This window comes from Streptomyces sp. NPDC048643, assembly GCF_040650615.1.
Taxonomy (GTDB): Bacteria; Actinomycetota; Actinomycetes; order Streptomycetales; family Streptomycetaceae; genus Streptomyces.
The window spans coordinates 1-55,275 of sequence record NZ_JBEZHO010000049.1; the positions used below are offsets into that span (position 1 = coordinate 1).

At 69.1% G+C, this 55,275-nt stretch carries 55 protein-coding genes, 2 pseudogenes and 1 riboswitch (1 of these 58 only partly in view); of the genes and pseudogenes, 29 read left to right on the forward strand and 28 right to left on the reverse strand.

The annotated features are described in order from the left end of the window. The 3 genes from AB0C62_RS33515 to AB0C62_RS33525 form a co-directional block, all read left to right on the forward strand. Nucleotides 1-240 (forward strand): sigma-70 family RNA polymerase sigma factor (locus tag AB0C62_RS33515; RefSeq protein ID WP_362979685.1); only part of this gene is annotated, 240 nt, incomplete at its 5' end. 471 nt (nt 241-711) lie between these two features. Next, on the forward strand, nt 712-2,166 hold the full coding sequence (locus AB0C62_RS33520) for an FG-GAP and VCBS repeat-containing protein (RefSeq protein ID WP_362979687.1): 1,455 nt from the start codon (nt 712-714) through the stop codon (nt 2,164-2,166). Between the two features lie 221 nt (nt 2,167-2,387). Continuing rightward, entirely contained in the window at nt 2,388-3,266 is an 879-nt protein-coding gene (locus AB0C62_RS33525) for a metallophosphoesterase (protein WP_362979689.1), read from the forward strand. Between the two features lie 128 nt (nt 3,267-3,394). Here AB0C62_RS33525 and dacB read toward each other — a convergent pair whose 3' ends face one another. The 3 genes from dacB to AB0C62_RS33540 all read right to left on the reverse strand — a co-directional run bounded on the left by dacB (nt 3,395) and on the right by AB0C62_RS33540 (nt 6,627). Beyond that, a complete protein-coding gene (dacB, locus tag AB0C62_RS33530; protein ID WP_362979691.1) occupies nt 3,395-4,960 on the reverse strand; it encodes a D-alanyl-D-alanine carboxypeptidase/D-alanyl-D-alanine-endopeptidase in 1,566 nt (521 codons plus the stop codon). Between the two features lie 239 nt (nt 4,961-5,199). Continuing rightward, nucleotides 5,200-6,066: a bifunctional 5,10-methylenetetrahydrofolate dehydrogenase/5,10-methenyltetrahydrofolate cyclohydrolase gene (locus AB0C62_RS33535; RefSeq protein ID WP_362979693.1), complete on the reverse strand. Its 867-nt coding sequence runs from the start codon at nt 6,064-6,066 to the stop codon at nt 5,200-5,202. Nucleotides 6,067-6,087: 21 nt separating this feature from the next. Continuing rightward, nucleotides 6,088-6,173, reverse strand: a riboswitch (ZMP/ZTP riboswitch). Between the two features lie 88 nt (nt 6,174-6,261). After that, complete coding sequence (locus AB0C62_RS33540) at nt 6,262-6,627, reverse strand: STAS domain-containing protein (protein WP_362979695.1); 366 nt, start codon at nt 6,625-6,627, stop codon at nt 6,262-6,264. A gap of 177 nt (nt 6,628-6,804) precedes the next feature. Between AB0C62_RS33540 and AB0C62_RS33545 the strand changes: the two genes are divergently transcribed. Then, nucleotides 6,805-7,281 carry an ATP-binding protein gene (locus AB0C62_RS33545; protein WP_362979697.1) on the forward strand — a complete coding sequence of 159 codons (477 nt, stop codon included), beginning with the start codon at nt 6,805-6,807 and terminating at the stop codon, nt 7,279-7,281. Nucleotides 7,282-7,514: 233 nt separating this feature from the next. Further along, nucleotides 7,515-7,793 carry an ANTAR domain-containing protein gene (locus AB0C62_RS33550; protein ID WP_362979699.1) on the forward strand — a complete coding sequence of 93 codons (279 nt, stop codon included), beginning with the start codon at nt 7,515-7,517 and terminating at the stop codon, nt 7,791-7,793. A 144-nt stretch (nt 7,794-7,937) separates the two neighbouring features. Here the strand turns inward: AB0C62_RS33550 and AB0C62_RS33555 are convergent, their stop codons facing one another. Together AB0C62_RS33555 and AB0C62_RS33560 are read right to left on the reverse strand one after the other, a co-directional pair. After that, entirely contained in the window at nt 7,938-8,276 is a 339-nt protein-coding gene (locus AB0C62_RS33555) for a YciI family protein (RefSeq protein ID WP_362979701.1), read from the reverse strand. A gap of 184 nt (nt 8,277-8,460) precedes the next feature. After that, the gene (locus AB0C62_RS33560) at nt 8,461-10,443 is read right to left on the reverse strand and encodes an amino acid transporter (RefSeq protein WP_362979703.1); all 1,983 of its coding nucleotides are present in this window, start codon (nt 10,441-10,443) and stop codon (nt 8,461-8,463) included. A gap of 520 nt (nt 10,444-10,963) precedes the next feature. Here AB0C62_RS33560 and AB0C62_RS33565 point away from each other — a divergent pair. Further along, nucleotides 10,964-11,704, forward strand: a complete 741-nt coding sequence (locus AB0C62_RS33565; protein ID WP_362979705.1) for an alpha/beta hydrolase — start codon at nt 10,964-10,966, stop codon at nt 11,702-11,704. Between the two features lie 191 nt (nt 11,705-11,895). On the opposite strand, the gene AB0C62_RS33570 is transcribed toward AB0C62_RS33565, so the two are convergent. Further along, nucleotides 11,896-12,720, reverse strand: a complete 825-nt coding sequence (locus tag AB0C62_RS33570; protein WP_362979707.1) for an enoyl-CoA hydratase/isomerase family protein — start codon at nt 12,718-12,720, stop codon at nt 11,896-11,898. Nucleotides 12,721-13,004: 284 nt separating this feature from the next. Continuing rightward, nucleotides 13,005-13,352: a DoxX family protein gene (locus AB0C62_RS33575; RefSeq protein WP_362979709.1), complete on the reverse strand. Its 348-nt coding sequence runs from the start codon at nt 13,350-13,352 to the stop codon at nt 13,005-13,007. 107 nt (nt 13,353-13,459) lie between these two features. Here AB0C62_RS33575 and AB0C62_RS33580 point away from each other — a divergent pair, with 107 nt between their 5' ends. Continuing rightward, nucleotides 13,460-13,933, forward strand: coding sequence for a MarR family winged helix-turn-helix transcriptional regulator (locus AB0C62_RS33580; protein WP_362979711.1), 474 nt, complete (start codon nt 13,460-13,462; stop codon nt 13,931-13,933). A gap of 209 nt (nt 13,934-14,142) precedes the next feature. Continuing rightward, on the forward strand, nt 14,143-14,577 hold the full coding sequence (gene paaI / locus AB0C62_RS33585) for a hydroxyphenylacetyl-CoA thioesterase PaaI (protein ID WP_362979713.1): 435 nt from the start codon (nt 14,143-14,145) through the stop codon (nt 14,575-14,577). Between the two features lie 270 nt (nt 14,578-14,847). Here the strand turns inward: paaI and AB0C62_RS33590 are convergent, their stop codons facing one another. Next, complete coding sequence (locus AB0C62_RS33590; RefSeq protein WP_362979715.1) at nt 14,848-15,396, reverse strand: hypothetical protein; 549 nt, start codon at nt 15,394-15,396, stop codon at nt 14,848-14,850. A 211-nt stretch (nt 15,397-15,607) separates the two neighbouring features. On the opposite strand from AB0C62_RS33590, the gene AB0C62_RS33595 reads away from it, so the two are divergent. Continuing rightward, nucleotides 15,608-16,207 (forward strand): TetR/AcrR family transcriptional regulator, encoded by a 600-nt coding sequence (locus AB0C62_RS33595; protein WP_362979717.1) that lies wholly within the window; start codon nt 15,608-15,610, stop codon nt 16,205-16,207. Nucleotides 16,208-16,421: 214 nt separating this feature from the next. Here AB0C62_RS33595 and AB0C62_RS33600 read toward each other — a convergent pair whose 3' ends face one another. Beyond that, a complete protein-coding gene (locus tag AB0C62_RS33600; protein WP_362979719.1) occupies nt 16,422-16,994 on the reverse strand; it encodes a helix-turn-helix domain-containing protein in 573 nt (190 codons plus the stop codon). Between the two features lie 83 nt (nt 16,995-17,077). On the opposite strand from AB0C62_RS33600, the gene AB0C62_RS33605 reads away from it, so the two are divergent. From AB0C62_RS33605 to AB0C62_RS33625, 5 genes are all read left to right on the forward strand, one after another. Further along, nucleotides 17,078-17,959: an SDR family oxidoreductase gene (locus AB0C62_RS33605; RefSeq protein WP_362979721.1), complete on the forward strand. Its 882-nt coding sequence runs from the start codon at nt 17,078-17,080 to the stop codon at nt 17,957-17,959. 335 nt (nt 17,960-18,294) lie between these two features. Then, nucleotides 18,295-19,344 (forward strand): sodium:calcium antiporter, encoded by a 1,050-nt coding sequence (locus AB0C62_RS33610; RefSeq protein ID WP_362979723.1) that lies wholly within the window; start codon nt 18,295-18,297, stop codon nt 19,342-19,344. A gap of 154 nt (nt 19,345-19,498) precedes the next feature. Beyond that, the gene (locus AB0C62_RS33615) at nt 19,499-20,035 is read left to right on the forward strand and encodes a pyridoxamine 5'-phosphate oxidase family protein (RefSeq protein ID WP_362979725.1); all 537 of its coding nucleotides are present in this window, start codon (nt 19,499-19,501) and stop codon (nt 20,033-20,035) included. 150 nt (nt 20,036-20,185) lie between these two features. Next, on the forward strand, nt 20,186-20,599 hold the full coding sequence (locus tag AB0C62_RS33620) for a DUF3224 domain-containing protein (RefSeq protein WP_362979727.1): 414 nt from the start codon (nt 20,186-20,188) through the stop codon (nt 20,597-20,599). 111 nt (nt 20,600-20,710) lie between these two features. Continuing rightward, nucleotides 20,711-21,058 (forward strand): deoxyxylulose-5-phosphate synthase, encoded by a 348-nt coding sequence (locus AB0C62_RS33625; protein ID WP_362979729.1) that lies wholly within the window; start codon nt 20,711-20,713, stop codon nt 21,056-21,058. An 85-nt stretch (nt 21,059-21,143) separates the two neighbouring features. Here AB0C62_RS33625 and AB0C62_RS33630 read toward each other — a convergent pair whose 3' ends face one another. The 4 genes from AB0C62_RS33630 to AB0C62_RS33645 form a co-directional block, all read right to left on the reverse strand. Beyond that, nucleotides 21,144-21,815: a pyridoxamine 5'-phosphate oxidase family protein gene (locus AB0C62_RS33630; protein WP_362979731.1), complete on the reverse strand. Its 672-nt coding sequence runs from the start codon at nt 21,813-21,815 to the stop codon at nt 21,144-21,146. Nucleotides 21,816-22,152: 337 nt separating this feature from the next. After that, nucleotides 22,153-22,605, reverse strand: a complete 453-nt coding sequence (locus AB0C62_RS33635) for a pyridoxamine 5'-phosphate oxidase family protein (RefSeq protein ID WP_362979733.1) — start codon at nt 22,603-22,605, stop codon at nt 22,153-22,155. 426 nt (nt 22,606-23,031) lie between these two features. Continuing rightward, nucleotides 23,032-23,823 carry a universal stress protein gene (locus AB0C62_RS33640; protein WP_362979735.1) on the reverse strand — a complete coding sequence of 264 codons (792 nt, stop codon included), beginning with the start codon at nt 23,821-23,823 and terminating at the stop codon, nt 23,032-23,034. 486 nt (nt 23,824-24,309) lie between these two features. Then, nucleotides 24,310-25,218, reverse strand: coding sequence for a universal stress protein (locus AB0C62_RS33645; RefSeq protein WP_362979737.1), 909 nt, complete (start codon nt 25,216-25,218; stop codon nt 24,310-24,312). A gap of 263 nt (nt 25,219-25,481) precedes the next feature. On the opposite strand from AB0C62_RS33645, the gene AB0C62_RS33650 reads away from it, so the two are divergent. Both AB0C62_RS33650 and AB0C62_RS33655 read left to right on the forward strand, forming a co-directional pair. After that, the gene (locus AB0C62_RS33650; RefSeq protein WP_362979801.1) at nt 25,482-25,943 is read left to right on the forward strand and encodes a cyclic nucleotide-binding domain-containing protein; all 462 of its coding nucleotides are present in this window, start codon (nt 25,482-25,484) and stop codon (nt 25,941-25,943) included. 330 nt (nt 25,944-26,273) lie between these two features. Next, nucleotides 26,274-26,978 (forward strand): response regulator transcription factor, encoded by a 705-nt coding sequence (locus AB0C62_RS33655; protein ID WP_362979739.1) that lies wholly within the window; start codon nt 26,274-26,276, stop codon nt 26,976-26,978. A gap of 48 nt (nt 26,979-27,026) precedes the next feature. Here the strand turns inward: AB0C62_RS33655 and AB0C62_RS33660 are convergent, their stop codons facing one another. Then, complete coding sequence (locus AB0C62_RS33660) at nt 27,027-28,766, reverse strand: GAF domain-containing protein (protein ID WP_362979741.1); 1,740 nt, start codon at nt 28,764-28,766, stop codon at nt 27,027-27,029. Nucleotides 28,767-29,223: 457 nt separating this feature from the next. Here AB0C62_RS33660 and AB0C62_RS33665 point away from each other — a divergent pair, with 457 nt between their 5' ends. Beyond that, complete coding sequence (locus AB0C62_RS33665) at nt 29,224-29,754, forward strand: universal stress protein (RefSeq protein ID WP_362979743.1); 531 nt, start codon at nt 29,224-29,226, stop codon at nt 29,752-29,754. A gap of 276 nt (nt 29,755-30,030) precedes the next feature. Continuing rightward, a complete protein-coding gene (gene ppk2, locus AB0C62_RS33670; RefSeq protein ID WP_362979745.1) occupies nt 30,031-30,834 on the forward strand; it encodes a polyphosphate kinase 2 in 804 nt (267 codons plus the stop codon). Here the strand turns inward: ppk2 and AB0C62_RS33675 are convergent. The 7 genes and pseudogenes from AB0C62_RS33675 to AB0C62_RS33705 all read right to left on the reverse strand — a co-directional run bounded on the left by AB0C62_RS33675 (nt 30,816) and on the right by AB0C62_RS33705 (nt 36,462). Continuing rightward, complete coding sequence (locus AB0C62_RS33675; RefSeq protein WP_362979747.1) at nt 30,816-31,727, reverse strand: universal stress protein; 912 nt, start codon at nt 31,725-31,727, stop codon at nt 30,816-30,818. The genes ppk2 and AB0C62_RS33675 overlap by 19 nt on opposite strands. Nucleotides 31,728-31,753: 26 nt before the next feature. Beyond that, nucleotides 31,754-31,879, reverse strand: a pseudogene (locus tag AB0C62_RS33680) (zinc-dependent alcohol dehydrogenase); the annotation flags it as partial. Between the two features lie 49 nt (nt 31,880-31,928). Next, nucleotides 31,929-32,834 (reverse strand): universal stress protein, encoded by a 906-nt coding sequence (locus AB0C62_RS33685; RefSeq protein ID WP_362979749.1) that lies wholly within the window; start codon nt 32,832-32,834, stop codon nt 31,929-31,931. A gap of 157 nt (nt 32,835-32,991) precedes the next feature. Beyond that, the gene (locus tag AB0C62_RS33690) at nt 32,992-33,615 is read right to left on the reverse strand and encodes a hypothetical protein (protein ID WP_362979751.1); all 624 of its coding nucleotides are present in this window, start codon (nt 33,613-33,615) and stop codon (nt 32,992-32,994) included. Nucleotides 33,616-34,155: 540 nt separating this feature from the next. Further along, a complete protein-coding gene (locus AB0C62_RS33695; protein ID WP_362979753.1) occupies nt 34,156-35,217 on the reverse strand; it encodes a DUF6215 domain-containing protein in 1,062 nt (353 codons plus the stop codon). Between the two features lie 142 nt (nt 35,218-35,359). Beyond that, on the reverse strand, nt 35,360-35,707 hold the full coding sequence (locus tag AB0C62_RS33700; protein WP_362979755.1) for a hypothetical protein: 348 nt from the start codon (nt 35,705-35,707) through the stop codon (nt 35,360-35,362). A 218-nt stretch (nt 35,708-35,925) separates the two neighbouring features. After that, nucleotides 35,926-36,462, reverse strand: a complete 537-nt coding sequence (locus AB0C62_RS33705; protein WP_362979757.1) for a GNAT family N-acetyltransferase — start codon at nt 36,460-36,462, stop codon at nt 35,926-35,928. Nucleotides 36,463-36,870: 408 nt separating this feature from the next. On the opposite strand from AB0C62_RS33705, the gene AB0C62_RS33710 reads away from it, so the two are divergent. From AB0C62_RS33710 to AB0C62_RS33720, 3 genes are all read left to right on the forward strand, one after another. Continuing rightward, nucleotides 36,871-37,158, forward strand: coding sequence for a hypothetical protein (locus tag AB0C62_RS33710; protein WP_362979759.1), 288 nt, complete (start codon nt 36,871-36,873; stop codon nt 37,156-37,158). Between the two features lie 385 nt (nt 37,159-37,543). Beyond that, the gene (locus tag AB0C62_RS33715; RefSeq protein WP_362979761.1) at nt 37,544-38,278 is read left to right on the forward strand and encodes a DUF4328 domain-containing protein; all 735 of its coding nucleotides are present in this window, start codon (nt 37,544-37,546) and stop codon (nt 38,276-38,278) included. A 210-nt stretch (nt 38,279-38,488) separates the two neighbouring features. Beyond that, on the forward strand, nt 38,489-39,052 hold the full coding sequence (locus AB0C62_RS33720; RefSeq protein WP_362979763.1) for a GNAT family N-acetyltransferase: 564 nt from the start codon (nt 38,489-38,491) through the stop codon (nt 39,050-39,052). A 372-nt stretch (nt 39,053-39,424) separates the two neighbouring features. Here the strand turns inward: AB0C62_RS33720 and AB0C62_RS33725 are convergent, their stop codons facing one another. Continuing rightward, nucleotides 39,425-40,474, reverse strand: coding sequence for a zinc-binding dehydrogenase (locus AB0C62_RS33725; RefSeq protein WP_362979765.1), 1,050 nt, complete (start codon nt 40,472-40,474; stop codon nt 39,425-39,427). Nucleotides 40,475-40,564: 90 nt separating this feature from the next. On the opposite strand from AB0C62_RS33725, the gene AB0C62_RS33730 reads away from it, so the two are divergent. Beyond that, a complete protein-coding gene (locus tag AB0C62_RS33730) occupies nt 40,565-41,122 on the forward strand; it encodes a TetR/AcrR family transcriptional regulator (RefSeq protein ID WP_362979767.1) in 558 nt (185 codons plus the stop codon). Between the two features lie 504 nt (nt 41,123-41,626). Here AB0C62_RS33730 and AB0C62_RS33735 read toward each other — a convergent pair. After that, nucleotides 41,627-42,535 (reverse strand): MerR family transcriptional regulator, encoded by a 909-nt coding sequence (locus AB0C62_RS33735; protein WP_362979803.1) that lies wholly within the window; start codon nt 42,533-42,535, stop codon nt 41,627-41,629. Nucleotides 42,536-42,649: 114 nt separating this feature from the next. Here AB0C62_RS33735 and AB0C62_RS33740 point away from each other — a divergent pair, with 114 nt between their 5' ends. After that, nucleotides 42,650-44,182, forward strand: a complete 1,533-nt coding sequence (locus AB0C62_RS33740) for an alpha/beta fold hydrolase (protein ID WP_362979769.1) — start codon at nt 42,650-42,652, stop codon at nt 44,180-44,182. 140 nt (nt 44,183-44,322) lie between these two features. Here AB0C62_RS33740 and AB0C62_RS33745 read toward each other — a convergent pair whose 3' ends face one another. Together AB0C62_RS33745 and AB0C62_RS33750 are read right to left on the reverse strand one after the other, a co-directional pair. Continuing rightward, nucleotides 44,323-45,081 carry an alpha/beta fold hydrolase gene (locus tag AB0C62_RS33745; RefSeq protein ID WP_362979805.1) on the reverse strand — a complete coding sequence of 253 codons (759 nt, stop codon included), beginning with the start codon at nt 45,079-45,081 and terminating at the stop codon, nt 44,323-44,325. Beyond that, nucleotides 45,075-45,137: pseudogene (locus tag AB0C62_RS33750) on the reverse strand (hypothetical protein); the annotation flags it as partial. The gene AB0C62_RS33745 and the pseudogene AB0C62_RS33750, both read right to left, overlap by 7 nt. Before the next feature lie 132 nt (nt 45,138-45,269). Between AB0C62_RS33750 and AB0C62_RS33755 the strand changes: the two are divergent. From AB0C62_RS33755 to AB0C62_RS33765, 3 genes are all read left to right on the forward strand, one after another. Continuing rightward, entirely contained in the window at nt 45,270-45,710 is a 441-nt protein-coding gene (locus tag AB0C62_RS33755) for a helix-turn-helix domain-containing protein (RefSeq protein ID WP_362979771.1), read from the forward strand. Nucleotides 45,711-45,887: 177 nt separating this feature from the next. Then, a complete protein-coding gene (locus tag AB0C62_RS33760) occupies nt 45,888-46,085 on the forward strand; it encodes a hypothetical protein (protein WP_362979773.1) in 198 nt (65 codons plus the stop codon). A gap of 216 nt (nt 46,086-46,301) precedes the next feature. Then, a complete protein-coding gene (locus AB0C62_RS33765) occupies nt 46,302-46,691 on the forward strand; it encodes a hypothetical protein (RefSeq protein ID WP_362979775.1) in 390 nt (129 codons plus the stop codon). Nucleotides 46,692-47,097: 406 nt separating this feature from the next. Here the strand turns inward: AB0C62_RS33765 and AB0C62_RS33770 are convergent, their stop codons facing one another. Further along, entirely contained in the window at nt 47,098-47,394 is a 297-nt protein-coding gene (locus tag AB0C62_RS33770) for a hypothetical protein (RefSeq protein WP_362979777.1), read from the reverse strand. 842 nt (nt 47,395-48,236) lie between these two features. Between AB0C62_RS33770 and AB0C62_RS33775 the strand changes: the two genes are divergently transcribed. Then, nucleotides 48,237-49,073 carry a class I SAM-dependent methyltransferase gene (locus AB0C62_RS33775; protein ID WP_362979779.1) on the forward strand — a complete coding sequence of 279 codons (837 nt, stop codon included), beginning with the start codon at nt 48,237-48,239 and terminating at the stop codon, nt 49,071-49,073. Between the two features lie 132 nt (nt 49,074-49,205). Here AB0C62_RS33775 and AB0C62_RS33780 read toward each other — a convergent pair whose 3' ends face one another. Together AB0C62_RS33780 and AB0C62_RS33785 are read right to left on the reverse strand one after the other, a co-directional pair. Beyond that, nucleotides 49,206-50,975 carry a SpoIIE family protein phosphatase gene (locus AB0C62_RS33780; RefSeq protein WP_362979781.1) on the reverse strand — a complete coding sequence of 590 codons (1,770 nt, stop codon included), beginning with the start codon at nt 50,973-50,975 and terminating at the stop codon, nt 49,206-49,208. Nucleotides 50,976-51,196: 221 nt separating this feature from the next. Next, nucleotides 51,197-51,652 carry a ricin-type beta-trefoil lectin domain protein gene (locus AB0C62_RS33785; protein WP_362979783.1) on the reverse strand — a complete coding sequence of 152 codons (456 nt, stop codon included), beginning with the start codon at nt 51,650-51,652 and terminating at the stop codon, nt 51,197-51,199. Between the two features lie 488 nt (nt 51,653-52,140). Here AB0C62_RS33785 and uvrA point away from each other — a divergent pair, with 488 nt between their 5' ends. Both uvrA and AB0C62_RS33795 read left to right on the forward strand, forming a co-directional pair. Then, complete coding sequence (uvrA, locus tag AB0C62_RS33790) at nt 52,141-54,609, forward strand: excinuclease ABC subunit UvrA (RefSeq protein WP_362979785.1); 2,469 nt, start codon at nt 52,141-52,143, stop codon at nt 54,607-54,609. 233 nt (nt 54,610-54,842) lie between these two features. Continuing rightward, a protein-coding gene (locus AB0C62_RS33795; protein WP_362979787.1) for a hypothetical protein crosses the window boundary here: on the forward strand, nt 54,843-55,275 show its 5' portion. 23 nt of this gene lie beyond the right edge of the window; the window shows 433 of its 456 coding nt (coding positions 1-433); it begins with the start codon at nt 54,843-54,845; its stop codon lies beyond the right edge, outside the window.

Below are 55,275 nucleotides of genomic sequence, written 5' to 3' on the forward strand. Positions count from 1 at the left end.
CTCGCCGACTTCATCGGCGCGGAGGACTCCGCCCTGGAGCTCGTCGAGGACTTCAACGCCCTCGCCCCGCTGATCGCCCAGCTCGACGACCGCGAGCGCCGCATCATCCACATGCGGTTCGTCGACGAACTCACCCAGGCCCAGATCGGCGAACACCTCGGCGTCTCCCAGATGCACGTCTCCCGCCTCCTCAACCGCACCCTCGCCAAGCTCCGCGAAGGCATGCTCACCACCAACTGAGCACGCCAGCCGACGGATCCGGCGGTGTCCCCCACCTGCATCGGGGGACACCGCCGGATCCGTCAGGGCGCTCCGTCGCCGAGGAGTCCTCTTCCGCAACTGCGGGACGAGGACACGCGACGGCGCACCCGAACGGGGGAGGTTGGAGTATTACGAGAGTCTGACGCGACACTCGGCAGCCCTCACCAACACGCCAATGGCCGTCACTCTGTTCACGCGTACCGTCGCATCGCCGCGGCGTAAGAAAGCGGCCGCCGCGGCGGAGCGCCCCGGACACGCGCACAGCGTGTCCGGGGCGTGCAGGCCCACCACACGACGGCGGCCGCCGCCGCGACAGCGCGCGATGCGCGAAGCTGCTCTGCGGCTGTCCCGCGGGCACGTACAACCATTCGGTGTCCGTGTACGTCGTAGAGCGCAGTCGATCAGATCAAGATCAGGTCGCTCATCGCACGCTCTCGACGACGGAGACCCATGCACGCCAGACGTACCGCCCTGACTGCTGCCGTGGCCCTCGTGGCCACGTTCTGCACACCGTTCCTAGTGGCCCCCGCGGCGTCGGCGGCTCCCGCCAAGCTGAGCGACGACTTCAACGGCGACGGCTACCGCGACTTCGTGATGCTGGGCGGCACTCACGGCAAGGACGGCCGGGTCACGGTCGTGTACGGCACGTCGTCCGGTCCCGGCACCCGCGTCCAGATCCTCCACCAGGACTCGCCGGGCATCCCGGGCGCGGTGGAGGCGGAGGACGGGTGGGGCACCGCCGCCACCTCGGCCGACCTCGACCGCGACGGCTACGCCGACCTGGTTGTCTCATCGCCCGGCGAGGACGTCGGTGACGTCCAGATGCGTGGCGGCCTGACCGTCGTCTGGGGCAGCTCGAAGGGGCTCGGCTCGGGCACGGTCCTCAACTCGCCCGTCCCGCAGGAGTACGAGGGCTCGGGTGACGCGTTCGGCGAGGACGTGGTGTCCGGTGACTTCGACGGCGACGGGGACCAGGACCTTGCCGCCACCAGTGGCAGCCGCGCGGGCGTGGTGCTCCTGAAGGGCCCCTTCACGCGCACCGGCGGGAAGAGCGGATGGGACTCTTTGGGTGGCTCCTACGGCTATCTGTGGGCGCCCAACCTGGTCGCCGGCCGGGTCACGGCCGACGCCGCCACCGATCTCTACATCCTCGGTTCCGACCTCCAGGGCGGCTCCGACGACGTGGACCTCTGGGCCTATTTCCACCGCGGTGGCAGCACCTTCTCCCAGCGTGCGGGCACGCTGCGGGTACCCGACGACGAAGGCCATCAGAGCGGCGACATCCTCTCCGTCGGCGACTTCGACAAGGACGGCTACGGTGACCTCGCCATCGGCCGCGGATACGAGACCGACGACCACGAACGCGGATACGTCACCGTCCAGTACGGCGGCTCGAACGGTCCCAACACCGCCCGCAAGCCGGTCAAGTTCACCCAGAACACCACCGGCGTGCCCGGCACCTCCGAGAACGAGGACTACTTCGGCTCCGCCATCGCCGCCGGTGACATCAACGGCGACGGCTACGCGGACCTGGCCGTCGGCGCCCGCGGGGAGGACCTCGGCGCCCAGCACGACGCAGGTGCGGTCACCGTCCTGTTCGGCCGCGCGGGTGGCCTGTCCGGCACCGGCGCCAAGTCCTACACCCAGGACACCACCGGGGTCACCGGCACCGCCGAGACCCAGGATCAGTTCGGCGCCAACCTCAAGCTCGGCGACTACACCCGAGACGGCCGTGCCGACCTCATGATCGGCACCAACGAGCAGCTCGGCTACGACGACCGCTGGGGCCTCGTCCACCTGCTGAAGGGCTCCGGCTCGGGCATCACGACGACCGGCTCGAAGTCGTACTCCGTGACATCACTGAAGCTGTCGTACACGCGCCTGGGCGGCCCGTTCGCACGCTGAGCCTTCGATCACCAGGGAGCGATCCGCCGCCAGCCCTCTGCCCACGGGCACGAAGCCCGCAGGCAGGGGGCTCTGCGTCCAGCGCCACGCTCCCACAACCGTGGCGAACACCGCGAAGGGTGTCCACTCCCCCAGGACACCTCCCTGCCCGGCGGTCCGGCGAACGCGGCCCGCGGTACGAGACCGTGGTGGGATGCGAGGTCGACGGCTAGCTTCGGAGCATGAAGATCCTTCATCTCTCGGACACCCATCTCGACCGGCTCGGCGGCCCCGACGCCGATGGTGCCGATGGCACCGCCGCACTCAGCTGCCTGTTGGCTGAACTGAACCATCTGCGCGACCTCCAAGCCGTGGTGGTGACCGGCGATGTGGCGGACGACGGCTCTCGGGAGGCATACGCGAGGGCGCACAGGATTCTGTCGGGCTACGCCGGCTCACGCGGGGCGGGCGTCTTCTACGCCACCGGCAACCACGACGACCGCTCCAGCTTCGCCGAGGTGCTCGGGAGCGGCCACGCTCAGCCCGAGACGGTGTACAGCGGGGCCTCCGGTGAGCGTGCCGCGGCAAGCGATCTCGGCGGATGGCGCCTGATCACACTGGACACACTCGTCCCCGGCAAGGGCTACGGACGTCTGGACGAAGGCCAACTCCACTGGCTGCGGCAGTTGTTGGCCACACCCGCGCGCAAAGGCACCATCCTCGCCTTCCACCACCCGCCGGTCGCTCTGGACGTCGATGTGCAGCTGGCATTGGGCTTGGAGAACCCTGGGGAACTGGCCGAGGCCATTCGCGGGACCGACGTTCAACTGGTCCTGTGCGGGCACTTCCACCTGCAGATCCTGGCACGACTGGAACAAGCGACTGTCTGGGTCACGCCCGGCGTCGTCAGCCGGATCGACCTGACCGCGCGCCCCGGCACCGAACGAGCCGTCCACGGCCCCTCGGCTTCCCTCGTACACCTCGGCGTGCCGAACGGACCGCTGATCCACACCCTTCACGCTCGTGACCCGCGGATGGGCGCGACCATCTACGAGGCTGACGAGGACGAGATGCGCGAGGTCATCGACAGGCTCGGCCCCGCAGGCGCAAACCAGAGCTGAGTTCCACGTCTGCCGGGGACCCGTTGCCGGGCGGTGCCGTAGAGGCCGACAACGGGGCGCGGAGCGCGGGAGGGCCCCGGCCGCGGGAATGTGCCGGACGCGGTCGGGGCCCCAGGGGTCTTGAGGGATCAGCCGGAATGGCCGGCGGCCTGCTCCTGCAGGAGGCCGGCGATGCGTGCCAGGTCGTCGCCGATGTCGAGGACGCCCTGGATGTCGGGGGTGGATGCCCCGTTCACCGCGAGGTAGAAGGTGTGCAGGCGTCCGTGGCCGGCGTCGAGGTAGCCGCCGATGCTTTCCGCGCCGACTGCCAGCCGCTCGTTGAGTGCGTCGAGGTCGGCGACCGTGCCGGTCTTCGCCCACACCTTGCCCTTGCCGGGGCAGGTGGGCTGCCCGTCACAGACGAAGGCCAGCAGGCCGTCGACACCGAGGATCGGCTGCGCCTCGCGGAAGCGGTCCGCGTCCGGAGTGCCCTGCCAGTAGTGCAGCAGCTCGTTCTCCGACCGCGGGGTCACCCGGTCGACGGGATTGCCGCCGCGCCCGTCCAGGAGTTGCACCTGTGTCGGGTCGACGCCCGCCTTGCGCAGGAAGCGGTTCAGGACGGGGAAGCCGTCGACGCACTGGTGGCTCCCCGCTGTGACGGCCATCAGGCAGATCGCGAGGTTCGCGCCGAGGTTGTGGCTGACCTTGAAGATGAGCTTCGCGTACTGGGCGTAGACCGGTGAGACGTACGCGGCGACGCGCTGCGTACCCGCGTAGGACCCCGGTACGAGGGCGGCGGGGTTGGGACCGGTCGGTCGAGCGGTCACCTTGACGCCTGCCCGTGCGAGCGCCTCGATCAGCGCGGTGCGCCCGAAGGCCGCCGGGTCCTGGACGTTCGAGATGCGCAGCGCCGGCTGCGCGTCGGCGGCGATCGTGCCCGACAACTTGATCCGGGTGCCGTCGGGGGAGGCGGTCACCTGGATGTCCGTGGTGCCGCCCGCGGCGACGGTCCGGACGCTGGAGGTCACCTGGTAGGGCGCGACCTGGGGACGCCAGCTGAGTTGTGCGGGCCGGCCGGGGGCGGTCGGGGTGGTCAGCAGGTCGATGACGTTGTCGTTGATGATCAACGGCGTCGGCGTCGGATCGAGTGCCGCGTACGAGGTGAACAGACGGGTGTCGACGGCCAGGTTGCCACGCACTTCGGTGATGCCGGAACGGCGTACCTGACGGGCGATCTGGTTGAGCCCGGCGAGCGGGTTCTCGGGGGTGAGGGTCGCGCCGGGTACGTCGTTGGCGTAGGTGTGGTCGATCGTGGTGTACGACACCGAGCCGTCGGGCGCGGTTCGGCCGCCCATGGCCAGATCGCCCTTTCCGACCAGGACGAGGTTCCCGTTCTGCACGGAGCCGTTGCGGTGACCGGTCGCCTGGACGGGGGTGGTGAACCGGTGGTCGCCGCCCAGGGCGTCCCAGGCACCGGAGACACTGACCAGTTTGGCCGTCGAGCCGGGGATGAAGAACTGGTCCGGATACTGCGAGTGGACGACCCGTCCGGTTGTGTTGTCCACCTCCAGCAGCCCCCACTGGGCGTGCTTGTAGGCCGGCTTGTTCATGATGGCGGTGATGTCGGGGCTGAGGTCGCCGCCGTGGGGGCCGATCGGTGCCGCGGCGCCCACGGTCAGGGCGCCGGTGACCACGGCCGCGACGACACTGAACAACCCGCGCCGAATACCGCGGGCCGAGCCGGCCGAACGTGCCTGCTGATTCTGCTGCTGTTTGAGGAGCACGGGCGCACACATACCGCGTCGGCCTTCCGCCCCACCCCTCGTTCGCCTGCGCGTTCACTCGCCCGGCCGCCTCCCCGGCCGCCTCCGGCCTAGGCCCGCTGCGGAAAAGCAGGCTTGGTCTGTGCGGACGCAGCCTGTGGCATGAGGTCGGCGGCTGGTCGGGCACCCGGTCACTGGGGTTGGAATCCGAGCTGGTTCGCGGCGGCTTCGACGGTCTGCGCGAGAAGAACGGCAATGGCCATCGGCCCGACACCGCCGGGAACCGGGGTGATCAAGCGTGCTCGGGCGAGGGCGGAGTCGAAGTCCACGTCGCCGACGTTGCCGGGGTTGTAGCCGGCGTCGATCACGACCGCGCCGGGCTTGATGTCCTCGCCGCGGATGAGCCGGGGCCGTCCCACCGCTGCTATGAGGACGTCTGCCTCCTGGACGATCGTCGGCAGGTCCCTCGTGCGGGAGTGGCAGTAGGTCACCGTCGCGTCCTTGGCGAGCAGGAGCATCCCGGCCGGTTTTCCGAGGATCGCACTGCGTCCGACCACGACGGCGTGCTTGCCGGTGAGGTCGACGTCGTACGCATCCAGGAGCCGCAGGATGCCGCCCGGGGTGCAGGACACGAAGCCCGGCAGCCCGAAACTCATCGCCGCGAAGGAGTGCATCGTGACTCCGTCGACGTCCTTCTGAGGAGCGATGGCCTCGAAGGCCGCTCGTTCGTCGATGTGCGGGCCGCAGGGGTGCTGAAGCAGGATGCCGTGCACGTCCGGGTCGTCGGACAGACCCGTGAGGGTGTCGACGAGTTCGGTGGTCGTGGTGGTGGCGGGCAGAGCCACGTGCCGGGACTGGATGCCTGCCCGTGCGCACCGTGCCCGCTTCATGCGGACGTACGTTGCCGAAGCGGGGTCCTCCCCCACCAGCACCGTCGCCAGACAGGGGCTGCTCCCCGTGCGTCGGGTGATCTCCGTCGTTTTGGCCGCGGTCTCATCGACGATGCGTTGGGCGAGACCGGTGCCGTCCATGAGTTGGGCTGTCGGAGTCGCGGACATCATTGCCTCCAGGCGTTACTGACCACTCGCCCAGGCGCACGGCAACGACGTCTCGTCAGACCGCTCCCCGGTGGTGCTCCACCTCAGCGCCAGTCACGGCCCACCACGACTGTAGTAGACGTACCGCTCAAGCATCCGTTCGATCGCCCGATCTTCACCGCGGGAGGTCGGGCTCGACCACGGTGCCGGCCGGGGTCAGGACGTGAGTGCCTCGGCGAGGGTGGGGTAGCAGGCGATGATCGTGTCGAGACCGACGATTTCCACGACCCTTTGGACCGGTTCGGTCAGCGCTGCCATGCACAGCCGGCCACCCGCGGCGTCGGAGTCGCGGCGGGCTGCCGCCAGGACGCTGATGGCGCTTGAGTCCATGAAGGTGACCGCTCCGAGGTCGAGGACCGTCAGGAGGGGACTGTCTTCGTCCACGCGCAGGGCCTGGCGCAACAAGTCGGCGTTGTCGGCATCGAGTTCACCGGTCGGTGCGAGAACCCGGATACCGTCGGTGGTGGTCTGGGTGATCGACAGTCGGGCGGGCTGCCCGACCGGGTGATGGATGTCTGTCACGTGCGCTTCAGCCCTCGTCGTCGTACCTGGTCAAGGACCTTCGAGTTACAGGCCCTCGAAGCTGACCATTTTACGGACGATACGTCCTTGTGGGCCCGTCCAGGCCAACGTCGCGGATGTGACGCATCGGGGTGCGCCGGCGGGGGTACCCGGCGCGGGACACGGAAGCGGGCAGATATGGATCGATCAGCCGAGAACAGCACGTGCGCGCCGGTGGACAGCCTGTCACTGATGGAGGCGTCACTGACCCTGGACAGCGACGGCTCGCGTATCGCGCACGCCCGCCGCCTCGCGGCCGACTTCCTCGCCAAGGTGCGGGACGCACTGGGCGTTCCGGTGATGACGGCCACAGTGGAGATCGTCCAACTGATCGTGAGTGAACTGGTCACCAACGCCCGCAAGTACGCCCCCGGGCCGGCCGTCCTGCGTCTACAGGTCACCGACAGCGTGCTCCGGATCGAGCTCTGGGACAGCAGCCCGACGCTGCCGGCCGCCAGGGCCGCGAATCCGGCACGTATCGGCCAGCACGGCCTGGAGATCGTGACCGCGCTCGCCCAGTACGTCACCGTCGAGGCCGCGCCGCTCGGCAAATGCGTCACCGCCGGCGTAGACCTCGGTAAGGCCTGGCGCCGGCGACCGGAGGCAGGCCGCTGACCGTGGCGACGCGGCCGAAGCTCTCCTGGACGACTGTTCCCGCACGTCTGACGAGATGATCTGGGCTCTCACCCATTCCGTGCGAGGTGCATCCGTCTCGTCCGTGGCAAGGAACTGTGAGAGGGAAAGACAGTCGTGCCGAGCGGGTGGCTCACGGTTTCGTGGAGGAGCGGGTGAAGGACAGCGTGACAGGGAGGGTGGGGGGCTCAGCTCCCGAGCAGGCACTTGAGCGCATGGAGGTACTGCAGGACGAGAACGCTCAGCTTCAGCACGCCGTGCACTCTCATGCCGTGATCGATCAGGCGATCGGGGTCCTTCTCGCCGTCGGGCGGCTGACGCCCGACGAGGGGTGGAACGTGCTGCGGGAAGTGTCCCAGCGGACGAACGTCAAGCTGCATCGTGTCGCGGAGCTGATCATCGACTGGGCCAGGACCGGGAAGCTGTGCGGCGACGTCCGAACCGAACTCGACCTGCAGCTGGCGCGACACGGCCGACCGCCGCACACCGCCTGAGCGGCCGGGACCTTCGGACCGCGGGACGTCCCGCTCGCTCGTGAGGGCGCCCGTACGACCGCACCCCGCGACGGGCGGAACGCCTCGGCCAGCGCCGGCGCCTCCCCGTCCGACGCAGCCCCGCCCGCGGCGCGCCCTCTTCGATCAGACGGCCGCGTCGGGCATGATCTCCCGGACCTCTTGCGCGCAGCGGCACGCGGCGGCGAGTTTGGCCGCCCACGCGAGCGCGTCCTCACGTGAGGGCACATCGATGATCGAGAACCCGCCGAGGACCGCTTTGGTCTCCGGGTACGGGCCGTCGGTGATGGTCCCGTCGGTGGCCACGACGCTCGCCCGCTGGCTTTCCAGTCCGCCGCCGAAGACCCACACACCGGCCTCCTGAGCCTCCCGCACCACCGCGTGCGAGGACTCGGCCACGTCGGGCAACTCCTCCTCGGGGAAGGTCATCGCGCCGTCGTCGAACGAGATCAGATACCGCGCCATGCAGGGCTCCCTCGACCGTTGGCCTCCGTAGAACGCCCCTCACCCTACGACCAACACCTCCGTCCAGGACCGGTACTCGCCCGGCGTCCTGGACTGGTCCTGATGCGTACGGGCCGGCCGCAGGTCGTCGAGGGCGCGTCGGGCCGACCCGTGCGACGGGCCGGCCCTGAACTTGCCCCCGGACTCAGCCGCCGACGTGGATGCCGGGGCGGCGCTCGGGGTCGGGTTCGTTGCTGCGGATGATCTCGCGGGTGACGGGAGCGGTGTCGCCGCGGCCCAGGAGGAAGTAGCGGAACATGTGCCGCAGGGGACTTCCTTCGGCCCACGCGAAGTAGCAGTGCGGCTGGACGCCGGTGGCGTTGCGCAGGGCGAGCAGGATCGCGGCGATGGCGTTCGGAGCGGCCGGGGCCTCGGCACGCAGGATGCGATAGCCGTCGACCTCGGCGCCGTGGACCGAGAGGGTCTCACTGAAGTCGGACGGATCGACGACGTCGATCTCCAGGAACAGCACGTCGGCGGGCGCGGGCACGGGGTTGTTGCCGCGCTGTTCGCGCTCCTTGTGCGCGTATTCGGCGCTGTCGCCGGCCTCGCGTCGGTTGGCGATGATGTTGATGGCGTTGTCGTGGGCGAGGGTGTCGGCGATGAACTGACGTGCCTTGGTGTCGAACACGATCCGGTCGGCGCGCAGCTCGGTGGTGCGTGAGACCCGTGAGATCAGCGACACGACGATGATGCCCGCGATGAACATGCCGGAGATGGCGATGCCGTCGGGCTTGTCGACGATGTTGGCGACCAGCGCGTAGAGGAGTACGGCGGTGAGCAGGGCGAATCCGGCTCCGGCCACGCGCCGGTGGTTGCGGACGACGGATACCGTGACGGCGAACGCGCCGGAGACCATCATGGCCAGGATGCCGGTGGCGTAGGCGCCGGCCTGGGCGTTGACGTCGGCGCCGAACGCGATGGTGATGATGATGCAGAGCCCGGTGTAGACGATCACGACGGGGCGTACCGCGCGTCCCCATTCGGGGGCCATGCCGTAGTCGGGCAGGTATCGGGGCACGATGTTGATCAGCCCGGCCATCGCGGAAGCGCCCGCGAACCAGAGGATCAGGATGGTGCTGATGTCGTAGGCGGTGCCGAAGACTTCGCCGACCTTCTCGTGCGCCAGCCAGGCCAGTGCCCGGCCGTTCGCCTGCCCTCCGGGCTCGAACTCCTTGTGCGGAATGAGGACGGTCGTCACGAAGCTCGCGGCCAGCAGGTAGACGCTCATGACGAGGGCGGCGGTGGTGAGGAGCCGTCGGGTGTTGCGGATCCGTGACTGCTTCTGCTCTTCGGGGTCGCTGCCCTTGGCGGCTATGAGGGGCATCATGCTCACGCCGGTCTCGAATCCGGAGAGGCCGAGTACCAGCAAGGGAAAGGCCAGCAGCGCGGGCTCCGCCAGGCTGCCGAATCCGCCTCCGCCGTCGCTGAGGGCGTCCGTCCAGGCGGAGAGCGCGCCGGACGTGGTGAAGACGTCGACGAGGCCGACGGCGATGACGGCCGCGTTGAGCGCGAGGAAGGCGACGACCAGGGGGATGGCCACCTTCACGGCTTCGCTGAACCCGAGCAGGAACACCCCGCCGAGCACGACGAGCAACGCCACGGTGAGGGCGACCTCGTGACCGTGCAGGGCATGGGGGAAGTAGGGGTTCTCCACCACGTGCACGGACGCGTCCGCCGTGGACAGCGTGATCGTGATGATCCACGAGGTCGCGACGAAGCCGAGGAGGACCAGGACGAACAGCTTGCCCCACCAGAACGGCAGCAGGTCCTCCAACATGGCCACCGAACCGGCTCCGTTGGGGCTCTCGCGTGTGACCCGCCGGTACATCGGCAGCATGCCCACCAGGGTCAGTGCCACGATCACCATGGTCGCGAGCGGCGACACCGCTCCGGCTGCGAGTGCGGCGATCGCGGGCACGTAGGCCAGGCTGGAGAAGTAGTCGACGCCGGTCAGGCACATGACCTTCCACCAGGCGTGCTGCTCGGCGTGGCCTTCGCCCGCGGCCGGGCCGGCCGGCTGCACGCGGTGGCGCAGGAGCCACCGCGCGAGACTTCCGGTCGGGTGGGCCCGCAGAGCGGGACTCTCCATCTCCGCCGGTATGACCGGTTCGTTCGCGACCTTCATGTCCCCCACTAGCCTTTCCGTTCCGGCCCTCGGTGCGCCACCCGCGCCAGTCGACGGATGGCACGAGCGGGCGAGCCATGATTATGCGGCGTACCAGCGATGCCGCGATCACCGGGACGGCCTTCGTCGTCCCGATGACGTCGCCCTCCTTCCCCGTACTCCCGCTCGGTACGCGACCGGTCGGGCGTGGACCGGCCAGGGTGAACGCAGTTCGAACGGCGGAGGGTTGTGCCCCACGAGTGGGCGTGGCCAAGGCGGGCGGGCGCCCGGCCCGCGCGACGACGGGAACCCCGGCGGTTCTGCGGAGTGTCTCCGTGGGATCCGGCCTCGGAGACTCCGCAGAAACCCGGTTGGCCGACCGCAGCGGCAACTGCTAGGTTTCCGGAGGCCGTGCGAGAGATCGAGGAGGTGGTACCCGTGAACGCAGTATCGACATGGGCGCTCCTCTCCGGGGTCATGGTCGGACGATAGACAGGTCGTCCGGGAGCGCCGTTCCAGTGCACTCCCGAAAGGCACGACCATGCGTTTCACTTCCGAGCAGCGCCTCGACGACGGCGTCCTCGAACGCGAATTCACCCTCGGTGAGATCCCCGGCATCCTGTGGACACCGGCGTCGGCATCAGCGTCAGCACCGGCGCCCTTGATCCTGCTCGGCCACCCTCCCCTCGGACTGCGCAAGATGTACCCCCGGCTGGTGGGTCGGGCCCTGCACTCCGCGGTGGATGGCTTCGCCACGGCCACCATCGAACTCCCGGGAAGCGGCGACCGGCCCCGTTGGCCGGCCCTCGATCAGGCCCGCGCCGATCTGCGGCGGGCGATGGAGGCCGGTGAGCCGGTCAGTGACGAGATCGTCGACGCTCTCGTTCTTCCGCTGGTCGACAAGGCGGTCCCGGAATGGCAGGCCGCCCTGGACGCCCTCCTTTCGCTGCCCGAGATCGGCGGCCCGGTCGGTTACTCGGGCGGCGTGATCTCCGTCGGCATCCGGCTGGCGGTGGTCGAGCCTCGTGTCTCGGCCGCCGTTCTGTTCGCGGGGAGTTTCGTGCCTCGCGCGATGTTCGAGGAGGCCCAGCAGGTCACCCTTCCTCTGCACGTCCTGCTGCAGTGGGACGACGAGGGGAACGACCGGCAGGCGGCCCTTGATCTGTTCGACTCCTTCGGTTCCAAGGAGAAGTCCCTGCACGCTCATCTCGGCGGGCACACCGGCCTCCCGCAGTTCGCAGGCGACGCCGCGGCCCAGTTCTTCACCCGGCATCTGAAGTGAGGCCAGGCCGTCGGGCCGGCAGCAGCCGGTAGCTGACGTAGGCCGTCCTATCGCTGATCGAGGACAGGTCCCGGCCCTCCGCGGCTCGCAGCACCGCGGGCCCCTGCCGAACTCCCGGCAGGGGTCCGCGGTGCTGACGTCATGGAATGAGGGCGGGTGGAGGGCCGCCAGTCGTCCGGTTTCCGAGCGTCTCAGTTCGGGTCTGCGATCTGTCGGCCCAGGTCGAGTTCGACGCCGTCCGGACGCTGAAGCCCCAGATCGAACAGCCGGCGTACCCGGCCTGCGTTCTCCGAGCGGCCCGAGGTTCGGAAGAAGGCCGCGAGGCTGGCGGCGGACTCCTCGTCGGGGATCGGCACGCTGGCGTCGACGAGGGCCTTGATTCCCGCTACCGCCACCTTGTCGAAGCCTGCGATGCGGCGGGCGAAGGTGTCGACGAAGTCGTCCAGTTCGCCGGCCGGCAGGACCCGGTTGACGTAGCCGTAGGCCGCTGCCAGGTCAGCCGGGAAATCGTCGCCGCCCAGCAGGATCTCCATGGCGCGGCCGCGACCCACCAGGCGGGCGAGCCGTCCCATCGGGTTGCCTCCGGGTACGGATCCCAGCCCCACCTCGAACTGGCCCAGGACGGCCTGGGGACCGGCGAAGCGCATATCGGTGGCCAGCACGAACTCGCTCCCCGCCCCTCGGGCCCGCCCGTTGATCGCGGTGACGGTCACGGCGGGTACTCGGCTGAGGCGGGCCAGATTGTCTGCGTAGGGGTGCAGTCCGGTGGGGCCGGGTTGCATGCCGGCCACGCGGGCCTGGTCGGACCGCATGTCCCAGTGGGCCATGAAGAAGTCGGGGTTGGCACTTCGGAACACCACGACCGTGAGGTCGGGGGCCTGCTCGATCCGGGTCACCAGTGCGGCAAGCTGCTCGACGCTGTCGGCGTCGTAGAGATTGAGGTCCCCGTTGGCGAACGTCACCTGCCAGTAGGAGGCCGACACCTCGGTCACCTGGAACTGCGATGCATCACTCATGACACGACGGTAGGAGCGGGGAGGGGGTCTCCCCTGTCCCCTCAGGACGGTCCGCGTGAAGTTCGCCCTGATAGTGGACAGTCAGTGGCCTTGGCGGAGCAGAGCACGGTGTTCGTGAGGTATCGCCGTCGGCAGTGGAGCGCGAACGTCGGTCCCCACTGGTCGACAGCGCGATGCCCGCCGGACTTCGATACCCCAAGCTGTGGTGCGAGCTGGGCACAGCATCGAGGTGGGGCGCCGGCAGGCCGCCACCGGCGGGACCCGCCCGGCAAGCCCCGCAGCCGTCAGGCGGAGAGCACCCGGAGAATCAGCGCGGCCACGGCGATCAGGGCCAGGAAGATCGCCGGCGCCATCTCCTTGTCCTTCGCCCGGATGTGGGCGATGACCGCGCCGATGAAGTAGAGGACGATCCCCACTGCGGCTGCCGCGCCGATCAGGGGGATCGCCATGCCTATCAGCAGGCCGATCGCGCCAGCCGCCTTGAGTGCGGCCAGGCGCGGGAGCCAGGAGTCGGGAACACCGACTCTGGTCATGTTCGCAGTGATCTTGTCGTTCCGGGTGAAGGTCAGGAAGGCCGATGCGGCCAGGGCCAAGGCGAGCAAGGTTCCGACGACGGCGTACGCGACGAACATGAGGGTCCTCCAGAGTTAAACGGCTTGGATAATGTGATCTGCTAGATCATTGAAGCACATCAACGATTGACAATCATCCATCATCGATCCGCTGATACGGTGGGGAGATGGCAGCAAAGGACGCGGGGCCCTCGGACAGTTCGACCGACCGACTCGGCTTCCTGCTCGCCTACCACGGCGGGATCACGGAAACACTGATCCGTCGCGCCCTGGGGCTGACCGGGCTCACCCCCCGGCACTCGATGACCCTCATGCAGCTCACCGACGGGCCGGTGACCCAGAAGGCGCTCACCGAGGCTCTACAGGTCGACCCGAGCGTCCTGGTGTCGCTCCTCAACGACCTGGAGGGCGACGATCTCGCACGCCGCCGCCGCGATCCCGCCGATCGCCGTCGCCACATCGTGGAGATCACCCCCAAGGGCGCCGAACGACTCAAGAACGCGGACGCCGCGCTCGACACAGTGGAAGACGAACTCTTCGCAGACCTTTCCGAGCGTGAGCTCAGCGCATTGCGCAAGGCACTCGGCAAGCTGAGAACGTCACCGGACGATTTCAGCTGCACAGGCGAAGAAGCCGGATAGCCGCATCGCGGCGCCCGGGCCGCCCGGCGTACGCCTTCAGCATCACTCCGCAGTCACCCCTCTCCCCCGGGTGCCGAAGTCGAGCACGTCCCGCGCGAGGCGGATTCGTCGGCTCGCGATCCGACTCTTGACAGGCAGTGGCCTCACCGGCCTAGGTTGACCATCCCGCACGGAAACCGAATGTTCGGTCGGTGCGCAAGGTGGTGGAGATGACGACCCGAGTGCCAGGCTCGGCAACCAGTCCGGTCGAGGCGATGTTCGCCGCCGACGAGGCATCACGACGGCTCGGCATCGAGCTGGTGCAGCACGGCGACGGGACAGCCGTGGTCCGGATGACCGTGACCCCGGCCATGGTCAACGGGCACCAGATCGCCCATGGCGGCTACCTGTTCCTCTTCGCCGACACGGCGTTCGCCTGCGCCTGCAACAGCCACGGACCCGTGACCGTCGCAGCGGCCGCCGACATCGACTTCATCGCTCCCGCACATGAGGGCGATGTCCTGCTGGCCACCGCATCGGAGCGCACCCGATTCGGCCGAAGCGGCATCTACGACGTGACCGTCCGTCGCGGCGAGGAAGTCATCGCCGAGTTCAGAGGACGCAGTCGCACCCTCCGCGGTACCCAGAGCGGAAAGCCCCAGTGAGTGACTGACTTCGTGTCGCCGCCGAACGCGATGGCAGGTGATGCGGCACCGCTCCGGGCGGAGCCGTACCTAGGGAACCGGCACTTCGCAGCGGCCTCGCGAGATCACCGGACAGCCACCCGCCCGGGCGCGAGCCCTGAAGTCGGGGAAACAGAAAGGCCGTTGGCCCTACCCGCCGATTCCAGGTAGAGCCAGAGGCTTCACGCCTTGTCGCCTACTCGACGTCGACGTCTCGGAGTTCGCCAGGTCTGTCCGTCTGGGTCCGGCCTACTAGACCGCAGGCTTGAGGCGGAGGGCGGAGACGAGGAAGAAGGCGCCGCCGAGGAGGGCGTAGCCGGCGAGGTTGGTGAGAGTGGCACCTTCCTTGCCCGCCTGGGCGACGAAGGACGCGCCGGCCAGCGTGGAGATGCTGCCGCTCGCGATCATCGCCCATTGCCCGCCCAGTCGACGCCGGACCACGCCCACGGCGACTTGGGTGACGCCGGCAGCGATGGCCCAGACGCCCCAGACCTGCAGGACGGCCTGGATGCCGGATGCGGCGGCGAGGGCGAGGGCGACGACGGTGAGAGCGCTGAGCGCGAGGTTCACGTACAGCCTCCTCACCGCGCTGCCGTCGGCCCGGGCGGACCGCAGGTCGGCGACTGCGCAGGCCGCGTCGAACAGGGGGTAGAGCACCAGGAGGAAGACGCTGAGCGGGCCCAGGCTGTCGGCGGCTGTGAACAGCAGGCCGGCCCAGACGGCGGCGAACGCGAAACGCAGGAGGTACAGCTTGCGCAGGGCCGCGGTGACGTTGGGAGCGGTGTCGACGAGCGTATCCATGGCGGATCCGGCTTCTGTGAGTACTGATCCTCGGGCTGGTGCGGAACGGGTCGAGAACGCGTGACGGCGCCCGCAGATCGGCGATGCCGATCACGGCGCGGCGCCCCCGCTCACCCCGAGGGAGAACGTTCGGTCTCTTTCTATGGTTGGGAGAAACGCCGGCCCTGTCAAGACCGAACGTTCTCCCTCACGATTGGGTACGGTGGGAACCATGAGTCGGAGTACGAAAAGCGGCGGCACGTCCGAGGCCCGGTCGAGGCTGCTCGGTACGGCGATCAGGATCTTCTACACGGAGGGGATCCACTCCGTCGGCATCGACCGCATCATTGAGGAAGCGCAGGTCACCCGGGCCACGCTGTACCGGCACTTCCCAGGCAAGGAAGACCTGGTTCTCGCCTACCTCGACCAGGCCGACCAGGACATCAGGGCCCAGATTTCGGCTGCCGCGGCCGGCAGTGCGTCGGCGGACGACAAGGTGCGCGCTGTCAGCCGCTCCATCGCTGACGGCATTGAGTCGACGGGCTTCCGCGGCTGCGCCTTCCTCAACGCCGTGGCCGAGTATCCCGACCCCGCGCACCCGATCCACCAAGCCGTTCTCGCGCACCGGCAATGGTTCCTCGACACCGTCACGGACTTGCTCGCTCAGGTTGGCGACACGCCCGCCGAGGCAGCGGGCCGGCACTTCGTCATGCTGCGGGACGGTGCCATGGCGGCCGGTTGCCTCTTCGACCCCGAGCTGATCGTCGAGACCTTCCTGCACGGCGTCGAAGGAATCGTGCAGGCGCGCTCCGCAGTCGACTCATCCCACTGACGATCCGCCCAACTGCGCCCGTCACACTGGAAGTTGCGCCAGTTCATTGCCCCAGCCGGCCAGTCTGCGCACGGGCCCAGGCGTGGACCGTACGGCGATGTACGTACGCTCGGTGCGGCTGCGGAACGGATCTCGCAGCGCCTGCGGACGTCTGAGCGTCGGCCCGGCACGCACCCTGCCAGCGGGTGCGGCGTGGGCAACGACAAGACCAGGGTCAGCCGAGTTCGGTGAGCGCCGCGCGGAGCCGGTCCAGGGCTGTTCGGGACAGTTCACCGAGTCCCTGCTCGTTGTCGGGGGCGACCCATGCGGCGAACGCCTCCTTGAAGGCGAGCATGCCCACTTCGGCACCCAGGGCGGCCACCAGGTCCGGCACACCTCGGGCCCGCAACGCGTCCGCCATGGCGGCGGCCACCCCGACCTGCTTGAGCTGATCGCGTTCCTGGAGTTCGACACTGGTCGCGATGACGGCGTGGAGCCGGGGGGCGAGTTCACGGTTGAACGACGTCATCGCCCCAGCCGCCCGCTCCAGTCCCGAGGAGACCGCGGACAGCGGGGTGGCCTGCGCGGGTGCTGCGGCGATGCCCTCGGCCAGGAGCCGTGACAGCGTCTCCTGGCCGGCCGCGAGGACGTCCCTCTTGTCCGGGAAGTGCCGGTGGAAGGTGCTCTTGGTGAGCCCGGCGCGTTGGGCGATCTCGACGACGGTCGTGTTGTCGTAGCCCTGCTCGGAGAAGAGCTGGAGTGCGGCAGTGACAAATCGTTCGCGCGCGTCAGGTTCCCATCGAGGCATGTCGCGATCTTACCAATGGGACGTTGGTCGCATCACCCTGTACAGTGATGAGACCAACGTCCCATCAGCTGTGGAGATCTCTCATGCGTGTCTTCCTCACCGGCGCCAGCGGCGGAATCGGCTCCGCGGTGCTTCCCGAGCTTCTGTCCGCCGGGCACGAGGTCCTCGCCCTGGTCCGCTCCGACGCTTCGGCCCAGGCCGTCACGGCCGCCGGTGCCACCGCTCTGCGCGGCGACCTCACGGATCCCGAGAGTCTGCGTGCCGGGGCCGAACAGGCGGACGGTGTCATCCACCTCGCCTTCAACAACGACTTCACGAACATCGAGAAGTCCATCGCCGAAGAGGCCGCCGCCATCGAGACGTTCGGCTCCGCGCTCAAGGGCAGCGGCAAGCCGTTCGTCGTCGCTTCTGGCACCCCCTTCGTTCCCGGCCGCGCCTCGACCGAAGACGACCCGATGGCCATGGACGGCCCCATGGGCGGTCGTGGCCGCAACGCGCAATCAGTGCTCGACCTGGCCCAGGACGGGGTGCGCTCCGCGACCGTCCGGCTCCCCCGTTCCGTTCACGCCGAGGACGGCCGCTTCGGGTTCGCGTCCTTCCTCGTCGCGAACGCCCAGCGCACCGGAGTGTCCGGCTTCGTCGGCGACGGCACCCAGCGCTGGCCGGCCGTGCACCGCCTCGACACAGCCCGGCTCTTCCGCCTGGTCCTGGAGAACGCCGCGCCCGGCGCTGTCGCGCACGCGGTGGCCGACGAGGGCGACACCATGCTCTCCATCGCCGAGGTCATCGGGAGCCGCCTCGGCCTGCCCGTCGAGGCCGTGCCGGCGGAGAGCTTCGGGTTCCTCGGCACCATCTTCGCCCTGGACCAGCCGTCCTCCAGCGCCGTCACCCGCGAGAAGTTCAACTGGCAGCCCGCCCATCCGAGCCTTCTCGAGGACCTCGAGACCGGGCAGTACCCCGTCTGAACGGACGTGCTCGCGCAGCTCGTACGCTGCTGCCCGACCGGCCTGCACTGGGCCGCCGTGCTGGGCGGCTGCTCTCCCGGATTACAGGGCTCGGTCGACGGTTGACGTGACACCGCCAGGAACGCCGATACCGGCCGGCTGCGGCCTCGGGCCGACACACTGGAGTCTTCGGGTTCCCCTCGGCCGGGCTCGTGCCGGGTGAAGATACGGGCGGGCGAGTCCTTCGGCCCTTCGTCGGCAACGTGCAAGCGCGTCGGCGGGGTCGAAGCGGCCGCCGTCCCGATTCACGGTGGTTCTCGCTACTCCCGCCGGCGCGGGAAGGCTGAGCGAGACCTGTGATCCATTTCGTACTGCTGATCGTCTGCGCGGTGGCGATCTACCTCTCGTGTGAGTGGTTCGTCAACGCCGTGGAGTGGCTGGGTGAACGGCTGAACGTCGGCAAGATGGCCGTCGGCACGATCCTCGCCGCCTTCGGGACCGCGCTGCCGGAGTCCGTGGTCACGCTCGTCGCCGTGACCACCGGCGCCACCGACGAGGCCAAGGACATCGGCGTCGGCGCGGCGATGGGCGGGCCGCTGGCGCTCTCCACGATCGCGTACGGCGTGACCGGGGCGATGCTGATGCTCAAGCGCCGCAGGGAACGCATCGCCGCCGGCAGCGGGACCGACATCTCTCCTGCTGGTGCGAAGCACGAGGAAGCGCTGGGCAGTGCCGCGGACATGCGGCGGCTGGCGAAGGACCAGAAGTGGTTCCTGCCGATCTTCGCCGTGAAGGTGACCCTCGGGCTGGTCGCCTTCGCGTACAAGCCGGTGCTGGGCCTGCTCTTCTTCGGCGCCTATGCCGTCTACTTCTGGCGGGAGATCCGGGGCGGTGACGACGAGGAGGACGAGGGGCCGGAGCTGGAGCCGCTGAAGTTCCAGCCGAAGGCCGCTTCGCCGAGTACCTGGGCGGTGGCCGCACAGACCGCTCTGACCTTGGTGGTCATCTTCTTCGCCTCGCAGCTGTTCGTGAAGCAACTGGACGCGATCGGCCCGATGCTGGGCCTGTCGGCGGCGGTGACCGCTCTGCTGCTGTCACCGGTGGCGACGGAGTTGCCGGAAGTCATGAACGCGGTGATCTGGGTGCGCCAGGGCAAGACGCAGCTCGCGCTGGCGAACATCTCCGGCGCCATGATGATCCAGGCCACCGTGCCCTCCGGGCTCGGTCTGCTCTTCACGCGCTGGGACTTCGACGCGGCGCTGCTGTGGTCCGGGCTGATCACCATGGCGGCGATCGTCTATCTCCTGATGACCATGCGAGGCCACAGACTCACTCCCGCGCGCCTCGCGGTCGCGGCCGGTTTCTACCTGGTCTTCGCACTGGGCCTCATTCCGATCCTCAGCTGACCGAGCCCGCTGACCTTGCAGCCGGACGGGAGTCCGGCGGGACCCTCCGAGCCGGGCGCCGGAAAAGTTCGGCACGGATGTCGAGAACGGTGCGGCGGCTCCGTCCCAGGAGCGGAAGCGACCACCGTGGTCGCGTACCTCTCAGGAGCCCACCATGGCGAACGACCAGGTCACCGAGATCCTCCATCGCCCGCTGAGCCAGGAGATGCTGGCTCGTGACATCTGCCGCCTGGCCTATGTGGCCAAGGACGGGACACCGCGGAACATCCCGATCGCGTTCGCCTGGAACGGTGAGCAGGCCGTGATGTGCACGTCGAAGAACGCCCCGAAGCTGGCCTCGCTCCGTCAGAACCCGGCCGTCGCCATCACCATCGACACCGAGGTGCACCCGCCCAACATTCTGCTCGTCCGCGGCACCGTCGAACTCGACGAGGTCGACGGCATTCCCGAGGAGTACCTCGAGATGAACGGCTCCTACGAGATGACGACCGAGCAGCGCGTCGAGTGGGAGGCCGAGGTCCGCTCGCTCTACGACGGCATGGTCCGCATCGTGATGACGCCGACGTGGGCGAAGCTCATCGACTTCGAGACGACCCTGCCCAGCGCTGTCGAGGAACTCGTCCGACAGCGTGCGGAACGTCAGCAGCAGACTGGCGTCGACATCGCGCGGTTGGACGCAACGGGAGCTTGAGCCTTGAGGTCACGACCATCCGGCGCATGGGGCGGGCCACGCAGTCGTGACGGGAGAAGCCCTGGTGACTGCGCGACCCCTTTCGCGACCCCTTTCAACCGAGTTCTGGTACGAAAGCGCGGTGTCAGAGCGGACCGATACGGTCGCCGCATGAGAGCTTCAGGAACCTTTACCGTCAAGGCGTTCGTCCCGACCGAGCTGCAACCGAACCCCGCTGTGTCCACTGCGCTGCCGGTGGGTGTCGCGACGATGGAGAAGCATTTCGAAGGCGAGGTCACCGGACGCTCGGCAACTCTGTTCACCGCCGCGTTCGACCAGTCGACCGGCGTGGGCACGTATGTGGCCATGGAGTCCTTCGAAGGCTCGCTGTGCGGCCGTACCGGCGCCTTCAACTTCGTGCACTCGGCGACCACGACGGGTACCGACCGGACCGCGGAGTTCTTCACCATCGTGCCCGCGAGCGGCACAGAAGAACTGGCCGGGATCAGCGGTGCTGGAGGAATGGCCGTCGACGCTGACGGAACCCATCGGATCTGGTTCGACCACGAGTTGGAAGTGAGCTGATGACGGGCCAAGGGGCCGAGCGAGCCAAGGGCGTCTGACGAGTTGAGCTGCTGACCCTCACGGTGCCGAAATCCCCTCGAGTTCTCCTTCCGCGACGCCTACCCTGCCGGCATGGCCCATGCGAAGACCTCGTACGTCTGTCTGCCCTGCCGGGCCTCCTACAAGCAGTCCTACGACAGGGACAGGCAGCGGATCTGCCCCCGCTGCACGCTGCCGCTTGTTCACGTGGGCTCAGCGTTCGCCACGCCCCGCCGTCGGGACACTGCGGCCTGGCGGACGCTGTCCGTGCTCCTGCACGCGGGCGTCCGCTTCCACAAGAGCTGCTGCGGCGGGCCCGGCTACCGTCCCCGCACGTTGAGCGAGGTCCGCGAGCGGATGACGTACGCCCGGCGCAGTGGCGAGCCCTTCGCGAGGTCGCTCGTACGCCACGAGGTGCCCTCGTCCCCTCCGCGAGGATGAGGTGAGCGCCGGGAACCGGCCCCTTCCTCACCGGCATCGACCCGCCGCGCCAGAGCGTGGGGCCCGGCTCGAGCCCGTGGCCGACTCAGACCACGATCCGACGTCCCGTGACCGCTTGGGGTTCGATGCGCATCCACACGTCCCTGCGTCCGCCGGCCCACGGCGGGCTGTAGGAGAGCTCCGCGAACCGGAGGGTTTCACCGGGGTCCGTCACCGTCCGGGCCCGACCGCGGACGAGTACGCTCCACCCCTCGCTGAAGGCGTCGTCGATACGGTCGACCTCGAAGGCGACCCGTGAGCCGGCGGCGAGTGACGGAGTCGTGCCACGAGCCGTTCTGAAGACGATCCCGCCGTCGATGACGCTGTAGTTGACCGGCACGACGACAGGACCCTGATCCGTGGACACGGCCAGCCGTCCGACGCCGTGCTGCGCGAGCAGATCACCGCATTCCGTCCTGCTCAGCTCGGTGAACTCGGGAGCGCGGGCAGCTTGTCCGGGACCCGGTGCCCGATTGGTGTCACCGCCGGTGAGCGCCGACACGGTGGTCCCCAGGACCGCGGCCAGCGTGAGCATCGTTCCCCGGCCCGGAGCCGCACCGGAGTGCTCCTCCAGGTGCGCGAGGTACCTGGGAGCCATCCCTGACGCAGCGGCAACTTCCTCTCGCGTCATTCCGAGTTCCGTGCGGCGCGCGGCAAGCCTGCGTCCGAGGTCACCCGCGGCGGCCTCTGTCACATGCGTGCGTCCCTGCTCGTCCATGACCTGCCACGTCCTCTGATCGAGCCCCGCACCTCGGTGCCGCCGAGCAGACTGAGCCCTGGTCCGCAGAGCGCGTTCAGAATGCTCACCGAGGCCATGGAGACATTGCCTGAACAGCCTGACAAGGCCAGCTTGGCTGGGCGCAGTGTGTTCCGCTTGGGCCGTCCGGCCCCGTCTTCGGCGTCCGACCGGACCCTTCTCCCCGTCCCCCGGTGTGCGGGCCTCAACAGGCCGACACGCCTCGATCCTTCAAACGCTCTCGGACCATGTCTGGCATCACGGACGGGTCGCATCAGGATGCCCAGCCTGTCGAGTCGCAGAGCGAGGTTCGCAGTGGTCAGGGAAGCTCAGAGGACGGCTCCGCCCGGTAGGTCGTTCCCTCGCCGACGAGTTCGCGGCCGGTGACCAACTCGGAAGCGATGCGGATGAAGACGTCCTTCGGCGAAGCCAGCCAAGAACGTGGCCCCGTGCGGGTCAGGTGTGCGTGCACAGCGGGATCGTCGACCACGGTGGCGAGCCCGGTCACGACGACACTCCACCCGGAGCGGGCCACGGCGTCCACGACGTCGGCTTCGAAGGCGACCACGGCGCCGTCGATCGAACGGGCCAGTTCCGAGTCCGCCGATGTCCGCAGCAGCACGGCGGAATCCGCGTCCAGACTGAAGTTGACCGGCAGGATCGCCGGCAGGGCGTCCCGGGTATGGACGACTCGCCCGACGGGTACCTGACGCAGCAGATCCAGGCATTCGTGCCGTGCGAGTTCGCGGAACCCGTCGCGGGGATACGTCATCGGAGCCCACTTTCACGCACTGTGCCGAAAGGCGACGATCAGCACACCGCGAACCGGCGCCCGTGATCCTCTCCTCGTCAAAGTGACCTGATCCCCCACCGTCGCGTGGCAACGCTTCTGCCGGTGTCGCCGGGTGCGATCGCCGCCGGCGACAGCAAGGGGACGTACGCGCTCACCCTCAAGGTCGCAGCTGGTGACGGCATCGACCCGCACGAGGACGTCGGTGGCCCGGTTCCTGACGTCCTCAGCCTGACCCGATGGGCACGCCCCGCGCTTGGGCCGCCCGGTCCCCTCGGAGGGGACCGGGCGGCCCCTGCCACCGTCCGTGCCCGTCACGCTGTGCTTACGAGGCCGGTACGACGAAGGAGGTGTGGTGCCATGCGCGGAGCTTGCACGACCTCACCCCCGGCTCATGCTCAAGCGCGTTCAGGACGTCCCGTCCTCCGGAACAATGACCACCGGGCAGTGGGAACGGAGCAGCAAGGCCCGGCCCGCGCCGCCGCCAGGCCGATGAGGGCGCCGAGGTACTCCGACCACCACGAGAGCGGCCCCGAAGGTCGAGTCCAGCAGGGCGTGTCCAGTCGGCCGGGCCGGCCCCAAGTGGCACTCCGCGACCCCGGTGTCGCCGAGCAGGGTGTCTGGGCGCCTGCCGCCCGACGGGCCAAGGGTGCCGTCGTCCGGCGCGGGAGCGCGGCGGCGCGTGATCGTGTACGGGGTGGCACGCGCGGGCAGCACGTGCAGCGGGGATTCACGACGCTCGGCCTCCGAGAAGGCGAATGCGGCGGCGTCCACACTCGTGTCTCCCGACGGCCAGAGCAACACCTCGCCTTCCGGGGCCGTGTATCCCCCTCGGACGACGAGAAGTGGGCTGTGAGTCCGTGATGCCAGTCGTCGGCTCACGGAGCCGGCGATCAGCCCGGCGATTCCGCCGAGACCGCGAGAGCCCACGACGGTGAGCTCGGCGTCTCTGCCGTGGCGGGCGAGCGCCCGGACCGGGCTGTCCACCACGGCCAGGGCCCTGAAGGTCAGACCGGGATGCCGTTCGCGGACCCGTGACGCCGAGGAGGTGAGCACGGGGCCCGCGATGTCCGCGTCGGACACGGCGTAGACGATGGTCAGGGCGGCGCCGCGCAGCTCCGCCTGTTCGGAGGCTCGGTCGAGTGCCCGAACGGCGGGCAGTGAGCCGTCGACGCCGACGACCACCTGACGGGTTGCCATGTCTGTCCCTCTCCTTGTCGGATGGGTGGTCACGTCGCGGTCGACGTGACGTCCCCCGTCGTTCGCGAGTGAAGAAGCCCGGCCTGCCTCGGGGTGGGTGGCGGGAACACGGAACGGCAAGCAGGAGACGCGGTCGCGGCTGATACCGAGGATGGTCTCCAGCGTCGCGGGCATCGAGGACCTGCCGCCTGAGCGGACCAGGAGGAGCGGTGGGCCGTCCCGGCCGCCCAACCGACGGCCGGTGCCGCGTTGCAACTCGACTGTTGGGTGGCCGACTTGAGTAGCCGGCTCGCCCGGCTCCGCGCCGGTGGTCAGGTAGTCGCGGGATGCGGTGGTGATGGTGATGGGGCCGGGCGGGACAGAGGGACTCGGCCAAGGCATCTCCGCCAGGTTCGCTGCCTTGCCGCCGAACAGGTCCGGCTTGTCACGGCCGCCTTCTGCGGATGTGTACACGTCCCGGGTCATGACGTCACTCTCCGGACCGGTTCAGGCGTGGGGGACGACGGCGACGGCACAGCCGGCGTGGTGGAGTACGGCGTGGGCGACCGGGCCCAGTTGGCTGCCGGGCGGGGCTTCGCGTGTGCTGCGACCTACGACGGTCAGAGCGGCGTCCGCGGAAGCGCTGATCAGTTCACCGGCCGGACGGCCGTCCACCACGGTCGCGGCGACGGGCACCTCGGGATACTTCTCGCACCAGGGGCGCAGCGCGGCGATGACGGCGTGTTCGTGCGTCGCCGGCAACTGCGGGCCGCCGACTCGGCCGTGCCCGTCCGCGGTCGCGTAGGCCGGCGAGGCGCTGAAGGCGTGGATCACGCGCAGGGCGGCGCCGCGGCGTCGGGCGGCGTCGAAGGCGAAGTCGATCAGTTCGTCGCAGGGGCGACCGACGTCCAGGCCGAGGACCACGTCACGGTAGGGGGTCTGCGAGATCTCGTCCGGGGAGACGCCTCCCGGCGCCGGAAGATGTTCGGCACAGGTGCCGACTCCCGCACGCACCAGGACCACCGGGACCGGTGACCGGGACACGACGCGCTGCGAGATCGAGCCCGTCACGAAACCCGTGAATCCGCTGAGCCCGCGAGACCCGAGGACCAGCACATCGGCATGGTCGGCTGCTGCGAGGAGAGCGGCAGCGGGGGCGGCTTGAAGGGACCGGTCGAGCACCTTCACCGCGGGATGCGCTGACCTGATCCCGTCCGAGACGCGGGTCATCAGGTCGTCGGCCCACGCCCGTTGGGACATGTCGGCAGGGACGGTCGGGGCGGGCCGCGGGTGCCACTGCCACGCGTGGACCAGGAGCAGCGAGGCGTCCCGGCGCAGAGCTTCCCGGGCCGCCCAGTGAGCCGCGGCGAGACTCTCCGGCGATCCGTCGATGCCCGCGGCGACGTGTCGAAGCATGATTCCGCACCTCCTGCGTCGTGAGCTCGGTGGAGAGGCCGCCGGCGCGGGTGGGTGCCCGCTGCCCGTGGAATCTCCTCTGCCGTCGAGCCTGATGCGGAACGCGTGCCGCGCGCAGGGGCCGCCCAGGCCCTTCCGTGGGCCATCCGGCCCCGGCCGATACCGGGCGGACCGTGCCCGGGGCCGGGTGGCCCATGGTGTCGGGCGCGGCGCGAGGAGAGATTGGAGGTGGACGGATCAGCCCCACGAAGAGAGGCAGGATGATGAATGCTTCCCCCACAACCATGCTGCGGGCCCTGCCCGTGGATGACCGGGAACAGCTGATGCGGCTGGCACGCGAGATGTCGTTCCCCGAGGGCGCTCGACTGTTCGAGGAAGGCCGGCGTGCCGACCGGTTCTGGATCATCCGGACCGGCACGGTAGCTCTCGACCTGCGCGTGCCGGGCCGCCGGGCGGCTGTCATCGAGACCCTTGGCCACAACGAACTCGTGGGCTGGTCCTGGCTGTTCGCACCCCATACGTTTCAACTGGGTGCCGAGGCGGTGAGCCCGGTCCGGGCCTACGAGTTCGACGCCGAGGCTGTTCGCGGGGTGTGCCGGGCCGACCCCGACCTCGGCATGGCCGTGGCCGAGTGGGCGGGCGGCATCGTCGCCCATCGGCTCCAGTCCACCCGGACACGGTTGCTCGACCTCTACGCCCCCTACGGCAGCGGCGACGCCCGCTGACCCACGGTGGACGAGATCGGTGCTCTGGGAAGAGGTCGCCGCAGTCCCGCGATACGCGTCGACGTGAAGGGTGGTGTCGTCGCGCTCTCCACGTCAGCGACACGTCCCTGGCGCCCGCGGCCCCCGGACCGGTGCGGACCGTCGAAGGAGTGGTCGACGCCGGATTCGACCTCGCGGGCCCGGAGCGTCTGCCGGATACGGAACAGCCGGATACGCTCGGATGGGGCCGGACGGCCCCTGGTGCAGCCGGGACGCGAAGACGATGATCGTCGTCACAGCGGGCTCACCGCCCGTGTTTCGTCTTCCGCCCGGTTCGAACGAGGGGTCGTCATGGCAGAGACGCGCACGTTCTCCGAGCAGAAGCCTATTCGGGTGTTCCTGCTGGACGACCACGAAGTCGTACGCCGCGGCCTGACCGATCTGCTGGACGCCGAACCCGACATCTCGGTGGTCGGCGACGCGGGCAACGTGGAGCACGCACTGGCGCGCGGCCCGGCGCTGCGCCCGGACGTGGCGGTCCTTGACGTGCGTCTACCGGACGGCGACGGCATCAGCGTGTGCCGGGAGCTGCGCAGTCAGATGCCGGAGCTGTCCTGTCTGATGCTCACGTCGTTCGATGACGAGGAAGCCCTGCTGGACGCGATCATGGCCGGCGCCGCGGGTTACGTGCTGAAGCAGATCAAGGGATCCGATCTGGTCTCCGCGGTCCGTACGGTCGCGTCCGGCCAGTCGATGCTGGACCCGGCGACGACCGCCCGGCTGATGAGCAGACTGCGCGCGGACCCCGCCGAAGAGCCTGCCCTGGCGCCGGAGTTGGCCAGTCTCTCGCCCCGGGAGCGCGACGTTCTGGCGCTCATCGGGGACGGGCTCACCAACCGGGAGATCGGCAAGGAGCTGTACCTGTCGGAGAAGACGGTGAAGAACCACATCTCCCGGCTGCTCGCCAAGCTCGGCGTCCAGCGCAGGGTCCAGGCAGCGGTGCTGGCCAGCCAGCTCGAGCGTCCGGGGACGGGCGACCGCCACCCCACGCGCTGACCCAGGCCCGGCCCGCTTCGCTGCGAGAACGAGAACCCGGCGGCCAGGTCAGTCTGTTGCGGTTCCATCAGCCGCTACGGGAACCCGCCACTCCAGCAGCGTGCCGCCGCCCTGCGGACGCTCGCCGACGCTCAGGGTGCCGCCGAGCACTGCCGCCCTCTCCTCCAGGTTCTTCAGGCCGCTGCGCGGCACGTCGTCCGCCACTCCGCAGCCGTCGTCCGTGACGGTCAGCGTCAGCACACCCGCGGTCAACTGCAGGCGGACGTCGACGGCCCGCGCGCCGGAGTGCCGGGCGGCGTTGCTGAGGGCTTCGCCCAGTACGGCTACCGCGTGGTCCGCGATGCTGCCGGGTACGTCGGTGTCGACCAGGCCTTCGATCCGGAGGCCGGGAGCGAACCCCAGGGAGTGTGCGGCGGCCTGCACCGCCTCGGACATCCTTCCCCGCAGGCCTGCGCCGTCCGGAGTCCCGGGATGCGTTCGCAGGCCGAAGATCGTGGAGCGGATGATCTTGATGGTGTCGTCGAGGTCGTCCACCGTCCGAGTCAGGCGCTCCTTGCCCTCGGGATGCTCCATGAAGCGTTGGGTGCTCTGCAGGGTCATCCCGGCCGCGAAGAGGCGTTGGATGGCCAGGTCGTGCAGATCACGGGCGATGCGGTCGCGGTCCTGAAGCAACGCGATCTGTTCGGCGTCACGACGTCGCTCCGCCAGCTCCAACGCCAGCGCGGCCTGGCCGGCGAACGCGAGCAGCGGCCCGGTGGCCGCTTCGCCGAACTGGGCGGCGCCCGGTACTCGTCCCAGCAGGAGCACCCCGCGCGCCTTACCTCCCGCGCCCAATGGCACGGCGACCACCGGGCCGAGCCCCGTCCACTGCGGTTCGCGCTGCGCCACGCGATCGTCGTGCGCGACGTCATCGCTGACCACCGGCTCCGACGACGTCAGCGCTGCCGCCACCAGTCCGTCCCTGCCGGACATCACCAGCCCGTGGAGCCGCTCGGCGCCCAGACCGACGGTGAGGGCGGGGCGGAGGGCCTCCTCACCCGGCAGGCGTTCAGCGATCATCCCCATGTCGGCGGAGACGATCTTCCGAGCCGCGTCGACGATCAGTTCGAGCACTCGCGCGCTCGGCGCTCCGGACAGGAGCAGCCTCGTGACCTCTCCGCTGGCCTGCAGCCACCGCTCGCGGAGCCGCGTCTCCTCGTACAGCCGCGCGTTCTCGATGGCCACGCCGGCCGCCACGGCCAGGGTGGACAGGACGGCCTCGTCCTCGGCGTCGAACTCCTTGTCGCTGCGCTTCTCGGTCAGGTAGATGTTCCCGAACACCTCGTCCCGCACCCTGATGGGGACGCCGAGGAACGAGTGCATCGGCGGGTGGTTGGCCGGGAAGCCGTAGGAGGCCGGGTGTCCCGAGAGCTCCGGCAGTCGCAGGGGCTCCGGGTGCCGGATGAGTTCGCCGAGGATGCCGTGGCCGCTGGGAAGAGCGCCGATCCTTTCACGCTGTTCGTCTGCGATGCCGACGGTCAGGAATTCGGTGAGTTTGCGGTCGCCGCCGATCACGCCCAGCGCGCCGTACTCGGCGTCGACCAGCACGACGGCGGCCTCCACGATGCTCCGCAGCACCTGCGGCAGATCCAGTTCGCGCCCGACGGACAGCACCGCCTCCAGCAGGCTGTGCAACCGGTCGCGGGTACCCCGCACCGCGTCGATGCGGACCTGGAGCTCGCCCAGCAGTTCGTCGAGGCGGAGTTTCGGAAGGCGTTGCTCCGAGCGTTCACGCTCGTCCCCGCTCATCGCATCCTCCGGCCGGCGCAGCGGACGGGGCAGCCCAGCCCCTGCCCTCACCGTACCGTCCGCGGAGCGCGCCGCACGGGCCGTCTCCGCGATGGAACGCGCTGCTTCGAAGCCCGTTGGACCGCAGGCGGCCTGGCCTGCCGGGAGTCGGCCGGCCGCGGCGGCGCGGTCTCCGGGTTCACGGCGAGGCACCTTCTGCGGTGAGCGTCGTTCCGACGCCGACAGCCCACGCCTCGATCCGCGCGACATCACTCACTGGCCTCCTCGGAACCTGTCGGCAGTTCGAGCATCCAGCGATCCGCGACGTCGCCCCCGGGGCTGACCGGGTGCACCGCATGGGCCGGTCGGCCCCGCTCAGTGCCGCCACGGGATCCGTCCGGCCTCTGTGCGCGGGCCTGATGTCCGGGAGACCGTGAAGGCGTGAAGTCCTGTATCTGCGTGGAAGGGGCGAACCTCCATGGAACAGCTGAGTGTTGGCGGTGGGGTCGGGCGCGGAAGGCTCCGCGCGGTGGTTCTCGGTATCGACGCCCGCCGTCCGTGCGACATCGTCACGGCCTTCGCGTTCGAGGCTGCCGTGCGGCGCGGCACGCTGCTGCACGCGGTGCACGCCTGGCACCTTCCGGAGTCCGCGGAGTCCTCGATGCCGTTCGCCGTGCCCGAGGAGGACCGGGCAGCGTGGGAGGACCAGGAGGTGCAGATGCTGGCGGACGTTCTGCGGCCCTGGCACGAGAAGTTTCCACGCGTGCGCGTCTATGCGGACGTCAGGCTCCAGCCGCCGGCAACAGCGCTTGTCCACGCCTCGGGGGGAGCCGGGGCCTTGGTCGTCGGCCGCGGCGAGATGACGGTGGGTCCAACCCTGTGGGAGGTTCTGAGCCGCGCCCGGTGTCCGGTGACGGTGGTCCCCCACGGACCGGATCGGCACGGCTTGTCGGAACAGGTCACCGATCCGGCATCGTCAGGGTGCGGGACTCGGCCGGTGTCGGGGTGACCGTGGGCCCGGCGAGGGTCCTTGTGCCGGCCGTCCAACATGGACCGGCCATTGGTGTGGCCGTGGATCGTGGTCGTCGCAGGTGGATCCGGTCCCCGGCAAGGTAGTTGGCGGCCCGCCGACGAGTGTCCGGCATGCACGGTTCCTCGTCGGTCAGTACGGTGCTGTCCTGGTGTTCGGCCTCGGGCGTGATCACTCCGAGAGTCATCGGGGTACTCCGCCGAAGCCGGCCACCGGGACGCCTCACGGGAGGCGTCCTCGTGCGAAGGAGGCGGCGTGGCCGACAAGAAGACCGCGAAGGTGCCGCTTGCGGCCTACGAGCCGGAGTTGCTGCGGCTGCAGACGGAGCTGGTGAAGCTCCAGGAGTGGGTTCGCAGCGAGGGCGCCCGCGTGGTGGTGATCTTCGAGGGTCGGGACGCTGCGGGCAAGGGCGGCACGATCAAGCGGGTGGCGGAGCATCTGAACCCGCGCGTCGCCCGGACGGTGGCGCTGCCCAAGCCGACCGAGCGCGAGCGCACCCAGTGGTACTTCCAGCGTTACGTGGAACATCTGCCGGCTGCCGGGGAGATCGTGCTGTTCGACCGGAGTTGGTACAACCGCGCCGGCGTCGAGCACGTCATGGGCTTCTGCACCAAGGAGGAGTACCAGTTGTTCCTGCGCCAGTGTCCGATCTTCGAGCGGATGCTGGTGGAGGAGGGGGTGCTGCTACGCAAGTACTGGTTCTCGGTGAGCGACGCTGAGCAGCAGAAGCGGTTCCGGCGACGTCTGAAGGATCCGACGAAGCGCTGGAAGCTGTCTCCGATGGACCTGGAGTCGATCAGCCGCTGGGAGGCCTACTCCCGGGCGAAGGACGAGATGCTGGTGCACACGGACATCTCGGAGGCTCCGTGGTTCGTGGTCGAGAGCGACGACAAGCGGCGCGCACGGTTGAACATGATCGCCCATCTGCTCGCCTCCGTTCCCTTCCACGACGTGCCGCCGCCGGTCCTGGAACTGCCCCCTCGGCCGCCGTCGACGGGCTATGTGCGCCCGCCGCGTGACCTGCAGACGTTCGTCCCGGATCACGCCGCCGGCATCTGAGTCGCTCGTCCCCGCTGGGGTACGACGGCGACGGGGCACCCCGAGTGGTGCAGGACCGCGTGGGCGACCCTGCCGAGGTGCATGCTGGTGTGACCGTGGGGGTCGTGCCTCCGGACCCCGACGACGAGCAGATCGGCCTCGGTGGAGGCGTCCAGCAGAACCTTGCGGGCGGCGCCCTCGGCGGTACGCCGGTGCACTTTCACGCCAGGGTGATCGGCCGCCGCCCTGTGCAGTGCCGCATCGAGGATGTCGACGGCGGCCTGCTCGTGCAGCCGGGCCGGCTCGCCCGACATCAGGGGGTGGTCGGTCGACTTGTGGGCGGGACAGCGCCAGGCGCGTACGGCTTCCAGGGGGACTCCGCGTTCCGCCGCCTCCTGGAAGGCGAAGTGGATGGCCGCCTCGCCGTGCGCCGGATCTCCGACTCCGAGGAGGACCCGCTGGTGCCTGCCGGACCTGGCCTGGTTGTCGTGGCCACCGCGCAGCACGATCACGGGGCAGTGGGCGCGAGCGGCGACCGTGAGGCTCACCGACCCGAGCAGCCTTTCGGCGATGCCGCCACGGCCGCGCGAGCCGAGTACGAGCGCGGTGGATCCGAAGCCCTCCGTCAGCAGCAGGCTCACCGCGTCCTCGGGGAGCACCTCGGCGGTGATCTTCACGTCGACGTTGCGACGGTGGGCCCGCTTGGCGGCGGCCTCGACGATCGTGTCGGCCGTGATCTGCTCCGAAGAGCGACCCAGTCCTTCGGCGAGAGCGGCGCCCTCGTAGCGTTCCCAGAGCGAGCCGTACACCAGGCGCAGTGGCAGACCGCGCAGGGCCGCCTCATCGGTGGCCCAGTCCACGGCACGCATGCTGGACTCGGAGCCGTCGACGCCCACGACGAGGGGCAGGTTCATGGCGGTCAGCCCCCTTGGCCGAGGTCGATATCGGTGTGGCACAGCCCGGAGGCCTTCACGCGGACACCGACCTGACCGGGTCCCGGCTCGGAGTCGGGGCCTTCCCCGATGACGAGCGGCTCACCGAACACTCGGACGACTGCTGTCTTCATGGATCTCTCTTCTCATGGGATCGGAGCCCGGTCGGTGGCGGCCGGACGATCAGTCGTGCGGGACGACGGCGACGGGTGCGGTGCAGTGGTGCAGTACGGCGTGAGTGACGGGCCCGATGTGGGCACCGAGCGTTGCGCGCCGGATCCGCCGGCCCACGATGACGAGGGAGGCTTCGCGCGAGGCGTCCACGAGATGGTTGGCCGCCTTTCCGGACAGGGAGTCCTGGATGATCTCCACGTCCGGGTACTTCTCGCGCCAGGTCCGGAGCGTGTCCGTCACCTCTGCGGCGTTCTGCGCGGCCAGCCGGGCGTTCATCTCCAGGTCCGGCGGCATGCCGTAGGCGATGTAGGGCGGTTCGTTCCAGGCGTGCACGACCCGAAGAGCAGTGGCCCGCTGCTGTGCCGAGGCGAAGGCGAAGCCGGTCAGGGCCTCATGGGGGCTGCGCGTGTCGAGCCCGAGCACGACGGGCCGGAAGGGCGCTGCCTCGGACGGGATCCCGGAGGGATCCATGACGTGCTCGTCCGCGGCCTGCTCACCGGCGCGCACGAAGATCACGGGGCGCTCGGCATGCGCGGCGACGGCCAGACCGACGGAGCCGACCATGAAACCGCCCACCCCGCTCATTCCGCGGGTACCGAGAACGAGAAGCTCGGCGTTCGCCGCGGCCTTGAGCAACACCTCGCCGGGATGTCCGTGGTGCTGCTCCGTAGTGACCTCGATCCCGGGGTGGCGTGCGCGAACTCCGTCGGCCGCCTCGCGCGGGATCCGCTCGATCCAGTGCTGGTGGGTCTCGGCGCCGAGCAGGGGGGCCTGCACAAGGGGCTCCGGAACCGGCTCCCAGACGTTGACCAGCCGCAGCGGCAGTCCGCGCAGTTCTGCCTCCCGAGCGGCCCAGTCCGTCGCGGCGAGGCTCTCGGGGGAGCCGTCGAGGCCTACGGTGACAGTGCGGAGCATGGCGTCCACCTTCAGGGTCGGGGTGCCTGATTCCAGCGTCGTGCGGAACGGCTTCGTGGTGCAGGGCCCGCAGGTCCTCGGTGGGGGCCGATCGGCCCCATCAAGGCTCGGCGCGTGCGGGGCGGAGCGCTGTCCGGCGTTCCACCCCGCTCCCCGGTCATCGGAGCCAGGGGTTGCGGTTCACGAGAGGCAGTCGAGCCCAGACCTTGCCCAGGCCCCAGGTGACACCGGCGCCCACCACCGCGAGGACGATCAGAACCACCGCGTAGACCAGGTGGTAGTCAACGAACGGGTTCGTCGACATGCTCGGCGAACCGTCCGACAGGTGCCGGGCCGGCGGCCACTCCGCCACCCACATGAACGCCATCATCAACGTTCCCGCCAGCGCCGCCGGCCGCAGCATCACACCCGCCACCAGAGCGACCCCCACGGCCAGCAGACCAGCCATGAACAGCCAGTCCACCCAGGTGTCCCCCGCCCAGGAATGGAACGTCGACTCCATCGGACCGGCCGCCACACCGCCCAGGAACCCCTTGGTCGGCGATCCCCCGTCGATCCAGCCCTTGCCCGATGGTGTCGCGTAGCCGAGCCCGAACGCCTTGTCCAGGAAGGCCCACAGGAACACGAACCCCGTCACCAGGCGCAGACCGGCGAAGGCGTACGACCCGACCGCCGAGACGGAGACAGCTTCGGCCCCACCCGCGGGCCGCGCAGTACCCTGCCTGCGCAACGACGGCCGACGGAACCCCACATGCCGAGGAGAATGCTCGTGCACAGCCATGATGCTGACCCCTTCGGGAACTGCCGGACCTGGTGCCCGACACGGAACACTCTCGTCGGAGGCCAGACTCCGCGCCGGATGCCGAACGGCCGTGACCCGGGGGCTGAACGGCCCTTCTTGGCAGTCCTGTCAGACCGGGTTCGCTTTCGCGGCAACTGCGCTCTCCTCCTCCCCTGAGGTCCATCTCCCTCCAAACCAGGGCGATTTGCTCCTCGTGGGCCATGCTCGTCGCCTTGGAGACACCACCGCCATGACAGCGCCCACGAACGAGCCCCGCGCGGAACAGCGGCGAGTCGTAGCGGTGGACCACGAGTCCCGGTCGACGTACCGGAAGTGCCCTGGTACCCGCGGGCGAACAGTAGGTGGAGCAGCCCCGTCCGGACGGATCCTGGACGGGGCTGCCTTGAAGGGGGTGGTCGTGAAGAGCGGTCGCCTGCGCGGCGGAAGAGAAGGGCCGAGGCGAAGTGGCCTGTCAAGGGACTGTTGCCACGGCCGCCGGTAGGACCGATCCGAACGTCTCGCCGCGCGCCTCTCAGCGCCTCATCGGGCAGTTCGTTCGGGGATCTTCGGGAGAACCTTCTCGGCGATGTCGAGGAGGACGCTGTCGTTCGGGAGGGCTCCGGACGTGCTCCACACGGTGATGTCGCAGAAGCCGCCTCGGTCATGACGGTCCATGGCCACGGACAGCGTCCTGGCCAAAGGTCCTTGTTCGACCGGTCCTCCGGTTCCGCCACTGCCCCCGAGATTGATCTCGATCTTCATGGTGTGATCCGAGGCGAGGACCGCGGGCCGACCGAGAACCTTGAGCGTCTTGATGTCCTGCTCGTTGCCGAACTTCATCAAGTTCACGTACTGCTTGGTCGACAGCTCGTCGTACGTGGCCGAGAGATGCACGGTATACGTGTCGAACTTGACCTCGGCCTCCGGCTGGGCGACCTTCCCGTCCGTCAGAGGAGCGGTGTTGTTGGTACCGGAGACAGTGGTCGCGGTCTCTCCCGGAGTTCCGAGAAGCGCGGCAAGGTCCGGCCGGTTGAGTGCTTCGCACAGCTCTTCACCGGTCATGGGCCGGGGCGTGCCCTTGAATGCCTTGGGAAGCTTCTCGTGCGTCTCGTCCGAACACGAAGGCGGCTGTGGCTTGTTGTCCTCGGACGGAATGAAGCGTGGGGACAGCCACAGCACGGCCGCGATCGCTCCGAACACGGCCACGGCGGCGAAGGCCTGACCCCAAGCGTTGTGCTCCTTCTCCGGACTGCTCGGCCTGGGATGCGGCGCGCTTCCGGCCTCGGGCTGAGGCTGGAGCCCGAGTTGGGGCTGGGGCTGCGGCTGCGGCTGCGGCTGCGGCTGCGGCTGGACAACAGCGTCGACGGGCGCCGCGTCGGCGGAGGTTGCCTGACCCAGGTGCCGACGTGCGCGCAGGGCACGTATGACCACGTAGACGCGAATTGCGGTGAACACGATGAACACGGCACCAAGACCGGCCGCGACCCGATCGTGATCACGTACGGCGAGATACATGATCCGCACGCCGAGAACCGACCCAACCACGATGAGGAGGGGTTCGCGAACCCAGAACGGCAGGCGACGGATGAGGAAACCGAGCATCCGGCGATCTCACCAGAACAAGATCACATCCGCCGTGATGGAAGCCACAATTCCGGGTGGACGCGGGGCCTTAGCTCACCAGGAGCGCCGGGCAAGCCCCGGGCGCTGCGAGGGCGGGAGGGAATCTGCCCGCCCTGCACCGTTATGCCGCGGCCGCGTACGCCGTGGCTATGGCGACATCAGTACGGGCATGGACGACCAGCCCCGCCCCGTCAGCCGCGGCCTGATCCCGAAGAGTGCGGCGGGCAGGAGCGCTGGGAACGGCCACGGACAGCAGGACGTCCAGCTCGCTGCACAGACGGTAGGCGCGCACGACCGCGGCTATGACCGCCGTCGTCGCGGTCGTCCCGAGTACGACGACCACGGGTGTCGGTGCGTGCACGTGGACAAGATCGCTGATCAGCCTCGCCAGAATGTTGGGCTCCGCGGATCCGAGCCCGTCCTGAACCGTCAGGACCAGCACGCCGCGCTCGAGTACGTGAGTCAGCATGCTGCTCCTCCACAAACGTCGGCCAGAACCATCCACAGCTCCGAATACCCGAGGCCCGGCACTCGATGCGTACGACACCGGTGACGGTGGGGCGCGGCTCCACAACGACTACGCCGTGACCGGACCCCTGCCCGGCTCCTTGACGACCCGATCGCCGACACCGTGGCTAGGTCGACCCAATGGCTGGGCGCCGAGCCGCCCCCGTACGAGAGGCCGGGTCACAGGTGCTTGCGGTACCAAAGCTCCGCGTACGGCTCGTGATTGTGCGGCAGGGTTCGCTCGTAGCCGTTGCGCTCGTACAGCGACCACGCCTCCGTCAGGTCGCTGCGGGTGTCGAGCAGCATGATGCGGGCACCCAGCGCTCTTGCCGCATCCTCCGCCGCTGCGAGCAAGGCCGGGCCGCCACCGGTGCCGCGTGCTTCCTTGAGCACGAAGACCCGCTTGAGCTCGGCGGTCGGCTCCGCCGGCTCCCCCTGTGCGGCGCCGTGACCGTTCAGGAGGTGCACCCCGGCCGTGCCCGCGGGAGCGCCCCCGTGCCGACCGACCAGGAGCATCCCTGCAGGGGGCACGAGCGAGACGTGGTCGTTCGATGCGACGACCTCGCGCTCCAACTCCTCGGGCGGGGTGTCCCGTCCTTCGTGCACCTGGAACCAGCGGTCGCTGACCTCTGTGTAGTAGGCGCGCCACAGGGCGAGTGCGACGGAGGAGTCGGAGGCTTCAGGGGTGACGGTCCAGGCACTGGTCATGGCAGCCATTCTTGGGTGACCGCGGCTGTGTGCGGCAAGCGGATTTCGCTGGTGGTTCCACGGCACTGCACCGGGCCTGCTGGACGTTGACGCCACCGGACAGTCTGAAGCCGAGGCCGGTCTCCGCCTCGGGCTCGTGGGCGTGCCGTTCTTCGACCCAGTGGGAGGAGAGCCCCCGCCATCAACGCGCGAAGCTCCCGCTGCACAGCCGAACAGGGCGGCTCCGCCGGCTCGCACCAAGGTCGGACCAGACATCTGGGAGCCAGGTTCGGCGGGCTCCTCGACCGATCGCATCCTCTGTACGTCGAGTGCAGCCGTCCGAACACCGGCGCCTCCAATACGGCCAACCCGCAGCGTCACAGCTCGGGTTGGTCAGGTAACGGCCGTCCGTGACTCCTCGCGTGAGATCATCCGTCCATGAGCGGCGATCTGGAAGTGAGTGCTCTGGCGATCAACGTCACGATCCCGGAGGCGCTTCGCTGGACGGACACTCGTCGCGGCGAGGCGTTCACGCTGACAACGCTCAACGTACGACTGCTCCCGGACGGTCGCCTCGCCGCAAAGGCCTACGGACGACCAGTCGCCGGCGGTCGGGGCGCATACGTCTCGTTCCCGGTCCCCGACCGGCCCGAACTGGCGGAACTGGTCGCCGAGGCTGCCAGCCGCGCCGGGGTGTTGTGGGCCGCTCATCGCGGACTCGACTGACTACGGTCCGATTCGAGGGCGTACTCGGAGGGGAAGTCCCAGCCTTCACCTTCGGTGCGTGGCCGACCAGCAGGATGGTCTCGGGGGGAGTCAGTTCTGCTGCCAGTCCTGGCGGCCTGTCGTGTCGCGTGCGACGCGACGCCATTGGCTTTCACCTCCGGGCAGGGGCCACGCCCATGTCGCACAGTCCGGGCCGGCGGCGGTCCTGTATGTCCAGGGACAGTCCAACCCACGTGCCGTCGTCCCGCGTGACATTGTTGCGTCGCATGTCGAGAGCGTAGAGGTCTGCATCGCAGGACCTCCCTGGGGCACCAAGCCCCCTGGGCGTTATGATCCGCTGCCGACCTGCGGAAACTCCGAACAGGCGGGTTCCAGGGGGCGTGCAGTGGGCGAAGCAGTCAGATTGCCGCGGGGGCAGGCTCGGTTTGCCTCCGCCACACTCGCCGCGTTCGCGCTCGTGGCTGCCGCCGCAGGTGTCGCGGCGTGGCACAAGTACCAGCTGCTGGCCGGAGCGCCGACCTCGGGACCCTACGTCGACAACCCACTGGTCGAGGCGGACACGTATTTCAGGAACCTGATGGGCTGGCGGACAGGCCTCTTCCTCACAGCCCTCCTCCAGTTCAGCATCTGGCTCGCCAACATGCGCGACGTCGCCGATGTGCTCTGGCGTGAGGGCCAGCGCCGGCGCCGGGCCTGGCTCATCTTCGGCTGGATCGTACCGGTGGCGCAGTTCTTCGTCCCCAAGATGTTCATCAACGACCTGTGGGCAGCCAGCAGGCCGGAACCGCAACGTCGTCGAGGCCACCCCCTGCTTACAGCATGGTGGCTGTCCGTCCTCCTCGTCAGCGCGAGCACATTTGACGATGCCGCCAAGGCACTGAAGCGTGCGGCGACCGCCGACGAGGCTCGCCACGCCCTGCGCCAGATCATGTTCAGCGACGCTCTCGACGTCTGTGCCGCCGTCCTCTCGATCGTCGTCATCTGGCAGCTCCTCCACAGACTGGAGCGCGCCACCGGTGCCGTGACGGCGCCCACAGAGCCACCGCGAGAGGCGGAGCCCGCGTCCGAGGATTCCCGGCGGCATCACAGCCGGTCGGCAAAGTCGGGCGTTCTGGACTGAACGGTCAGACCCTGCCCGTTCCGTCCCGGCGGATCAGCCGGGCGGGCAGGCAAGTACCCGCCCGAACAAGGCGAGTTGCTCAGGCGGCCGCTGGTCGTCGGCGGCAGCGCTGGTGAGTTCGGCGCTCTGACGGCCTGGAGACGGAGCAGGCAGGCAGCATGCACGCAAATCCGTTGAGCTGCTCGCCCTTCTCCAGGCATGATCCACGCTGTGGATACCTACCTGGAGACCGAGCGCCTGACCCTGCGCTGTTTCACTGCCGACGACGCCGACCTGCTGATCGAACTGGACAGCGACCCAGCAGTGATGCGCTACCTGACCGGCGGCGATCCGACTGCGCCGGAACTCGTCCGTGAGCGCCACTTGCCGAACATCATCGCGGGCTACGAAAAGTGGCACGGCGATCTCGGACTCTTCGCCGCACAGGAAAGGGACGGGGGCGCGTTCATCGGCTGGTTCTGCCTGCGTCCCGAGCCGGATGGACCTCTGGACGAGGCCGAACTCGGCTACCGGCTACGGCAGGCCGCCTGGGGCAAGGGGTATGCGGCCGAGGGCTCGCGGGCTCTGCTGGCCAAGGCGTTCACGGAGCTCGATGTGCGCATGGTCTGGGCTGAGACGATGGCCGTGAACCACGGTTCGCGCAACGTCATGAAGAAGCTCGACATGACGCTGGCGACCGCCATCCCCACTCCCGCCGACATGGAGATGATCGAGGGCTCCCAGCACGGCGGCGTGCGGTACGAAATCACCAAGAAGCAGTGGGAGCAGCGGTAGCCGCTGCTCCCAGTTGACGTTCGCCATCCACGCTCACCGGTACGGCCTGACAGTGCCCAGCGGATCATGCGACCGTCGGATTGCCTGCTCGTGGCGTCGGCGCGAGGCGGGGTGATCTGACGAATGTGGCGTGCATGCGGCGTGAATGCGCCTGGCGCCGCGCTTGCCGCCAGTCGGGGCAGCGAGGCGGACGGTGGACCGGTCGCCTCAAGGAGATCAACCGGATCTTGTTACGCGTCGGACTGGCACGCCGTGGCGCGGCCTTCCTGGGCGTTTCGGCAGCTGGAACAAGAGGGCCCACGTCCTTCACGACGACGTCGCCGTCGCCGTGGTCCGCTCATGGATCCGCTCCGGTGAGCCGTCAGATGGCACTCAGGGGTGCATGACGATTTTTCCCACGTGCCCCCTGCGGGAGAGTTCTTCCTGCGCCTGAGCGGCCTGTTCCAGTGGGAAGGTCGCGGCGATGACCGGCTGGACCTCGCCCCCACGAGCCAGGTCCATGAGGAGGTCGAAGTGCGCGGGCGTGTGCATCGCGGAACCGATGACCTGGGCGTTGTGCAGATACAGACGGCGCACGTCAAAGGTCACGCCGTATCCACCGAGCGCGCCGGCGATGACCCACCGGCCCCCTTCGCGCAGCAGCGGCAGTCCCTCACTGACCAGTTCGCCGGCCACGACGTCGAGCGCGACGTCGATGCCCTCCGGGGCGACGGCACGGACTTGCTCGGCGATGTCTCCTGCGCGGTCGATGACTTCGTGCGCGCCTGCTTCCCGCACCGCGTCGATCTTGGATCCACTACTGATGGCGACCACCCGGGCTCCACGCGCCCGGGCGATCTGCACCAGCGCGAGGCCGACACCGCCGGACGCTCCCGAGACCAGGGCGGTTTCCTCCTTCCGCAACCGGCCTCGCTCGATCATGCCCAACGCTGTGCCGTAGGCGGTCGGCAACGTCGCGAGCTGCTCGTCCGTGAGCGGGGAGTCCGTCACGTCGTGCACACGCTTCACCGGCGCCGTCACGTACTCGGCGTATCCGCCGTCGCGTTCGCTCCCCATCAGGCCCACCGGATTGGCGTCCGGCCCCTCGATGTCGTAGAGCGCGGGGTCGACGACCACACGGCGCCCCACGAGGTCCCGCGCTACGCCGGTCCCGACGGCCACGATCCGGCCGGCCACGTCGGCGCCCTGGATGCGAGGGAAGTCGATCGGGCCGCGCCAGCCCGACAGCGCCTTCGGGTCGTCCGGACGGCCGTAGGCGCCTTCCCGGGTCCACAGGTCGGTGTTGTTCAGCGCTACCGCGCAGACCTGGACCAGTACCTCCCCCGCCTCGGGGGCTGGGACGGCGACCTGCGTCAGCTCAAGAACCTCCGGTCCCCCGTGCCTGGTGATGCGCACCGCTCGCATGAAATCGGACGCAGCCATCGGTTGAGCCTCCTCAGGTATACTGATCTGTAAACATCTCCCAACGTACACCGTTCTGTGAAGGGGCTCGTCGTGCACGAAGCGCGGCCTATGACTCCGGCCGGCCGCCGCATCGTGGCAGCCGCCGAGGAGTTGTTCTACAACCGCGGCATCACGGCGGTCGGTGTGGATCTGATCGCCGAGCACTCAGGCGTGACCAAGCGGACCCTGTACAACCAGTTCGGTTCGAAGGATCACCTCGTAGCGGCCTATCTCACGGAACGTGACGAGCGGTGGCGATCACTCGTCCGTGCCGCCGTTGACGCCGGCGACACTCCGGCCGAGGCCGTCACCGCCCCCTTCGAGGCCCTACGGACCTGGAGCGAGACCAACACTCGCGGATGCGCCTTCATCAACGCGCTGGCAGAACTCCCCGACCCCGCGCATCCCGCATACCGGATCGCGGCGAACCAAAAGCTCTGGCTCCTGAACCTCTTCAAGGAACTCGCCGCTTCAGCGGGTTGCTCACACCCAGCCACCCTCGCCACCCAACTCCTCGTACTGCACGAAGGTGCTGTCGCCACGCAACCCCTCTCGCTCGACTGCCTCCCGGAGAGCACTGCCCTGGCACGAGCCCTGATCCAAGCCAGCACACCACCCGACCAGTAGGCCGTGCCCCCGGTGACAGTCACACTGTCCCGCCCTACGCGGGGTGCGGTGTCTACGCGCCACCCGCCCACCCTGCCGGGCTCCTCGACCGCCGCCAACGCGCCAAAGCCGAGGACGCAGACGCCGGCAAGAGGGCAGACCATCTGCGAGGGGAGAAGCATGGCCAGGTCGGAATGCCCGTAGGGCATGGCGTCTCCGGCTGAGCGATGGCCTGCGCAGGCCGCAGTGAGCGAGGCTTTCGCGCTACCGCGGGTCGAAGACCCGTCGATCCGTCTGCCCCCGGAGCGGTACGGAGTTCACCGGCGTGAGGTCCTGAAGGCGGTTCCGCGCCCGGCGGCCCACCCAATGAAATCGTCCGCCTCCAAGGGGCCGACCACGGCCGCCCGTTCGCAGGTGAGCCGTCAGCGGCGGACTGGCGGCCGGTACGCCGTCAACGTTCGAGGGTTCGAGAGAGTAGAGGGCCGCGCCTTGTGTGGCCCCCCAACTCACTGTGTCCCCCTCGCTTCAACTCGCCGCTTGGGCCGTCTGGTTGTTCAGGGCCGAGCAGAGCCAGTCGTGGGTGACGCCGGGGGTCGGTTGCGACGGGCCGGTGAGTTCGGCGGTGAGCTCCCAGTAGCGGTCGATGCGAGGGTCCGCGGCAAGCACCCCGCTCAGCTGGTGACGGAAGGCCGGAGTGTCGCGCGTACCGCGTGAGCGTGCGTAGGCGGCGACGAAGCAGTCGAGTGCCTCGCCCTCGTGCGGTGACCGCTGTGCCCGCAACTGCCGCGCGGCCAGGCCGTAGGCCTCTCCGAGACCGTCGTACAGTACGGCCGGCCGGCCCCCGTCAGGCCCATGAGCGGCGGGCTGGTCTTGCCGGCCTTGCCCGGTACCGGGGCACGGTGCCGTGACGAAGGCATGGAGCCGGGTGAAGGCCAACACCTGGGTGGGAGTGGGGCCTTCGGGGAGCTGGGGTACTGCCTGGTCGACGATGGCGTGGACCAGTCGGGCCGGGAGCCGCGGCGGCAGCCAGCGTCGCCAGAAGCGTGCGAGTGGCGCCGTGCTGGGCGGGACGGCGACGGCACCGATCAGCCGCAGGCGCTCGGCGCGTTCCTCTGGGGCGCAGTCCTGGAGCAGTTGGAGGGCCGCCTCCTGCCACCGCAGTGCAGCCAGCTGCGAGCCGATCTGTTGCAGCTTGCCCGCGACGACGTCCTCGAGGGAGTCCCGCTCGTCCAGGATCCGGCTCACTTGGGGAACCGGCAGGTCGAGGGTGCGCAGGGAGCGGATCAGTTGCAGCCGGTCGAGCGCGTCGGGACCGTATCGGCGATGGCCACCGGTGCTGCGGGTGCCTTCGGGCAGCAGACCGCGGTCCGAGTAGAAGCGGACGGTCTTGACGGTGACGCCGGCACGCTCGGCGAGCTCTCCGATGCTCCACATGTTGTCGGGCGACACGACTTGAACCTCCCTCAGGGGGAGTTCCTACGGTACCGGCGAGCGCGGAGCACCGGTACGGCAGGCTCCGCGGGGACCACAGTGTGCGAGGAGACAGTGATGACGGCATTCATCCTGGTGGCAGGCGCCCACACCGGCGGCTGGATCTGGCAGGGGGTGGCCGCTCGGCTGCGGGAGTCGGGGGCACAGGTGTATCCGGTGGTGCTCACCGGCATGGGTGAGCAGGCCCCCGCGGCGGGGCCCGGGACGGACCTGGAGACTCATGTCCACGATCTGTTGCGGCTGATCGACCAAGTCGACGCTGCCGAGGTGGTGATGGTCGGTCACTGCTACGGCATGTACCCGGTGCTCGGCGCCGCCGATCTCCGTCCGGAACGCATCGCGCGGATCGTCTATTTGGACGCGGGCATGCCCCAAGATGGTGACCAGGCCCTGACCCTGCTGCCTGAACAGACCCTCCGTGAGCGGCTGTTGCACCAAGTCGACGTCTGCGAGGACGAGTGGCGCATCCCTCCCCCGTCTACCGAGGCGTGGGACCGCTGGGGCAGTGTCGAAGGGCTCTCACCGGCCGAGCTGAATCGGCTGGCGGACAGCGCCGTCGCGCATCCGGTGCGCACGCTGACTCAGCCGCTCCGCCTTTCGGGAGCCGTCTTCGAACTGCCGGCGACCGGCGTCCTCTGCACCGCCAACGGATCGAGCATCGCCATGGTCGAGGGCCTCGTGGGCCTTGGAGATCCCCGCTTCCAGATGCTCACCGACCCCAGGGTGACCTTCTTCGAACTCGATACCGGGCACTGGCCGATGCTGTCCCGCGCCGACGAAGTGGCCGAGGTCCTGCTCCGGGCCGCCGCAGGAGAAGGGCACCGGGTGGCCGCGAGCGTGAGCGAACAGCCGTCGCATCTTCGGCCGTTCCTGATGGACGTCCCGGCGCGGCCCCGCGAGAGGGTGGGACGGATCGATCTTCACCTACCCGACGCCCTTCCCGACGCCCTTTCCGAAGACGGCTCGAGGTGGCCGGCGGTGGTGTTCGTCCATGGCGGTCCGGTCCACCCCGACGTGCGGCCGACGCCGCGGGACTGGCCCGCCTTCGTCGGCTACGGCGGCTACGTTGCGGGCATGGGAGTGGTCGGCGTGACCCTGGACCATCGGCTGCACGATCTCGCCGACTTCGAGCGTGCAGCCGAGGATCTGGCCGAAGCGGTGAGTCTCGTACGGGCCGATCCGCGCGTCGACGAAAGCCGTGTGGCGATCTGGTTCTTCTCCGCGGGCGGGCTGCTGTCGGCGGACTGGCTCGCCGCGCCCCCGCCGTGGCTGCGGTGTGTGGCGGCGACCTATCCGGTCCTGGCGCCGCTGCCGAACTGGGGGCGCGTCGGTTCCCGATTCCGACCGGCGGACATGGTGCGCACCGCAGGACGCCTGCCGATCGTGTTGACCCGGGTGGAACTGGAGCGCGCGGAGATCGCGGCGACGGTCGAGGAGTTCCTGGCCGTCGCCAAGGAGTGCGACGCGGACGTCGAGGTCGTCGACGTACCGCTCGGCCGCCATGGCTTCGAGACGACCCACCACACCGAGCAGGCCATCCATGCCGTCGAGCGGGCGGTGCGCGCTGTAGTGGAGCACTTGAAGCGCTGACCTGATCGAGGTCCTGCCGGAAACGGCGTCGCATCCGGGACTCGCCGGTCTCTCCTTGCGTAGGGCCAGCACGACTCGGCCTGATGGCGGCGAGCAAGCTGGGCATGGAGACGAACGGTCCCGTTCAGCCGGCCTTGAGGTCAGTCGTTGTCGGCCAGGATCTGGCGAAGCCGGGCGGCATACGCTCGCGGGTGGCTGGTGTTGCCGTTGTGGCCGCCGGGGAACGCGACCGCTCCGCATCCCACCAGGGTGGCCAGGGCGCTGCTGCACCGGCGGTCGAAGACATGGGGCGGCGTGGCGTGTCCGTAGGCAGGGATGATGCGCGTGCGGACATCCCTGAGGGCTGCCGGGTCGAGGTTGTCGTGGATGACGGCGGTGAAGTCGTGCCGGATGAAGTAGTCGAAGTTGGCTCGCCGGCGTTCGTTGATCGGCTGCGGTGTCAGACCGGGTTCGGCGTTCTTGTGGGTGGGGTCGATGCCCAGGGTGCGGGCGATCCGCGGCAGAGCGGCGTCCAGCCCCCGGCGCCGGTAGAGGTCCTGGAGCACGGCGAGTTCGCCTTCATGGTGAGAACGCTCATCCTCGGGCAGGAGGCGTGGGGCGACCGGTTCGTGGGCGACGAGCGTGCTGATCCGGTCGGGGTGCAGCGTGAGCGCGTGCAGGCCGATCACGGCGCCCAGGCTGCAGCCGAGCATGGGCACGGGAGCGTCGGTGAGAGTGGCGAGGAGGCGATGGACGTCGTCGGCGTGCTCGTTCAGCGTTGCTCCACGCTCCGGGGCGGCCAGCCTGCTCCGGGAGAGGCCGCGACGGTCGTAGGTGAGCACGGTGAAGGTGTCGGCGAGCTGGTCGGCGAGGTCGGTACTGCGGTCGGCGTCGCCTTCCCCGCTCTCGGAGATCAGCAACAGCGGCCCGCTGCCTCGCAGTTGGTAGTGCAGGAACGCACCGGGCACCTCCAGCACGCCGGAGAGCGTGGTCATGTCTTCCCCCTGTCGTGGCGCGGCGGCCGTTCCGCTGCATCCGAGCCCGAGCATATTGCATCCACCTCGATACATCTAGATAGATGCATCAATTTGGATGTACCTTGTTGGATGTGAACGGAGTCGAACTCTTCCTACTGGGACGCGCCTTGATGAAAATCGGCGAGGACGCCCTTCCCGAGCCGCCGGGCGGCGCCGCCCGGTACGCCGGCAGCACCCGGACCGTACTGGTCGTGGCCAGCGACATCGCAGCCCACCCCGACACCGCGGTCGGCGAGATCGCCGCACGCACCGGCCTCCCCCAGAGCCAGGTCTCGACGGCCGTCGCCCGGCTGAAGGAGGCCGGCTCGGTACTGACCGACACGGACCCCACGGACAGGCGCCGCATGCTCGTACGCCAGGCTCCGCAGCCCTCGGCGCGAGTCACCGAGATCCGCGCGACCGATGTCACCGAGGCTCTGGCCGCAGCACTTGGCACCACGGACCCTGTCCGTCTGCGGGAGGTCAGCGCAGCGTTGGAGACGCTGGCTCGAGCCTTCGCGCACCGACCGTGAGCCCATGTCGGACCTCGGCCACCTCTGGACGGAGCCCTACCGCCGCGCCCACACAGGCGAAACGGGCCGCTCCAGATCCTTTTCCGTGCACACAGCTGTTGTGGCTGGCAGACGTCGCCGACGAAGGTCGCCCTGGCCGGAGATCACCGGAACAGAGGCCTGTCGTATTGTCCGAGGGTGCGAAATGAACGACATGACGAGCCGCTCTCCGATACAGAGCTGGAGCTCTTCTTCCAGTACCTCCACCGCTTCGCCCAGCACGACGTCGATCTGTTCGCCCTCATGGAGGCGGGCGATCCCCAATACCCGTGTTACGTGTCCCTGACTCGGGATCCGCTTCCCGGCACTGATGCGGACGCGTATCGCCGACCGTGAACGAGCTTCAGCCGAGCCCCCTGCGGGAGCAGACCCGCTCGTCGTCGGTCTCCGTCATCGGCATCGCTCCGACCGCCTGAAAGTCGATGTCCGGGTCTGCCGTGGACCAAGGTCATGATGCGGTGTCCGGATAGCGCCGCACCGCGGGCCCGATCAGCGAGGATGTCCAGGACGATCTGAACAGCCCGTGGGCGGATGAGCAGGAGGGGTGAACCTGTGTCGCATGATGTGGTCCGAGCCAGCGGGCTGTTGGCCCAGCATGAGGTCGAACTGCTGGCTCGTGCGCTCATGGAGTGGGGCGGTCCCGCACACTGCAGCGATCAACTCGCCGTCGGCATGGGGTTCGCCGGTAGGAAGGATCTGCTCGCCCAGTGTCAACGGCTCCGCAACGCACTTCGCGAGGACGCCCCGCTCAGCGCAGCGGACTGGGCGCGGACACTTCTGGCCACAGAGATCGTCTTCGTCAGCGACCTCGCCGGCTCGGGCGTGGAATGGCCGACGACCACGGGGCGCGACGACGCGGCGACGATCAGAATGCTGCGGGTGATCCAGCGAAAGTTGGCCCGAACCGTCAGCCCGTACTACGGAAAGAGGCCGAGTGAGTAGCCCGGAGGCTCGCTCCGTCGGATGCGACTCGTCGTTCCCCCGACCGCTTCGCTTCGACTGCGCCCGGACTCGGACCCAGGAAGAGGATCCTGTGACGAGATCCTGGGGCTCGCATAGAGGCGCGAGCTGCGGGTTTGCATGACGGTGAGGAACTGGAACCGCGACGGCCGGCGTCGAGGTCACTCTCGCCGACAGACCTGCTCGCGGTGCTGGTTGCCCCTGTCTCCCCCAAGACCTGGCCGCCATGAGTGGCGGGCGATGTCATCGGCGACATCGCCCGCCTCGCCGGTTCCCTGGACATCTCAGGCCGCGGCGCGGGACCTCGCGACCGTCAGCCCGCGGCGCCTCGACGGGGCATCGAGGTGAAGAGATCTCCGTTCGCCCGGCGCCAGGGGCTCATCGTGGCTCAGGTGTACGGGCTCGAGGACATGTACAGCGTTTCTGGACTGTCTGGAACCACGGGATACGGCATCGTGTTGTGCCGGCGGTGACGGCCGGGCTGGCTGATGTCGTACGAGGGCGCCTTGGGTGTCAACCGCCCCTCCGCCGCCAGCAGTTGGGCACGCATGAGCAGCTCCTTCGAACTGAGGCCGAGTTCTTCGGCGACGGTCTGCAGGTCCAGACCCGATTCCCAACTCCACAACAGCACGGAGTCCATTCCTGCCGTCCAGATCACCTGCTCGCCCGCCGATGACTGTTCCATCAGAGGTGGACGGCCTGGTGGTGGTGTTTCCGGTCGGGGCTGAGGCATCTTCGCCCGAGCGGCTCCCATGGGCTGCTCATCAATGGGGGCGGGGACGGGCACGGTGGGCTGTGCGGGCATTGCGGCGGCCGAGGGCGGGGCCGCAGCCGGGGGCGGGGCCGCAGCCGGGGGCGGGGCCGCAGCTGCCTGCGGAGGGTGAGGAGACGTTTCCGCAGGCGAGTTGAGTAGTTGGTCGGCGACAATCCGGGCGTCTTCCTTGCCGACCGTACGGCGTGCGACACGTACCTCGCGCTCGTTGAGTCCCATCAGGTCGGCCACAGCGGCGTCACTGCCGACCGTGATCGCAAAAGCGGCGAGTGTCCTCGTCCTGCTGGCCACGGCCTCGTCCATCACCGCCTGCGCCTCGCGCACCCGGTCATCTCTACTGCAAAACGCCTCGGCTAGAAGGCTGTTACGTTCCCAAAGCTCACGTGATTCCACGCCGGGACAACGTTTCTGCGCCTCGCACGACACCCGATCCGAAGTGGATCACCCGAAGGGGCCATCGACAGGAATGATCACCAGGCGGAATCCCGCGGCTGTGCGACAGCTGAACGACGCCAGCCGACGCACTCGGCCTGCGAGGAGCGTGCGACCGCAGTCCCCCTCCGTCGTGGCCAGCCGCCCGCCACGCCTGCAACTCCCACCGTCTTGAGCCGGTCCGGGATCCGCTCAACGCAACTGGAACAGGCCGCGTCGGCGGTCCTCGGGGCGGCGCAGTAGAGTCGGTTGCCTGCTCCTCGGCGGGGGCAGGGCTCTGCGGAGCCCGAGCGAGGAGCCGCCTCGTTGACGAGGAGAGAGCCATGACAGCGAAGCCGTCCGGGGTCTGGGCCACGGCCGTCGGGGTCGCCCGGGTCCGGGCACGCGAGACCCGGCGCGAGAACCCCTTGTTCCTGGACCCGCTCGCGGAGGCATTCGCCACCGCCGGCGGCCTGCCGGTGGACGGGGAGCCGCTACACGCGTCCGTGGACGAGGCGGCTCGACGGCGCTGGGGCGCGGTAGGACTCTCGATCGTGGTCCGTACCCGCTTCCTCGACGAGCTGCTGCGCGACGCGTCCGAGGCGGGCTGCCGCCAGGTGGTCCTGCTCGGCGCCGGCATGGACAGCCGGGCCTACCGGCTCGACTGGCCGTCGGGAACCCGCTTGTTCGAGATCGACACCGCCGAGCCGCTGGGCTTCAAGGAGTCGGTGCTCCGGGCCGAACGGGCCGAGGCCCGCTGCGAGCGGATCACCGTACCGGTCGACCTACGAGAGGACTGGCCCGGCGCTCTGTCCGCTGCCGGACACGATCCGACAGTGCCCACGGTGTGGATCGCTGAGGGCCTTCTCATCTACCTGCCGCAGGATGCCGTCGACCGCTTGCTCGGGCAGGTGGGAGAGCTGTCCGCGACCGGCAGTCGGATGGGCCTGACACTGGGGCAACCCGGGGTCCTCGATCGCTTCGCACAAGACAGCGGCACCCCGGCGTCGATGTGGCTCTCCGAGATGCCCCCCGACCCGGTCGCCTGGCTGGCCGGTCTCGGGTGGGACGCCCGCGCGTACACGCTGCGTGAACGCGCGGCGGCGTACGGGCGTCCGGTGACGACACCCGAGGTGCAGCCGCCGCGGCACGGGGGCCTGATCTCCGCGGTACGCCGCTGAGTACGGCGCACGTCCGAGCGTGGCACTGGATAGCCGCACCGAGATGATCGGCCGGGGACAGACCCTTGCGAACCCTCCGTCGGCCCCGAAGGCCGGTAGCGATCCAGCAACGGTTCCTGATCTGTGGGGAATTCAGCCCTCTCCGAAGCTGCGCGCCAGCAGCAGCGTGACGTCGTCGGCCGGAGCCGAAGAAGGCAACGTGCCGATCACAGCTGTGCAGAGTGATGGGAGAGACGGTTCGCGGCGGCTTCGGGAAAGAGAACGTCTTATCCGTTCCAGTCCGACGTCTATGTCCTGACGGCGGTCTTCGACGAGGCCGTCGGTGTACAAGGCGATGATGCCGCCTGCCGGCAGACCGACCTCGGCTGACTCGTAGGGAAGCATGCCGAGCCCGAGTGGTGTTCCCCTCGGTAGTTCGGGAAAGGTCACATCACCATGCGGGTGCACGATCGCAGGTGAGGGATGTCCGGCCAGGGCTACTTCGCAAGTTCGCCGAACAGGTTCGTACAGGGCGTAGACGCAGGTGGCACTGATGGACGGGACAGCGGGGTCGGCGATCTCCTCATGGGTGTCGCCCTCGTCCTCGACCAGGCGGGCGAAGGTTTGGTCCAGCCTCGTCAGCAACTCACCTGGGGACATGTCGAGACCGGCGAGTGTCCGAATCGCGGTGCGCAAGCGGCCCATTGTGGCTGCCGCCTCTATACCGTGCCCGACCACGTCTCCGACCACGAGCGCCAAGCGACCACCGGACAGACCGATCACGTCGAACCAGTCTCCTCCGACGCTGTACTCGGCGTCCGCCGGTAGGTAGCGGGCGGCCACTTGCAAGGCCTCGCCGCCGCGTATGCGTCGTGGCAGGAGGCTGTGCTGCAGAGTGAGGGCGGCCGTCCGCTCGCGCGCGTACCGGCGCGCGTTGTCCAGGCTCAGCGCAGTTCTGGCCACCAGTTCCTCGGCCAACAGCTGGTCGTTCTCGTCGAACGACGCAGGGTTCTCCGTTCGCACGAATACCGCCACCCCCATCAGCACCCCGCGGGCGTGAATGGGAAGGACCAGCAGTGAGTGCATACCAAACTCGCGGATCTTCTGGGCTCGCGCTGGATCCTTGCTCAGCCAGGCGGCGTGATGCACGTCGAGGACTGGCTCCAGCAGGGGTCGGCCAGAGGACAAGACCTCCATGAAGGGTGAGGTTTCCGGGACATAGACCACCTCTCCTGTGGGCCACAGGGACTCTGGAGCCCCGGCGTGGATGGAGGCCCTACCAGCGCGTCGAAACGTGGGAATGCGCCCGTCCGACGGTCCCAGGCGCTCCAGCGGTTCCTCACCGAGTCGCACCGCCTCCGTCAGATCCACCGTGACGTAGTCGGCGAAGAAGGGGACCACGAAATCAGCCAGCTCCTGCGCTGTTCGCATCACATCCAACGAGGTGCCGATGCGCGAGCCGGACTCACTGACCACAGCGAGGCGGTCCTCCGGCCATCGGCGGTCCTTGACGTGAACGAGCTGGGCCACTCCCAACAGGACATCTTCGGCGTCGCTCAGGCGAATGAAGGTTGCGGTGACGGCACCTTCTGACACTCCCCCGACAGCAGCCGGAACTCGATACTCCCGGCCGGTGACGTGAATGCCGGTAGCCAGTACGCGTTCAATGACCGATTCCAGCCTGTCCGCATCACCTGCCAGCGCATCCCGCGGAAAGCGCCCCAAACGCTCCTTCCGGGAGATCCGGTCGTAGCGTTCCATGGCGTCGTTGACCCAGACGCACCGCAATGTGGTATCCCAGATGGCGATGCCGAGCGCGGAATGGGTCAGCAGAGAACCTATCGCTCCACCGGCCGACTTCCCAGCACGGGAAATGGCGTCGTACACGTCGGCCAATTCGGGGAACGGGTCCGGTGAGCCCATGAGTATCGACCTTGCCCATTGCTCGTGCCTCAAGCGGTCGGCGCGACGGGACGCTGCGCGCACACCACCCACGGACGCGCACGCCCAGGTCAGCGGCCAGGCCCGACGGCACCGAGCAGTGTGCCCTCCTCCGTCAGAACCACGGTACCGGCGGATGGGGACTCGCGCAGACGCCGCTCGTCGGCGGGAACCGCTGGGCGGTGGAGTGCCCGATCGAACGGTCAGCGGTAAAGCGTCCACTGCTGGGAATTGCCGCCGGTGCACCTGACGAGCGTGACGTGGCGGACGTCCCCCGAGCCCTCGCCGAGGCAGGTCTTCGTCACGTTGTTGATCAGCTGGAAGCCGGCGGTGGTGAAGTACGCATTCCACAGGGCTGCCGGGTCGCTGGACGAACACGGTTTCATCGTCGCCTGTCCGCTGCGGGCGACCAGACACAGCCTGCTACCTGCGTTCTGCCGCATTTCGGAGAGCCGGCCGATGGTGTCGTTCATGAGCCAGGTCTGGTACGGGCCCTCGTTGCACCCTGTCGCGTAGGGTCCGTAGTCGGCCCGAAAATCCAGGCAATCGTTGGTGGCCTTGTTCTGCAGGTGGTAATAGGCCGGCGCCGCATTGGCCGGCGCGGTACCCAGTGCCCAACCGAGCACGACGGCCGCTCCCACGGCGGCGAATTTCTTCATCAAGGCGGTTCCCCTCGGATTGCTCTGGGCGTTGCAAAGTGCCATCAGACAGTCAACAGGGGAAACCTGCCGGAAGGTGCGGCAAAGGCCGATATGTGCGCTTCAACGGCTTGCTTTCGCCGTTCCTTCCGAAGGGCGCGGACCTATCTGCGCACCGAGAAATATCACGACGGCCATGCCCCCAGAGCCTCCCAGCGATCTGGTTCATCGACGCTCGCTGTAGCGCTGCATGAGCTGGTTGGCGGCCCAGCCCGCGGCCACAACGGCGCCTGCCGTTGCCGCCCAGCTCGGATCAGGTGGTCGTGAGGGCGACGACGGGATCGTGTGGACCGTCGGGCCTGGGCCCCACGGAGCCGACCGTCTCCCACGGTCTGATCGAACGTGCGCCGGCAGCGGCTCATACCGAGGCTCTCCGGATGCTCGTGTGCGCGGGGCCCGGTGGCGGCGCCTGTCGCGCGGTTCCCGGCGTGATCAGGTAGTCAGGAACCGTGAACAAGGACGCGAGCGACCCCTTCGTGCATGTCCGGGGTGCCAGTGAGAACAACCTGCGGAACATCGATGTCGACGTTCCGCGGGACGCGATGGTCGCCTTCACCGGCGTCTCCGGTTCGGGCAAGTCCTCGCTCGCGTTCGGCACGCTCTACGCGGAGGCCCAGCGGCGCTACTTCGAGTCCGTGGCACCGTACGCCCGACGGCTGTTGCAACAGGTCGGCGCACCGCACGTGCAGGAGATCACCGGACTGCCTCCGGCCGTGGCCCTGCAGCAGCGACGCGGGTCGCCCAGCTCGCGCTCGACGGTCGGCACCATCACCACGCTGTCGAATCTGCTGCGCATGCTGTACTCCCGCGCCGGCACCTACCCGCCGGGGGCCGCGCGGCTGGAAGCCGAGTCTTTCTCACCCAACACGGCGGCCGGCGCCTGCCCGGAGTGCCACGGACTGGGCGTCGTGCACGACGTCGCCGAGGACCTGCTCGTCCCGGACCCCTCACTGAGCATCCGCGAGGGGGCGATCGCCGCCTGGCCGGGCGCCTGGCAGGGCGCCAACCTGCGCAGCGTCGTGAACGGCCTGGGGATCGACATCGACCGACCGTGGCGCAGGCTCAGGAAGAAGGACCGTGACTGGCTGCTGTACACGGACGAGCAGCCCTCCGTGTACATCGAGCCGGAGGAGGACCGCGTCGACTACGGCTACCAGGGCACGTTCTGGAGCGCCCGCAAGCACGTCATGCACGTCCTCGCCGACTCGAAGAGCGAGAAGATGCGCGAACGGGCGCTCCGTTTCGTCAGGAGTGTGCCCTGCCCCGAGTGTCACGGCAGCGGACTGCGGCCCGAGGCACTGGCCGTGACCTTCGCCGGACGTTCCATCGCCGAGATCAACGCGATGCCGCTCACCGAGGTCGTGGCGCTGCTGCGGCCCGTCGCGGGGCGGTCCAAGGCCGACGCCACCACGTCGATCGCCCGATCAGGGGAGACGACCGAGGTCGCGGTCCGGATCTGCGCCGATCTGGTCGCGCGGGTCGACGTACTGCTCGACCTGGGCCTCGGATATCTCAGCCTCGGGCGCCGCTCGACGACCCTGTCGCCCGGCGAGGCGCAGCGCCTGCGGATCGCCACCCAGTTGCGCTCGGGGCTGTTCGGCGTCGTCTACGTCCTCGACGAACCCTCCGCGGGCCTGCACCCGGCTGACGCGGAACCGCTGCTGGACGTGCTGGACCGCCTCAAGGCGGCGGGCAACTCGCTGTTCGTCGTGGAGCACGACATGGACGTCGTACGGCGGGCGGACTGGGTGGTCGACATCGGCCCCGGCGCGGGCGAGGGCGGCGGACGCGTGCTGTACAGCGGCCCGGTCGCCGGTCTTGAGCGGGTCGAGGAGTCGGCCACGAGCCCGTACTTGTTCGGGCGCGCCCAGCCGCTCGATCACCGCCCGCGTACACCGCACGGCTGGCTGCACCTGAGCGGCGTCTCCCGCCACAATCTGCGCGAGGTGTCCGTCGACGTACCGCTGTGCGTACTGACGGCGGTGACGGGCGTGTCCGGTTCCGGAAAGTCGACGCTGGTGACGCAGGTGCTCGCCGAGGTCGTCCGCGGCCACCTCGGACTCGTACCTGATGAGCCCGACGAGGCGCAGCTGGAGGTCGACGTCCAGGACGCGTCGGGGGTCGAGTCGTTCGACCGGCTGGTCCTGGTCGACCAACGGCCCATCGGTCGAACTCCCCGGTCGAACCTGGCCACGTACACGGGAATGTTCGACGCGGTGCGCAAGCTGTACGCGGCGACGGAGGAGGCCCGGGCGCGTGGCTACTCGGCCGGGCGGTTCTCCTTCAACGTGCCCGAGGGGCGGTGTGAGACCTGCCAGGGCGAGGGCTTCGTCGCGGTGGAACTGCTGTTCCTGCCCGGCACCTACGCGCCGTGCCCGACCTGCGAGGGCGCTCGGTACAACGCCGAGACGCTGGAGGTCACCTACCGCGGCAAGAACATCGCGGAAGTGCTGGCGCTTTCCGTCGACGTCGCCGCCACGTTCCTGTCCGCCGTCCCGGCCGCCTCCCGCAGCCTGGAGACGTTGCGCGAGGTGGGCCTGGGGTACCTCCGGCTGGGCCAGCCCGCGACGGAACTCAGCGGTGGTGAGGCCCAACGCATCAAACTGGCCACCGAACTGCAGCGAGCCCGCCGCGGGCACGCGCTCTACCTGCTCGACGAGCCGACGGCGGGGCTGCACCCCGCGGACATCGCGCTGCTGCTGCGACAGCTGCACCGGCTCGTCGACGCCGGCAACACGGTCGTCCTCGTCGAACACGACCTGGACACGATCGCCACCGCCGACTGGGTCATCGACCTCGGGCCGGGCGGCGGCGACGCGGGCGGCAGGGTGGTCGCGGCGGGCCCGCCGGCCAAGGTGGCGCGGGCCCGCCGCAGCGCCACCGCGCCTTATCTCGCGGCCCGGCTCACGCGCTCCTGACGGCGGCGCGGCCGGGGGCTGAGCACGGGTCAGCCGGGGTCGGGACGCCGTCTCGCGCGACCCGGGCTTTCGCTTCGCCAAGGACACCCTTGATCTGAGCCATCGAAGCTGCATCGGCCTCACGCGGTCCTGGATACCCACACTTGCGTGATCAAGGCTCCGACCTGCGGATTCGTCTGGGATGAAGGTTCGATCGTTGCTACTCTCCGGTAGATCAGTGCATCGATATGTCGATGGACCTCGAGTTGGGGGCAACGGTGTACAAGAAGCGCAAGGTGGGACTGGCCGCGGCTGCGGCGGTGCTTGTCGCTGTGGCCGGCGGGCTGGTCTTGAGGAGCCAGGCCACGGCGGCCGAGCGAGAATCGGAACAAAGGTCTCTTGAGCAGGCCGCCGAAGAGGTCTTCCAGCGGAGCGCGGACGCGCCTGATGCTGCCTGGCGGAAGTACGCCGCGCCCCGGGGCAAGGTCTGGAACCAGGCCGACGCGAGGGCTCAGGTGACGCAGGTGCGGACGAAGGGCGCGCACTTCACGGTGGACGTCACTGAGATCACCACTCCTTACCTGTCCGACGAACACGGCGGCGGACTGGAGGCGACCCCGTCCTCTATGGGTGACCACCGGTTCGTCTTCGAGAAGGACGGGGACGAGTGGCATCTCGTCAAGGACC

Coding starts and splice junctions, on each gene's coding strand:
- AB0C62_RS33520 (WP_362979687.1), top strand. CDS start 712: ATGCACGCCAGACGTACCGCCCTGACTGCTGCCGTGGCCCTCGTGGCC.
- AB0C62_RS33525 (WP_362979689.1), top strand. CDS start 2,388: ATGAAGATCCTTCATCTCTCGGACACCCATCTCGACCGGCTCGGCGGC.
- AB0C62_RS33535 (WP_362979693.1), bottom strand. CDS start 6,066: ATGTCCGCGACTCCGACAGCCCAACTCATGGACGGCACCGGTCTCGCC.
- AB0C62_RS33545 (WP_362979697.1), top strand. CDS start 6,805: ATGGATCGATCAGCCGAGAACAGCACGTGCGCGCCGGTGGACAGCCTG.
- AB0C62_RS33550 (WP_362979699.1), top strand. CDS start 7,515: ATGGAGGTACTGCAGGACGAGAACGCTCAGCTTCAGCACGCCGTGCAC.
- AB0C62_RS33555 (WP_362979701.1), bottom strand. CDS start 8,276: ATGGCGCGGTATCTGATCTCGTTCGACGACGGCGCGATGACCTTCCCC.
- AB0C62_RS33560 (WP_362979703.1), bottom strand. CDS start 10,443: ATGAAGGTCGCGAACGAACCGGTCATACCGGCGGAGATGGAGAGTCCC.
- AB0C62_RS33565 (WP_362979705.1), top strand. CDS start 10,964: ATGCGTTTCACTTCCGAGCAGCGCCTCGACGACGGCGTCCTCGAACGC.
- AB0C62_RS33570 (WP_362979707.1), bottom strand. CDS start 12,720: ATGAGTGATGCATCGCAGTTCCAGGTGACCGAGGTGTCGGCCTCCTAC.
- AB0C62_RS33575 (WP_362979709.1), bottom strand. CDS start 13,352: ATGTTCGTCGCGTACGCCGTCGTCGGAACCTTGCTCGCCTTGGCCCTG.
- AB0C62_RS33580 (WP_362979711.1), top strand. CDS start 13,460: ATGGCAGCAAAGGACGCGGGGCCCTCGGACAGTTCGACCGACCGACTC.
- paaI (WP_362979713.1), top strand. CDS start 14,143: ATGACGACCCGAGTGCCAGGCTCGGCAACCAGTCCGGTCGAGGCGATG.
- AB0C62_RS33590 (WP_362979715.1), bottom strand. CDS start 15,396: ATGGATACGCTCGTCGACACCGCTCCCAACGTCACCGCGGCCCTGCGC.
- AB0C62_RS33595 (WP_362979717.1), top strand. CDS start 15,608: ATGAGTCGGAGTACGAAAAGCGGCGGCACGTCCGAGGCCCGGTCGAGG.
- AB0C62_RS33600 (WP_362979719.1), bottom strand. CDS start 16,994: ATGCCTCGATGGGAACCTGACGCGCGCGAACGATTTGTCACTGCCGCA.
- AB0C62_RS33605 (WP_362979721.1), top strand. CDS start 17,078: ATGCGTGTCTTCCTCACCGGCGCCAGCGGCGGAATCGGCTCCGCGGTG.
- AB0C62_RS33615 (WP_362979725.1), top strand. CDS start 19,499: ATGGCGAACGACCAGGTCACCGAGATCCTCCATCGCCCGCTGAGCCAG.
- AB0C62_RS33620 (WP_362979727.1), top strand. CDS start 20,186: ATGAGAGCTTCAGGAACCTTTACCGTCAAGGCGTTCGTCCCGACCGAG.
- AB0C62_RS33625 (WP_362979729.1), top strand. CDS start 20,711: ATGGCCCATGCGAAGACCTCGTACGTCTGTCTGCCCTGCCGGGCCTCC.
- AB0C62_RS33630 (WP_362979731.1), bottom strand. CDS start 21,815: ATGGACGAGCAGGGACGCACGCATGTGACAGAGGCCGCCGCGGGTGAC.
- AB0C62_RS33635 (WP_362979733.1), bottom strand. CDS start 22,605: ATGACGTATCCCCGCGACGGGTTCCGCGAACTCGCACGGCACGAATGC.
- AB0C62_RS33640 (WP_362979735.1), bottom strand. CDS start 23,823: ATGGCAACCCGTCAGGTGGTCGTCGGCGTCGACGGCTCACTGCCCGCC.
- AB0C62_RS33645 (WP_362979737.1), bottom strand. CDS start 25,218: ATGCTTCGACACGTCGCCGCGGGCATCGACGGATCGCCGGAGAGTCTC.
- AB0C62_RS33650 (WP_362979801.1), top strand. CDS start 25,482: ATGAATGCTTCCCCCACAACCATGCTGCGGGCCCTGCCCGTGGATGAC.
- AB0C62_RS33655 (WP_362979739.1), top strand. CDS start 26,274: ATGGCAGAGACGCGCACGTTCTCCGAGCAGAAGCCTATTCGGGTGTTC.
- AB0C62_RS33660 (WP_362979741.1), bottom strand. CDS start 28,766: ATGAGCGGGGACGAGCGTGAACGCTCGGAGCAACGCCTTCCGAAACTC.
- AB0C62_RS33665 (WP_362979743.1), top strand. CDS start 29,224: ATGGAACAGCTGAGTGTTGGCGGTGGGGTCGGGCGCGGAAGGCTCCGC.
- AB0C62_RS33675 (WP_362979747.1), bottom strand. CDS start 31,727: ATGAACCTGCCCCTCGTCGTGGGCGTCGACGGCTCCGAGTCCAGCATG.
- AB0C62_RS33685 (WP_362979749.1), bottom strand. CDS start 32,834: ATGCTCCGCACTGTCACCGTAGGCCTCGACGGCTCCCCCGAGAGCCTC.
- AB0C62_RS33690 (WP_362979751.1), bottom strand. CDS start 33,615: ATGGCTGTGCACGAGCATTCTCCTCGGCATGTGGGGTTCCGTCGGCCG.
- AB0C62_RS33695 (WP_362979753.1), bottom strand. CDS start 35,217: ATGCTCGGTTTCCTCATCCGTCGCCTGCCGTTCTGGGTTCGCGAACCC.
- AB0C62_RS33700 (WP_362979755.1), bottom strand. CDS start 35,707: ATGCTGACTCACGTACTCGAGCGCGGCGTGCTGGTCCTGACGGTTCAG.
- AB0C62_RS33705 (WP_362979757.1), bottom strand. CDS start 36,462: ATGGCTGCCATGACCAGTGCCTGGACCGTCACCCCTGAAGCCTCCGAC.
- AB0C62_RS33710 (WP_362979759.1), top strand. CDS start 36,871: ATGAGCGGCGATCTGGAAGTGAGTGCTCTGGCGATCAACGTCACGATC.
- AB0C62_RS33725 (WP_362979765.1), bottom strand. CDS start 40,474: ATGGCTGCGTCCGATTTCATGCGAGCGGTGCGCATCACCAGGCACGGG.
- AB0C62_RS33730 (WP_362979767.1), top strand. CDS start 40,565: ATGACTCCGGCCGGCCGCCGCATCGTGGCAGCCGCCGAGGAGTTGTTC.
- AB0C62_RS33735 (WP_362979803.1), bottom strand. CDS start 42,535: ATGTGGAGCATCGGAGAGCTCGCCGAGCGTGCCGGCGTCACCGTCAAG.
- AB0C62_RS33740 (WP_362979769.1), top strand. CDS start 42,650: ATGACGGCATTCATCCTGGTGGCAGGCGCCCACACCGGCGGCTGGATC.
- AB0C62_RS33770 (WP_362979777.1), bottom strand. CDS start 47,394: ATGGAACAGTCATCGGCGGGCGAGCAGGTGATCTGGACGGCAGGAATG.
- AB0C62_RS33775 (WP_362979779.1), top strand. CDS start 48,237: ATGACAGCGAAGCCGTCCGGGGTCTGGGCCACGGCCGTCGGGGTCGCC.
- AB0C62_RS33780 (WP_362979781.1), bottom strand. CDS start 50,975: ATGGGCTCACCGGACCCGTTCCCCGAATTGGCCGACGTGTACGACGCC.
- AB0C62_RS33785 (WP_362979783.1), bottom strand. CDS start 51,652: ATGAAGAAATTCGCCGCCGTGGGAGCGGCCGTCGTGCTCGGTTGGGCA.